This is a genomic window from Neoroseomonas soli (assembly GCF_018129065.1).
In the GTDB taxonomy this organism is placed as follows: domain Bacteria; phylum Pseudomonadota; class Alphaproteobacteria; order Acetobacterales; family Acetobacteraceae; genus Neoroseomonas; species Neoroseomonas soli.
Genome location: NZ_JAAEDM010000017.1, coordinates 1 through 57,148, shown reverse-complemented (window position 1 = coordinate 57,148; position 57,148 = coordinate 1). Strand labels below are relative to the sequence as shown.

Genomic DNA, 57,148 nt, shown 5'->3' with positions numbered 1-57,148 from the left:
TCGAAGGTGAAGGCGGCCATGATTCTCTCCGGTTCAGCCGAGGGTGACATTGGCGCGGCGGATCAGCGCGCCCCAGCGTTCGCGCTCGGTCGCGATGTAGGCGCCGAACTGCGCCGGTGTCATCGGGTGCGCGGTGGCGCCCTCCGTTTCCAGCCGGGCACGGAAGGGGGCCTCGCCGAGGATGCGGTTGCAGGCCTCGTTCAGCCGCGCGACCAGCGGCCCCGGTGTGCCGGGAGGCGCGACGATGCCGTACCATTGCTGGGCCTCGAAGCCCGGCAGGCCCTGTTCCGCGATGGTCGGGATCTCGTTCGCGGCAGGCAGGCGCTCCAGCGAGGAGATGCCGAGCGCCCGCAGCTGCCCCGCGCGCACCGGCGGCAGCGCCGGCGGCCCGCCCGTCATGGTGAGCTGGATCGTGCCGGAGATGAGGTCCGTCATCATCGGCCCGGTGCCGCGATAGGGCACGTGGGTCATCTCGGTGCCCGTCGCCTCCATGAAGGCGACCATGGAGATGTGCGCGGCGCTGCCGTTGCCGCCACTGCCATAGGTCAGGCGCCCCGGCTCGCGCTTCGCCAGCGCGATCAGGGAACGGACATCCGTCGCTTCCAGCCGGTTCGTCACCACCAGGAAGTTCGCGACATTGGCGACCAGGGCGACCGGCACGAAGGCCCCGATGTCGAAGGAGAGGTTCCGGTACAGCGCCGGGTTCGCGGCGAGCGTCCCGATATGGCCCATCATCAGCGTATGGCCGTCGGAGGCACTGCGGAAGACCTGCTCCGACCCCAGCGTGCCGCCGGCACCGGGGCGGTTCTCGATGACGAAGGGCTGGCCGAAGATCTCCGCCAGGCGCTGGCCCATGGCGCGGGCGAGGATGTCGGTGGACCCGCCCGGGGTGAAAGGCACCACCAGCCGCACGGGACGGTCGGGCCAATTGCCCTGTGCGCGGGCGACGGCGAAGGGCGCAAGCGTCGCGCCGGCCATCGCCGCGCGGCGGGTGATGCGGGTCATCGCGGGGCCTCCGTCAGCACGCGGTCGCGGCGCAGGGTTTCGATCTCGTCGCGCGTCAGGCCGGCCTCGGCCAGCACGGTGGCGCCATCCGCGCCGAGACGCGGCGCCGGCGGGCGCGGCGGCGCCATGCCGCCCGAGAGCCGGTTCGGCGCACCGATCGCCCAGGTGGCGCCCTCGGTCGGGTGTTCCTCCTCCCGCACCATGCCCACGGCGCGCAGGTGCGGGTCGTCGATCAGCGAGCCGATAGTGTTGTAGGGGGAGGCCGGCACGTCCGCGCGGTCGAAGATGTCGAGCCACTCCGCCGTGGTCTTGCCGCCGAGCGAGGTGGCGCGGATGTGGAAGTATTCCTTCGTATGCTGCACACGCTGGGCGACCTTGGCGAAGCGCGGGTCGGTCTTGAGTTCCGGTCGTCCGATCGCGTCGAAGAAGGCGTGCGCCTGCGCGTCCGTGTTGGCCGAGATGCAGATGTAGCCATCCTTGGTCGGCAGCGGCTTGCCGTCCGGGCTCAGCACGCGATGGTCGCCGGGCGGGCCGAGCGGCGGGCGGAAGGAATGCGCGCCGAGATGTTCCTGCATGACATAGGCGGCCATGTTCTCGAACATGGGCACCTCGATGGCTTCACCCACGCCGGTCTTCTCCCGGCGATAGAGCGCGAAGCCGATCATCTGCGCGGCGATCAGGCCGACCGTGTGGTCGGCGACCAGGAAGGGCACGTAGCGCGGCTCGCCGGTCGAGGCCTCGAAGCAGCCGGCGACGCCGGACACGCCCTGGATGACCGTGTCGTAGGCCGGCCGCCCGGCATAGGGCCCGCCGCTGCCGAAGCCGGTGATGGAGCAGTGGATCAGCCGGGGCGCGGCGGCGCGCAGGCTCTCCGCGTCCACGCCGAGGCGCGCCTGCGCATCGGGACGGATGTTGGTGACGAAGACGTCCACCGTCGCCGCGAGCCGCTTCAGCGCAGCGATCCCTGCGGGGTGCTTGAGGTCGATCGCGATCGACTTCTTGCCGCGGTTGAAGTTGAGGAACTTGCCGTTCATCCCGGCACTGCGGCCCTTGCCGGCGAGGGAGCGCAGCAGGTCACCCGAGGGCGCCTCGACCTTGATGACCTCGGCGCCGTGTTCGCAGAGCACATGGGTGCAGATCGGCCCCACCACCACGGCGGAGAGGTCCAGCACGCGGATGCCGTCGAGAGGTCCCGCCATCAGCCGATCCTCGCCTTGATGCGCAGCGCCATGGCGCCGGTGTCGTCCTCTGCCCAGAGAATGCCGTTGCCCTCCGCATCCGGCGCCGTGCCGCAGAGCATCGCGGAGCGGTCGCAGAACAGCGGCTTCAGCGTGCGCGTGTCGGTCGCCAGCACCTGCGCGCCAGGCTGCCGCCGCAACGCTGCCTCCAGCAGGAAGAGCGTGGTGACGCCGCCATTCACCACCAGCGCCGGGTAGCCTTCCACGTCGCGGGTGTAGTCGGCGTCGAAGTGGATGCGATGCCCGTTGAACGCCAGCGCCGAGTAGCGGAACAGCATCACGGGATCGGGGCGGAACGGCTCGCGCCAGGCGGCGACGGGCTTTTCCGCGGGCGCTTCCGCAGCGGGTCTCGCCGCCTCCCGCCGCGCTTCGAGATAGGCGATGTCCTGTTCCTCTACCGCCACCAGACCGTCGGGACGCGTGATGGTGTGGCGCAGGGTGACGAAGACCAGGTCTCCGCTGCGGCCCCTCTTCGGCGTGATGGCGGCGATCGCGGTTTCGCGGTCCAGCACGTCTCCGATGCGCGGGGCGGTGCCGTAGGTCAGGCGCCGGCCGCCGAGCATGCGGCGGGGCAGGGGAACGGGCGGCAGGAAATCGCCCTTCGCCGCGTGGCCGTCCGCGCCAAGCGCCGCCTGTGCCGCCGCATCGTCGAACAGCATGCAGAGCCAGTGGTTGGGCACCGGCGCGCCGCGGTCCAGCACCACGCCCTCCCGGTCGGTCAGCGCGGCCATGCGGCGCACCAGCGGGGTTGCCATCTCGTCGGTCACGCGGCGCGTGCGACCGACCCAGGATTGCAGATCGTCTTGCATCAGAAACCGTAGAGTCGCGCAGGGTTGTCCACCAGCACGCGCTGCAGCGCGGCGGCGTCGCCGAAGTCCGGCAGGAGGTCCACGAGGTCCGCCTCGTCCGGTTCCCAGCGCACATTGGGGTGCGGCCAGTCGGTGCCCCAGAGGGTGCGGTCGGGTGCGACCTCGATCAGCCTGTGCGCGAAGGGAATGGCGTCGCGGAAAGGCGGGCCGGCGGCGGAGATGCGCTCGCTGCCCGAGACCTTTACCCACCAGTTCGGCGCGCGCAGCAGGTCGAGCAGGATGCGGAAGGGCGCCTGGTCCAATCCGTCCTGCACCGGCACGCGGCCCATGTGGTCGATCACCACCGGCAGGCGGAAGGAGCGCAGCAGTTCCTCGAATTCCGGGATATTCGCGGCATCGAGGTGCAGCACCAGGTGCCAGCCCATCTCCGCGATCCGGTCGGCGGTGCGCCTGACCAGTGCGAGATCGGGCACGCCGCCGAGATGCCTCACGAAGCCGAAGCGCACGCCGCGCACGCCGCCTTCGTGCAGGGCGCGATACTCGGCGTCACCGAAGCTTTCGTCGATCAGCGCGACGCCGCGCCATCTGCCGTTGCTCGCCGCGATCGCGTCCAGCATCGCCCGGTTGTCGGACTTGTAGACCGTGGTCTGCACGATGACCGCCCGCTCCACGCCGAGCCGCGCATGCAGCGCCACAAGGTCGTCCCTGTTCCGCTCCGGCGGCGTGTAGGGCGCGCCCTTGGCGACGGGATAGCGGTCGAAAGGCCCCCAGATGTGCACATGCGTGTCGCAGGTGCCCGGCGGCAGGACGAAACTCGGCCGTCGTTCGGATGCCATGTCAGACAGCCGGGAAGTCGTACAGGCGCGCGGGGGTGTCGGTCAGGATCTTCCTTCGCAGTGCAGGATCGGTCGTCCAGTCGAGGAAGACGCGCAGCAGCCGTGCCGCATCGGGGCGGCCGCCATCCGGGCGCGGATGCGGCCAGTCCGTCCCCCAGACCAGCGCATCCGGGTTCGCCGCGACCAGCGCGTCGTGGAAGGGCTTGGCCTCCAGGTAGTCCGGCTTCGTCGCACCGAGGCGATAGGTCCCCGACAGCTTCGCCATGTAGCGCCCCTCGCCGACGCCGCGCAGCAGTGCCTGGAAGCCCGGATCGCTGGTGCCGTGGCTGTGGTGCATGCGGCCCATGTGGTCCACGACGATGGGCACCGGAACCGTCGCCAGGCGCGGTTCGAGTTCGGGCAGGTGCCGCGCGTCGATCCACAACTGCAGATGCCAGCCGAGTTCCGCCATGAGCGGGAAGAAGGGCTCGATCTCGGTCAGGCGCACGCCGCCATGATAGGCGGCGGCGCCGTCGCGCCGGTACTCGTTGGCGCGCAGGGCGCGGATGCCGTCGCGATGCATCGCGCGCAGCGTGTCCGGCGTCGCCTCCGAACCGACCACGGCGACGCCGCGCAGCCGGTCCGGCGCGCGGCGCAGCGCATCGAGCGTGCAGGCATTGTCGCGATCATAGGCCGAGGGCTGCACGATCACGCCGCGGTCGAGTTCCAGCCGATCCAGCAGCGCCAGGTAGTCCTCGAGTGTCTCGTCCTCCGGCGTGTAGGAGCGTGGCTCGGCATAGGGGAACTTCGCCGCCGGGCCGAAGATGTGGCAGTGGCAGTCGGTGGCGCCGGGCGGGGTCTCGCGGGTGCTCATTCGGGGCGGATTCCTGCGGCTTGCGCGGCGGCGCGCGATGTCCCGAGGTCGGCGGCGATGAAGGCGGCGAAGCCGTCGGGAGTGGCGAGCGCGCCGTTCGCGGCCTCGCCCCCCATCGCGGCCATGCGGGCGCGGAAATCGGGCTCGGCGACGATCGCGGCCATGGCGGCGCCGAGCGCGCGCATCGCCTCCGGCGGGGAGCCAGCCGTCGCCAGCAACCCGACATAGGATGCCGCGACGAAGTTCGCGACGCCCTGCTCGATCATCGTCGGCACGTCCGGCAATGCCGGCAGCCGCGCGGCGGAGGCGACGGCGATGATGCGTCCCTTGCGGTCGTTGTGCAGCGGCAATGCGGTGGAGAATTCGGTGAACAGCATCGGCAGGTTGCCGGCGATGAAGTCCGGCACCGCCGCGCCGCCGCCGCGATAGGGCACGTGCAGCAGCCGCGCGCCGCTCGCGGCCTTGAAGGATTCGAGCGCGAGATGCGTCGCGCTCGCCACCCCCGCCGTTCCGATGCCGATCGCATCCGCCTGCGCGCGGGATGCCGCGACGACATCGGCGACGCTGCGATAAGGCGAGTTCGTCTGCACCATCAGGCAATGCGGCACCTGCATCGCCATGGCGACCGGCGCGAAATCCCTGGCCGCGTCATAGGGCAGGCGCGCCTGCACGACCGGGTTCACGCTGAGCGGGCCGTTGGAGCCGATCAGCAGCGTGTAGCCATCAGGCCTGGCGCGCGCGACGGCCTCGGCGCCAACGCTGCCGCCGGCACCGGGGCGGTTCTCGACCACCACGGGCTGGCCCAGCCGTTCCTGCAGGCGAGGCTGCAGGATCCGCGCGATGGTGTCGGCATTGCCGCCGGCGGCGAAAGGCACGATCACGCGGATGGGGCGGTCGGGCCAGGCGGGCTGGGCCTGTGCGGTGCGCGCGGACGCAATGGCCACGGCGGCTGCCAGCACCTGTCGGCGGCTGGTCATGGGAGGTTTTCCTCGCGTCGTTCCTGGACGCCACGAGGTATGCCACGCCGCCGCCGGGCTTCAAAGCAGCGGGACGGCGCGGATGCAGGACCGGGCCATCTGGCCGTTCCTGCGGCCGGCGCTATGGTGGCGCCAAGTCCACACTGGGGAGGCATGCCCATGCTCGACCGTTCCGCCAAGGGCGTTTTCGTCATCGCGCCGACGCCGTTCTTGCCCGACGGGTCGCTCGACCTCGTGAGCGCGGACCGCATGACCGACGCCTTCCTCGCCGCCGGGGCGAGCGGGCTGACGCTGCTCGGCGTGATGGGGGAGGCGCCGAAGCTGACCCAGGAGGAATCGCTGGCCTTCGTCGGGCGCGTGCTGAAGCGCGTTGCGGGGCGGGTGCCGGTGGTGGTGGGCGCGTCCGCGCCGGGCTTCGCGCAGATGAAGGCGCTTTCGCGCGGAGCGATGGACCTCGGCGCCGCGGGCGTCATGGTGTCCCCGGCGCCGGGGCTGAAGGGCGACGAGGCGGTGGTCTCCTACATCGCCCAGGCAATGGACGCGGTGGAGGCACCCTTCGTGCTGCAGGATTATCCGCAGCTCACCGGCATCACCATGACCGCGCCGATGATCGCGCGCATGGCGCAGGACCCGCGCATGGTCATGCTGAAGGCGGAGGACTGGCCGGGCCTCGACAAGCTGACGGCGATCCGGCGCATGGAAGCCGAGGGGAAGATGCCGCGCGTCTCCATCCTCGGCGGCGTGGGCGGGCAGTTCCTGCCGGAGGAACTGGCGCGCGGCGCGGACGGCATCATGACCGGCTACGCCTTCCCGGAGATGCTGGTGAAGGTATGCGAACTGATGTGGGCGGGTCAGCGCGACGCGGCGCAGGACCTGTTCGACCTGCACCTGCCGCTGATCCGCACGGAAGTGCAGCCGGGGCTCGGGCTTGCCATCCGCAAGTATGTGCTGAAGCGACGCGGCATCATCGCGCACGACACGCTGCGCGCCCCCGGGCCGAAGTTGACGGCGGAGACGGCGGGCGAGGTGGATTACCTTCTCGCGCGGCTGGCGCGGACGCAGACGCTGGCGGCCGCCGCCTAGGCGCGGCTGCCGATCACCCTGCGGATCGCGAAGGAGGACTGGATCCGCGCGACGCCCGGCAGGCGGGAGAGCTGTTCCTTGTGGATCCGCTCGTAATCCGCGGCGTCGCGCGCCTCCACGCGCAGCAGGTAGTCGGACATCCCGGTCATCAGGAAGCATTCCCGCACTTCGGGCAGGCGGCGCACCGCCGTCTCGAAGCGGGAGAGGTGTTCCTCCGTCTGGCGGTCGAGGGTGATCTGCACGATGACCGTCACCGTATCCCGCTGCTGCGGTTCCTCGATGATCGCGGTGTAGCCGCGGATCACCCCGCTGCGTTCGAGCAGGCGCAGGCGGCGCAGGCAGGCGGATTGGGACAGGCCCACCGCTTCGGCCAGCGCGGCGTTGGTGATGCGCCCGTCCTGGCGGAGGGCCCGGAGGATGCGGTGGTCGGCCTCGTCGAGCATTGGCGGATTCTGCGAAGGTTTCGTGGTTTCTGCGAAGACTGCGGCCAGGAATAGCGAGTCCTGCGTCTGATTGACAGCAAATGCGGCGCAATCCGGCCCACCATCATTCCATTGCAACATTCCTCCGGGAAGGGGTTGGGTCCATGCGCGTCATCGTCCTCGGCAGCGGCGTCGTCGGCGTCACCAGCGCCTGGTACCTGGCCCGCGCGGGGCATGAAGTGACGGTGCTCGACCGCCAGACTGCGGCGGGCATGGAGACCTCCTTCGCCAATGCGGGGCAGCTCTCCTACGGCTATTCGGCCCCCTGGGCGGGGCCGGGCATCCCGGTCAAGGCACTGAAGTGGCTGATGATGCGCCACCGGCCGCTGGTGCTGTGGCCGCGGGCGGATCGGCGCCTCTATTCCTGGCTCGCCATGATGCTCGCGAACTGCACCGAGGCCGCCTATCGCCTCAACAAGACGCGCATGGTCCGGCTCGCCGAATACTCCCGCGATTGCCTCGGCGACCTGCGCCGCGAGACGGGCATCGCCTATGACGGCCGTTCCATGGGCACGTTGCAGCTTTTCCGCACGCAGAAGCAGCTCGACCACGTGGGTGACGACACCGCGGTGCTCGACACCTTCAAGGTGCCTTACGAAGTGCTCGACCCGACCGCCTGCATGGCTGCCGAGCCGGCGCTGAAGCACGTGCAGGGCAAGTTCGTCGGCGGCCTGCGCCTGCCGGGCGACGAGACCGGTGACGCGCACATCTTCACCCAGCGCCTGGCCGGCATGGCCGAGGCGATCGGGGTGAAGTTCCGCTACGGTGTGAACATCCGCGGGTTGCAGTCCGAAGGGGACCGCATCACCGGCATCGTCACCGAGGCAGGCGTTGAAACGGCCGACAGCTACGTCGTGGCCCTCGGCAGCTTCACGCCGGAACTGCTTGCGCCGCTCGGCGTGCGCGTGCCGGTTTATCCGGTGAAGGGCTACTCGCTGACCCTGCCGGTGAAGGATGAGGGCGGCGCCCCGGTCTCCACCGTCATGGACGAGACCTACAAGGTCGCGATCACCCGCCTCGGCGACCGCATCCGCGTCGGTGGCACGGCGGAACTGGCCGGCTTCTCGCTGCAACTGCGCAAGCCGCGGCGGGAGACGCTCGAGCATTCCGTCACCGACCTCTTCCCGCGCGGCGGCGACGTGGCCGAGGCCTCCTTCTGGACCGGCCTGCGCCCAATGACGCCGGACGGCACGCCGGTGGTGGGGCCGACGCGCTTCCGCAACATGCACCTCAACACCGGCCACGGCACGCTGGGCTGGACCATGGCCTGCGGGTCGGGCCGCGTGCTGGCGGACCTCGTCACGGGCAAGAAGCCGGAGATCGAGACCTCCGACCTGGCCCTGTCCCGCTACGCGGCGGCCTGATCTTCCCGGCGCGGCGGTTCCGCGCCAACCTTGCGCCATCCGCAAGGGAAGGAACCGCCATGCCGAAGATCGCCATCCACGTCGAATTCCGCCCGAAGCCCGGCTGCCACGCCGCCTTCGATGCGCTGATCCGCGAACACGCGAAGCTCACCGTCGCCGAGGAACCGGGCTGCGAGCGCTTCGAGGTGCTGCAGCCGCTGAAGGCGGACGGCACGAAGGACGAAGGCCGCGTGATGCTGGTCGAGGTCTATGCCGACCGCGATGCGGTGAAGGCGCATACCCAGAACCCGCGCATGCCCAAGGTGCGCGAGGCCTACACGCCGCTGATCGACGAACGCTTCCTGACGATGTGCGAACTTTAGGACTTTAGGCTTTTAGGACTTTATCGGGGGTGGCGGGGAGGGCGCCGCCGCCCCCAAATCCCCGGCGTTGATCGGGGAGGGCTCTGCCCTCCCCGAACCCCTCCGGCCAAAGGCCGAAAGGCCTTTGGAAACCAGATCCGGGGTCCCGGGCGTCGGGAGACGGCCCACCCGCCCTGGCAACGCATCAAGAGCGCGCTGGGACTCTCAACAACCAGCCCAGGTATCGGTTTCCAAAGGCCTTGGCGTTGTTCGACCTTGGTGTGGATGGCGCGGTCTTCCGCCGGGCGAAAGTGGCGGGAAACCGGCCCACTTCTGTCGAATCCACAACCACGTCGAACGGCGCAATGACCTTTCGGCCTTTGGCGGGGTGGTTCGGAGGGGCGGAGCCCCTCCGGCTGTCGCCGGACAAGGCTCCGCCAGAGATTAAATTCCTATACCCTCAACGCCCCCGCGGATCAAGCGTCAGCGTGCCCGGGCCAGCAGCCTTCGCGCGCGTTCCACCACCGGCAGGTCGATCATCTGCCCTTCGAAGGCCACGGCGCCCTTGCCCTCCGCCAGCGCCGCGTCGAAGGCGGCGAGCAGCCGTCGCGCGCGTTCCACCTCGGCCGGCGATGGCCCGTATTCCTCGTTGACGATCCCGACCTGCGCCGGGTGGATGCAGGCCTGGCAGGCGAAGCCGAGCGCGCGGGACCGCCGCAGGGAGGCGCGGTAGCCCTCGAGATCCGAGAAATCCGCGAAGGGCCCGACCGAACCCATGGGCTGGATCCTCGCCGCGCGTGCGGCGGCGACCACCATCATCCCGAAATGGTAGAGCAGGTCCGCACCCGGCACCGCCTCCAGCTCGGTCGAGAGGTCCTCCGCGCCCACGCCGATCGCCACCACGCGCGGGTCGGCGGTGGCGATGGCGCCGAGCAGCGGCAGGGCGTCCGGCGTCTCGACCACCGCGACGAGGCGCGTGTGGCCGATGGCCATGCCGAGCGCCGCCTCGCGCGCCGTCACCACTTCGGACAGCAGCCGGATATGCTCCGGCCCCATCACCTTGGGCAGCATCAGCGTGCCGATCGAGGGCATCACCGCCGCAGCGATGTCCGGCACGGCAAGGTCGAGCGCGCGGTTGATGCGCACCGCGACTTCCGCGCCGGCCTGGCCGACGGTGGCGGAGGCCTTGGGCAGCGCGTCGCGCGCGGCCTGCTTTTCTCCCGGCGGGATTGAATCCTCGAGGTCGAGGATCACCACGTCCGCGCCGCGGGTATGCGCCTTGGCGACGAACTTCTCACCGGTCGCGGGGACGAACATCAGCGACCGCCAGGTGGCGGGGGCGGCGCGCGTCATGCCGCGAACTCCAGGTCCATCTTGGCGCAGAGATTGCCGTCCTTGTCGGCCGCCCAGCATTCCATCTTCCCGTCCGCGGGCGCGGCGCCGCAGAGCGTCACGATGTCCCCCACCCAGAGCGGGCGCGCGAGCCGCGCGGTGAAGCCGGTCAGCCGCCCCGGCGCGCGCTTCAGCGCGGCGTCGAGCATGAGTTGCATGGTCAGCCCGCCATTCTGCACCGTGGCCGGGTAGCCTTCCTCCTGCCGGGAGTAATCCGCGTCGTAGTGGATGCGGTGCGCGTTCCAGGTGACGGAGGAATAGCGGAACACCAGCGGCGAGGAGAGCAGCACCTTCTCCGCGAAGGCCGCGTTGGTCGGCGCGGCGACGGGCGGTGTCTGCGGGCTGGCCTGGCCGGGCTGCGGGGCCTCGCGGTACATCGCGTCGAACTCGTCCACGGCGACGACCTTGCCCTCGGACTCGATGACATGGCGCATGGTCAGGATCGCCATGCGGCCGGTGCGGCCGATCTTCGGCAGGACCTGCGCGACGATGGCGCGCTTGATGGCCGGCTGGCCGATGCGGAGCGTGCCGTCGATGGTCACGCGGCGGCCGGCGCCCATGCGGCGGGGCAGGGGGATCGGCGGCAGGAAGACGCCCTTGTTGGGGTGGCCGTCGGGGCCGATGTCGGACTGCTTCGCGATGTCGGGGAAGAACATCGTGAACCAGTGCGGCGGCAGCTCGTCGCCCTGCTTCAGCGAAGCGGGGTCGATGTCCAGCATCCCCGCGATGCGGCGGGCGGAGGAGAGGCCGATCTCGTCCTCCACGATGCGCTCGCGGCCCACCCAGTCCTGCAGTGCCGCGATCGCGGCTTCGAATTCGGCGTCGGTCGTCATGTCAGTTCATCGCATCCCAGCAGGCCCGGGTCAGTCGCCCGGCGGTGGCATAGGCTGCGGTATAACCGGGCAGCCCGTCCGGCAGGGTGTCGGGCACCCGGTCCGTGTAGATCGAGATGATGAAGCGCGGCGCGTCGTTCTTGTACACGACGCCCGCATCCATGCGGCCGCGCGGGCCGCGGCCGGTCTTGTTCGCGACCTTGGCCTTCTGCGGCAGCAGCGACGGGATCAGGTTGCGCAACCGCTGCCAGGACAGGATGTCGAGCGCGAGGCCGCACAGTTCCGGCGTCGCGCCCAGGGCCGCCGCCTCCGCCGCGTCCGATGCGCCCTTCACCATGCGGTCGAGCAGCAGGCCCTGGTCGCGCGCGGTGGTGCTCGCCACCGCCTCGACCGGGTGGTCCCAGGCCAGGCCCGGCGGGGGGAAGTTCACGCGGTGCGTGGTGCCGGTCATGCCGATGCGCTTGCACCAGGCGTTGAGTTCGTCGCGGTCCAGCCGTTCCAGCACGATCTGCGTGCAGACGTTGTCGCTGGTGATGATCATGTTCACGAAGGCATCGCGCAGCGGAATGACGCAGCCGGGCGTCATGTACTGGTAGGTGCCGCTGTCCACGCCTTCCTGCAGGCGGGCCTCGATGGTGCAGGGCTCGTCGAGGCGCAGCTTCCCTTCATGCACCTTCGACAGCGCGTGCATCAGGATCGAGGTCTTGCGCGTGGATGCCGAAGGCACCACCACGTCGCCGCCGCGGTCCGCTTCCCAGCCGGTCGCGAGGTCCTTCACGTACCAGGTCGTGTCGAAGGGTTGGGCGTCGCAGATGGCGTTCAGCCTGCCGACGAGATCCTGCATGGGGCGTCCTCCGGTTTGGCCGGACGCTACCCCCGGCGCCGCCGCGTGGCCAGGGTGGGGCGGGCGATGTAGCCTGCCCGCGCAGCATGGGAGGGACCGGCATGCGGGGTGAAGCGGGCACGGTGAAGCGCGTCGCGGTGGTCGGCGCGGGCACGATCGGCGCCTCCTGGGCGGCGTATTTCCTCAGCCGCGGGCTGGAGGTGGTGACGAGCGACCCCTCGCCGGGCGCGCCCGACCTGGTCCGGCGGATGGTGGAGGAAGCCTGGCCGATCCTGATGCGCCTCGGCGGCAAGGCGGATGCCGACCCGAAGGCCTGGCGGTTCGAGGCCGACCCGGTCGCCGCCGTCGCCGGCGCGGATTTCGTGCAGGAGAGCGCGCCGGAACGGCTGCCGATCAAGCAGGAGTTGCTGGCGCGGCTGGATGCGGCGCTGCCGGCGGATGTGGTGATCTCCTCCTCGACCTCCGGCCTGCTGGCGAGCCAGTTGTCGGCGAATTGCGCGCATCCGGAACGCGTGCTGATCGGCCATCCCTTCAACCCGCCGCACCTGATCCCGCTGGTCGAGGTGGTGGGCGGCGCCAAGGGCTGCCCGGAGGCCGTGGCCGCGGCGATGGCGTTCTACCGCTCCATCGGCAAGCACCCGATCGAGATCCGCAAGGAGGTGCCGGGCCATCTCGCCAACCGCCTGCAGGCCGCGCTGTGGCGGGAGGCGGTGCATCTGGTGGCGGAGGGCGTGGCGTCCGTGGCCGACGTGGATGCCGCGATCAGCGAGGGCCCCGGCCTGCGCTGGGCGCTGATGGGCCCGCACACCACCTTCCACCTGGCGGGCGGGGAGGGCGGGATGGACCATTTCCTCCATCACCTCCTGCCGGCGCTGGAATCCTGGTGGTTGGACCTCGGCGATCCGAAGGTGAATGGGGCCGTGCAGCGGATGCTGGTGGAAGGCGTCGCGGAAGGCACGGGCGGCGCCACGCCGGCGGAACTCGCGCGCCGGCGGGATGCGGCGCTGGTGCGCCTGCTGGAGGCGCGGAAAGCCTCGGGCTGAGCGCGGCAGTTCAGCAGGCGCGCACGTAATACCCGTCGCCATTGTGGTAGGCGGTCACGCTGTAGCCGTAGCCGCGCGCCTCGCTGGCGACCTCATTGGCCCTTCGCATGGAGGCGAAGGGGCCGAGCATGCGGCAGCCGTCCTGCACGTAGCGGAGCGAGGCGGGCTGCGCGCCGCCGCCGGCGGGATTGCCCGGCGCGCCATGGCTCACCAAGGCGCCAAGAAGCGCGACCGTCACGATTGGCGCCCATCGGCGCCGAGGATTTGCAGTGCTGGCCATGCGGAACACTCCGGTTCGCAGCGGCCTGCCACCTCGCCGTCCATCCGGCCTGGATCGCCCTTGCGGCAGAGGCGCGCCGCGAATGGCCACCCGGGCCGGACATCGCGGAATGCGCGCGGTGCTTCGGCCACTGTCCCGAAGCTACCGCCACCTGTCAGGGGGTGTCTGTGAAACGGATCACCCCGCGCTGCGCCGGCATCATCGCCCTGCGCGCACCAGGCGGCCCGGCAGCGCGCCGGTCGCTTCCCCGTCGCGGTAGGTGACGGCGCCGCTCACGACCGTCGCCACATAGCCGCGTGCCTTCTGCAACAGCCGCCGCCCGCCGGCGGGCAGGTCGTTGACCATGCGCGGCGGTTCCAGCGACAGCGCCTTGAGGTCGAAGACGTTCACATCAGCCTTCATGCCGGGCTTCAGCACGCCGCGATCCGTCAGCCCCGCGGCGCGCGCGGTGTCGGAGGTGAGGCGGCGGATGATCTCGGGCAGGGCGAAGACCTGCTCCTTCGCGTCGCGTGCCCAATAGGACAGCAGGAAGGTGGGGAAGGAGCCGTCGGAGATGAAGCCGACATGCGCCCCGCCATCCGACAGGCCCGCGATGGCGTTGGGATGCCGCAGGCATTCCGCGCTGGCGGAGAGCGTGTAGTCGTGGAAGTTCGTCAGCGGCGCGAAGATGAAGTCGGCGCCGTCATGCGCGGTCAGGATGTCGTAGGCGACTTCCTCCGCGCTGCGGCCTTCGCGCGCGGCGATGGCGGCGATCGAGGCTTCCTTCGGCGGCGCGTAGTCGGGCGGGTCGCCGAAGGGGAACATCCGATCGAAGGACAGGCGCGTGATCAGCGGGAAGGTGCTGCCGGTGATCCGGTCCTCGGACAGGATGCGCGCGCGGCAGGCCGGATCGCGCATCGCCGCGGCGCGCTGCGGCGCGGGCAGGTGGGCGATCTCCTTGTAGGAAGCGCAGCCGGCGAAGGGATTCTGGCTGCCCTGGAGCCCCAGGAGAATGCCGATCGGCCGCGGCGGGAAGACGGGGCGGATGGGCAGGCCCTGCGCCGCCGCTGCGTCGGACATGGCGAGCAGCTGCTTCCATGCCTCGGTGCGGTCGTGGCGGGCGGTCAGGGAGAACAGCACGGGCGCGCCCGTCGCCTCGACGACGCGGCGGACGATGGCGAATTCCGTGGCGGGGTCCGGCGTGTTCCAGTCCGAGACCATCTCCAGCAACCCGTGGCCGGCATCGCGCAGGCCTTCGGCGAGGCCGAGCAGTTCCTCCTCCTGCGCGCGCAGGGTCGGGGTCGGGTCGCCCTTCAGGGTCTTGTGGCTGATGGTGCGGGAGGTCGAGACGCCGAAGGCGCCGGCGCGCACCGCCTCGGCCACCAGCGCGCGCATCGCCGCGATGTCGGCCTGGTTGGCGTTCTCGAGCTCAAGCCCGCGCTGGCCCATGACATGCACGCGCAGCGCGGCGTGCGGCACCAGGGCGCAGATGTCGATGTCGCGTGCCTTGGCATCCAGCGCGTCGAGGTATTCGGGGAAGGTCTCCCACCGCCAGTCGAGGCCTTCGTGCAGGATGGGGCCGGGGATGTCCTCCACGCCTTCCATCAGTTCGATCAGCTTGTCGCGATCGGCGGCGCGGCAGGGGGCGAAGCCGACGCCGCAATTGCCCATCACCGCGGTCGTCACGCCGTGCCAGGCGGACGGCGCGAGATGGGAATCCCACACCGCCTGCCCATCGTAATGCGTGTGGATGTCGATGAAGCCGGGGGAGACGATGCGGCCGCTTGCGTCGATCTCATCCTTCCCGCGCGCGGCGACGCGGCCGACCTCGGTGATGCGGCCGCTCTCGATGGCGACGTCCGCCTCGATCGGCGCGGCACCCGTGCCGTCCACCACCATGCCGCCGCGGATCACCAGATCGGCCATCGTCTTCGTTCCCTTCCCGTTGACGGGAGGGTAGGCGGAGCAGGCGGGATGCTCAACGGGCGTCAGTCCGGGACGCGCGCGATGCTTCAGGTGGACCGGGACTTGCATCCATGGGAAGCATGCCCCACCGCACCCAGGATCGGCCATGGCTCTCCACGTCGCCCTGACGCACCGCACGAGCTACCGCTATGTCCGCCCGTCCAGCCTGGGGCCGCAAACCATCCGCCTGCGGCCGGCCCCGCACAGCCGGACGCCGGTACTGTCCTATGCGTTGAAAGTCGAGCCGCAACCGCATTTCCTGAACTGGCAGCAGGATCCGCAGGGGAATTTCCTCGCCCGGGTCGTCTTTCCCGAGCGGGTGACGCATTTCGACGTCACGGTGGACCTCGTCGCCGATATGGCGACGATCAACCCCTTCGACTTCTTCCTCGAACCTGAAGCGGAGGCCTGGCCCTTCGCCTACGATCCGGGGCTGGAGCAGGAACTGGCGCCCTTCCGCCGGATCGACCCCTCCGGCCCGCGGCTGGAGGCCCTGTTGGCCGAGGTGCCCAGGCGCGAGCAGCGCACGGTGGACATGCTGGTCGCCCTCAACGGGATGATCCAGCAGCGGATTGCCTATGTCGTGCGCATGGAGCCCGGAGTTTGGTCACCCGACCGGACGCTGGCGGAGGGCAGGGGATCCTGCCGCGACAGCGCCTGGTTGCTGGTGCAGTTGCTGCGCAGGCTGGGCTACGCGGCGCGCTTCGTCTCCGGCTACCTGATCCAGCTCGTGGCCGACCAGAAGCCGCTCGAAGGCCCGGAGGGGCCGAGCGCGGACTTCACCGACCTGCACGCCTGGGCGGAGGTCTATCTCCCCGGCGCCGGCTGGATCGGCCTCGACGCCACATCGGGCCTGATGACGGGGGAGGGGCACATCCCCCTGGCTGCGACGCCGGAACCGCAGTCGGCGGCACCCATCTCCGGCGGTCTCGAGAAGGTCGAGACCGAGTTCGGCTTCGAGATGCACGTCACCCGCGTGCGGGAGACGCCGCGCGTCACCAGGCCCTACACCCCCGCGCAGTGGCAGGCGATCCGGACCGCGGGGGAGACGGTGGACGCGAAGCTCGCGCACCTCGGCATGCGGCTGACCATGGGGGGCGAGCCGACCTTCGTCGCGGCGTCGGGCCGCGATGCGCCGGAATGGAACACGGATGCGCTTGGGCCGACCAAGCGCGCCTATGCCGGGCGGCTGCTGCGGCGCCTCGCGCCGATGTGGTCCCCGGGCGCGGCGCTGCAATACGCCATGGGCAAGCATTATCCCGGCGAGCAACTGCCGCGCTGGGCGCTCTATTCCCACTGGCGGGCGGATGGGGAGCCGGTGTGGCGCGACCCCGGGCTGCTCGCCTCGGACGACGACCGCGGCAACGCGACGGCGGCCGACGCCGCGCGCTTCGCCCGCCTGCTGGCCGAGCGCCTGCAGGTGGACCCCGCGCTGGTGCGGGGCGCGCATGAGGACATCCACTACTACCTGTGGAAGGAGCAGCGGCTGCCGGCCAATGTCGTCGTCGAGGACAGCAGGCTCGCCGACCCGCTGGAACGTGCGCGGCTGGCCAAGGTCTTCAGCCAGGGGCTTTCGGCCGAAGTGGGCTCCATCCTGCCGCTGCGCCGCGTCATCCAGGACGGTGCGCGGCGCTGGCAGTCCGGGCCCTGGTTCTTCCGTGGCGGCCACCTTTTCCTGATCCCGGGCGACAGCCCGATCGGGCTTCGCCTGCCGCTCGCCAGCCTGCCCTGGATGAGCGAGGAGGACGCCCGCCGGATCGCCGAGCACGAGGCGGACCCCTTCGCCTGGCGCGATGACCTGCCGCCGCATGCCGCGCTGATGGCCCGGCGCGCCGTGCGCGCGCAGATGCAGCCCGAGAGCCTGCCGCAGCGCGCCATCCAGCCACCCCGCGCCGGCGAACGCACCAGCGCGGGCATCGAGGATTTCCGCCCGCAGCCGCAGGACCTGCCGGTGGTGGGTGCCTCCGAGCCCGGCGTGGTGCGCACCGCGCTGACGATCGAACCCCGCGACGGGAAGATCCACGTCTTCTACCCGCCGCTCCAGTCCGCCGAGGACTGGATCGACCTGACCGCGGCCATCGAGGCGACGGCCGCCGAGACCGGCCGCGGGGTGGTGCTGGAAGGCTACCTGCCGCCGTCCGATCCGCGCCTGCTGCATTTCTCCGTCACCCCGGACCCCGGCGTGATCGAGGTGAACATCCACCCCGCCGCCCATTGGGGCGAGGTCGTCGAACGGACCGGGCAGCTCTATGAGGCCGCGCGCCAGGAAGGGCTGGCGGCCGAGAAGTTCATGCTCGACGGCCGCCATGTCGGCACCGGTGGCGGCAACCACGTGGTGATGGGCGGGGACAGCGCGGCGGAAAGCCCCTTCCTGCGCCGGCCGGACCTGCTGAAGTCGCTGGTCGGCTTCTGGCACAACCATCCCTCGCTGTCCTACCTGTTCAGCGGGCTGTTCATCGGCCCGACCAGCCAGCATCCGCGCATCGACGAGGCGCGGATGGATGCGATCCATGAACTCGAGATCGCCTTCTCCAAGGTGCGCGCGGGGCAGGAGGCGCCGCCCTGGCTGACCGACCGGCTGTTCCGCAACCTGCTCGCGGACATGACGGGCAACACGCACCGCACCGAGTTCTGCATCGACAAGATGTACGACCCCGGCAGCTCGTCCGGCCGTCGCGGCCTGGTGGAGTTCCGCGCCTTCGAGATGCCGCCGCATGCCGAGATGTCGGCCGCGCAGATGCTGCTGATGCGCGCGGCCCTCGCCGCCTTCTGGGAACGGCCCTATGAGCGCCGCCTGGTCCGCTGGGGCACGCGGCTGCACGACCGGTTCATGCTGCCGCATGACTGCGGGCAGGATTTCCGCGATGCCATCGACGAGCTGCGCAACATGGGCGCGCCGCTCGACCCCGAATGGTTCGAACCGCACCTCGCCTTCCGCTTCCCGCTGATCGGGGAGGTGGCGGTGCGCGACGTGCACGTCGAACTTCGCCACGCGCTGGAGCCCTGGCACGTGCTGAGCGAGGAAGCCACCGCCGGCGGCACGGCGCGCTACGTGGACAGCAGCGCCGAGCGCGTGCAGGCGCGCGTGACGAACTGGGTGGAGGACCGCCACGCGCTGGCTGTCAACGGTGTCGCCGTGCCGCTGCGCGCGACCGAGCGCGCCGGGGAATACGTCGCCGGCATCCGCTTCAAGGCGTGGAATCCGCCGTCCTCCCTGCATCCGACCATCCGGCCGCAGACCCCGCTGGTCCTCGACGTCTTCGACCGCTGGACGGGGCGCAGCCTCGGTGGGCTGACCTATCACGTGGCGCATCCGGGCGGCCGGAACTATGAACGCTACCCGGTCAATGCCAACGAGGCGGAGGCGCGGCGCCGCGCCCGCTTCCTCCCCTTCGGCCACACGCCCGGGACGATGGCGCCGCCCGAGCCGCCGCCGGGCCTCGAACTGCCCTGCACCCTCGATCTGAGACGCCATGCCTGATCCTGCCGCCGTCCCACCCCTCGACGAGATGGTCGATGGCCGGGGCGGCGTGCGCCCGCATTGGCGCGCGCTGCTGGGCATGCTCGGCGGCATGGGGGAGGGGATGCTTGCCGAACGCGCCCGCCGCCTCGATCGTGCCTTCGAGGACGAGGGCATGGCCGGCGTGCTGCCCGGTGCGAAGCGGGAAGCCGCCTGGCGCTGCGACCCCCTGCCCATGGTGCTCCCGGCGGAGGAATTCGCCGTGCTCGAGGCCGGCATCGCCCAGCGCGCGCGGCTGCTGGAGGCGGTGCTGGCCGACCTCTACGGCCCGCAGCACCTGCTGGCGGAGGGGCTGATCCCGCCCGAGGTGGTCTTCACCAGCCCAGCCTTCCTGCGCGCCTGCCGGCAGGAGGGCGTGGTTCCGGCGACGCCGTTGCTGCACCTCTACGCCGTGGACCTGATCCGCGGGCCGGACGGCATCTGGCGCGTGCTGGCGGACCGTACCACGGCGCCCGCGGGGCCGGGCCTGGCGTGGGAGAACCGGCGCCTGCTCGCGCGCGTCATGCCGGAGGCCTTCCGCGGCATGCAGGTCCGCTCCATGCGGCCATTCTTCGATCTCTGGCAGGACGCGCTGCAACGGCTGGCGCCGCCGGAACGCGCCGACCCCGCCGTCGCGCTGCTGACGCGGGGCACGCAGCATCCGCGCTGGTTCGAAGACATGCTGCTCTCGCGCGAGCTCTCCTGCGCGCTGGTGGAATGCGGCGACCTGACGGTGCGCGGCGGCGCGCTGCATCTCAAGACGCTGCAGGGGTTGCAGCGTGTGGATGTGCTGCTCTCCCGCATGGAGGGGGAGCGGCTCGACCCGCTGGAATGCGCCGAGGCCGGCACCGGCGGCGTGCCCGGCCTGCTCGACGCCGCGCGCCACGGCGCGGTGCGCGTCCTGAACGCGCCGGGAGCGGGGCTGGCGGAAGTGCCCGCGCTCGCGGCCTTCCTGCCGGCTCTCGCGCCGCGGCTGCTGGGCGAGGCGCTGCGCCTGCCTTCGGTCGAGACGCTCTGGCCCGGTGATCCCGCGGCGCGCGCGCGCATCGCGGCAGAGCGCGGCTGGCTGCTGCGCGACGCGACCGGCGGCGTGGCGCCCGGGGCTGCGGCCGGACTGGCCGCGACACGCCTGCCGCCCGCATCCGTCGTGCCCTGCGTGGCGGGGGACACGCTGGAACCGCGTCCCGTCGTGATCCGCATGTTCGCGGTCTTCGACGGCGCGGCGTGGCGCGTCATGCCCGGCGGGCTGGCGCGCATCGGCGATGCTGCGTCGCTCGGCGGCGCGCTGCCGAGCCAGGGGCTGTCCAAGGATTTATGGGTGCAGGCGGAGGAAGGGGCGGACATCATCGGCCCCGCCGCGCTGCGCCTGCCGCCGTTGCCGATCCGCCGCGCGCCGGGGGCATTGCCCTCGCGGGTGGCGGACAACCTCTTCTGGCTCGGTCGCTATACGGAACGGCTGGAGCGCGCGGCGCGGCTGGTGCGTGCGACCCAGGCGCGCATCTCCCGCGGCGTGGTGCTGCCACGGGAGCAGGCGGAGGTCGCCGCACTCGCGCGCTGCCTGGCGCAAGCCGGCTTTCCGGGCGCCGAGGAGCTGACCGGCTCTTCCGCCGCGCAGGCCTTGCCCGGTATGATCGCCGCGGCGATGCGCGACGGTGGCCCGCTGCCCGCCTTAGCCGACCGCATCGCGGTGCTGACCGCCATGGTGCGGGACCGGCTGACCGCCGACATGCACGCCACCTTCACGTTGACGCTGCGCGCCGCGCGCACGGAGATGCTGCAGGCCGGCGACGGGCTCGAGGCGATCTCGCGCGCCATGATCTCGGTGCTGCGCTTCGCGACCGCGGTGGCAGGCGTGGCGGCGGAGAGCATGGTGCGCGGCGGCGCATGGCTGTTCCTCGACCTCGGGCGGCGGGTGGAACGCGCGCAGGCGATCGCGTCCGAGGTCGGCGTCGCGCTCGACCAGCCGCCGGCGCGCATCGAGGGCGGGCTGCGGCTGGTGCTCGAACTCTGCGACAGCGTCATCACCTACCGCGGCCGCTACCTGACGATCCTGCAGCCGGCGCCGGCGCTCGACCTGGTGCTCGCGGACGAGAGCAATCCGCGCGCGCTCGCCTTCCAGCTTGCCGCCATCAGCCGGAACCTCTCGGAGGTCGCCTCCGATGCCGACCGCGCATTACCGGACGAGGCGGCCTCGCTGCTCGCCGAAGCCGAGGCGATGGTCGCGCAGGTGATCGCGGCACCGGACCAGGCGGTGGCGGCGGCCGGCCTCCCGCCGCGGCTCGAAGCGGTCGCGGTGCGCATCGCAGCCCTTTCGGATGCGGTGGCGCGGCGCTACTTCGCATTGCTGCCGGTGCAGCAGACGCTCGGCCTGGAAGGTGCGGCGCCCGCGATGAAGGGGGCGGCGTGATCTACCGGCTGCGTCATGTCACCACCTATGCCTATGCGCATCCGGTGGACCTCGCGGCGCATCTGCTGCTGCTGACGCCGCGGCAACTGCCGCACCAGAAGGCGGCGCGGGCGACGCTGACGGTGACGCCGGCACCGTCCCGCATCACCGAGGCGCGCGACCACTTCGGCAACCAGGCGACGCGCGTCTTCCTCGACGTGCCGCATGAGCGCTTCGAGGTGGTCTCCGAGGCACTGGTCGAGGTGCGCTTCCCTGACCCGCCGCCCGCCGCGGAGACACTGCCGTGGGAGGCCGTGGCGGATGCGGCGCGCGCTTCTTCGGCGGCGGAGTTCGTCTTCGCGAGCCCGCTCGCGCCGCTCCTTCCGGCGGCGACGGGATATGCCGCGGCCTCCTTTCCGCCAGGGCGACCGGTGCTCGCCGGGCTGCTGGAAGTGATGGGACGCATCCGGCGCGACTTCGTCTATCGCCCCGGCGTGACCGGGCCGAACACCCAGGTCGCCGAGGTGATCGAAGGGCGCAGCGGCGTCTGCCAGGATTTCGCGCATGTGATGATCTGTGCGTTGCGCGGGCTCGGCCTGCCGGCGCGCTATGTCTCGGGCTATGTGCGCACGCGGCCGCCGCCGGGTGGCGTGGCGCGGCGCGGCGCGGATCAGTCCCATGCCTGGGTCGAGGCCTGGCTCGGGCCGGAGCATGGTTGGATCGGACTCGATCCGACCAACGACATCGTGGTGCGGGACGAACATGTCGTGCTCGCCTGGGGGCGCGACTTCGCGGATGTCTCGCCGTTGCGCGGCGTGATCCTGGGCGGCGGCGAGCACGGGTTGTGGGTCGGCGTGGACCTCGAGGAAGCGGAAGGCCCGGTGCCGGCCTGAGCAGCGGCTGCATGCGTGTGCGGCAGATGCGTCGCGTGGCATGGTTTCGCTGCGGGAAGGCGGGTTGACGCGCGGGCGATGCGCCGTGACAGTTTCGATATGTCTGCCGATCTCCTCATCTCCGGCGGCCGCATCTTCCGCGGCCTTGCGAATGGCTTCACCGATGCGCTCGCCGTGAAGGACGGCCGCGTGCTTGCCCTCGGCGCGGATGCGCTGGCGGCCGCGGGCGCGGGCACGCGGCGCCTGGACCTCGGCGGCCGCGTCGCGCTTCCCGCCTTCAACGAAGCGCACATGCACCTGCTGCCCTACGGGCTCGGCCTGTCGCAGGTGAACCTGCGCGCCGAGGAGGTGCGCTCGCTGGACGAGGTGCTGCGCCGCATTTCGGCTGCCGCGAAGGTGGCGCCGAAGGGCGCCTGGGTGGTGGGGCGGGGCTACGATCATGGCGAGCTGGACGTCGGCCGTCATCCGCTGGCGGAGGAACTGGACGCGGCGGCGCCAGACAATCCTGTCTTCATCGTGCGGACCTGCGGGCATGTCGGGGTCGCGAACACGGCGGCGATGAAACTCGCCGGTGTCGGGCACAACACGCCGAACCCGGAAGGCGGTGTCATCGAGCGGAAGAACGGCCGGCTGACCGGCCAGTTCCAGGAACGCGCGATGCGCCTGATCCGCGACGTCATGCCGCCGCCCGACGAGGCGCAGATGGTCGCAGCGATCGGCGCGGCCTGCGATCACCTGGCCTCGCTCGGCTTCGCATCCGCGACCGACATGAATGTCGGCATGACGGCGGGCATGGCCGAGATCGCCGCCTATGACGCGGCCAAGGCGCAGGGGCGGCTGCCGCTGCGCATGTGGCAGGTGCTCGCTGGCAATCCGGAAGGCATCGCGCAGGATGCCTGGGCGGCCGGGCTGCGGCCGATGGCGGGCGACGATTCGCTGCGCTGGGGCGCGGTGAAGGTCTTCGCCGACGGCTCCGCGGGCGGGCTGACGGCGGCATTCTTCGAGCCGTATCTCGCGAGCGTGGGCGGCGGCACCGGCGTCTTCACCTTCCCGGACGAGAAGATCCATGCGCTGCTGAAGCTCTATCACGAGCAGGGCTGGCAGCTCGACATCCACGCGATCGGCGATGCCGCGATCGAGCAGGTGCTGCTCGGCATGGAGGCGGCGGACAGCGCGGCGCATCCCTTCGCCGGCCGCCGCCACCGCATCGAGCATTGCGGCTTCCTGACGCGGGACCAGCGGCGGCGGATGAAGGCGCGCGGCATCCTGCCGGTGCCGCAGCCCACCTTCATGTACGAGTTCGGCGACCTGTATCTGAGGAACCTCGGGCCGGAGCGGTCGCTGCATGCCTATCCGATGAAGACCTGGCTCGATGAGGGGCACCACCCGGCGGCGTCCTCGGATAGCCCGGTCTGCACGGTCGATCCCTTCATCAACCTCTTCACCATGCTGACGCGCAGGACCAACCGCGGCACGGTGATGGGGCCGGAGGAGCGGCTGACGGCGGAGGAGGCCGTGCACTGCTACACCTGGTGCGGCGCCTACACCCAGTTCGCCGAGGACCGGCGCGGCACGCTGGAGCCGGGGATGCAGGCGGATATCGCGGTGCTCTCGGCGGATGTGTTCTCGATCGAGCCAGAGGCCGTGCTGAAGTCCCGGGCGGACCTGACGTTGCGCGACGGCGTCGCGATCTTCGACCGCCACGGCGAGGCCGCCGGCGCCGCGGCGGCGCAGTAGCCCGGCCATGCTGCGCCACGCGCTGCACAGGCTGATCCTTGCCGTTCCGGTGATGTTCGGCGTGCTGCTGATCGGCTTCCTCCTGATGCAGGTGGTGCCGACCGATCCCGCCACGGTGCGCGCGGGGCCGACCGCGACGCCGGATGTCATCGCGGCGATCCGCGCCGATCTCGGTCTCGACAAGCCGCTCTACGTGCAGTTCGGGCTTTACCTGTGGCGGCTGGTGCAGGGGGATCTCGGCGCCTCCATCATCAACAACGTGCCGGTGAGCCAGGAACTCGGCACGACCATCGGGCCGACGCTGGAACTCATGTTCGCCAGCCTGTTCTGGTCGATCCCGCTCGGCATCCTGCTCGGCACGCTCGCGGGGTACTGGCGCGGGTCGCTGATCGACCGGACGATCATGGCGATCTCGGTCGCCGGCGTGTCGGTGCCGGTGTTCTTCCTGGGCCTGGTGCTGATCTGGTTCGTCGGCTTCCAGTGGCAGTTGCTGCCATTCACCGGGCGCGGCGGGCCGCTTTGGACGCTGGACGGCATCCAGTCGATCATCCTGCCGGCGATCACGCTGGGCGGCGTCTTCATCGGGCCGGTCGCGCGCATGACGCGCACGGCGGTGCTGGACGTGCTGTCCGCCGACCACGTGCGCACGGCGCGCGCCAAGGGGCTGACCGAACGGCTTGTCGTGCTGCGCCATGCGCTCCGCAATGCGCTGGTCCCGGTGATCACGCTGATCGGGCTGCAGATCGGCTTCCTGCTCGGCGGCGCGGTGGTGACGGAGACGGTCTTCTCCTGGCCCGGCGTCGGCCGGTTGGCGGTGGGCGCCATCCTCTCCTCCGATTTCCCGATGGCGCAGGGGACCATCATCGTGCTGTCCATGGGCTTCATCGTGATCAACCTGACGGTGGACGTGCTCTACGCCGCCCTCGACCCGCGGATCCGCGGCGCATGAGTGCAGCGACCGAAACCGACGAGCCGATCGCGCCGCCGCGGCCGGGCGTGCTGGCGCGGCTGTTGCGGGAACCGGCAGCGGCCTTCTCCCTGCTGCTGGTGGTGCTGCTGATCGCGGCGGCGATCCTCGCGCCGCTGCTCGCGCCGACCGATCCCTACGACAACGATCTCTCGCTCGCGATGCAGCCGCCGGGCAGCGAGGGCCTGCCACTCGGCGCGGACGCGCAGGGCAGGGACATGATCACGCGGCTCCTCTTCGGACTGCGCGTGTCGCTGCTGATGGGTTTCGCGGCGGTGGTGCTGGGCGGCGGGCTCGGTGCGGCGCTCGGCTTCCTCGCGGCCTTCTACCATCGCTGGCTCGACGGGCCGATCATGCGGCTGGTGGACATCATGCTGTCCTTCCCGGCCATCCTGGTCGGGCTCGCCATTGCCGCGATCTTCGGGCCGGGGATCTTCTCCGTCGTGATGGCTCTGTCGGTTGCGACCGTGCCGCTGATGGCGCGCATCGTGCGCGGATCCGCGATGGTGGTGATGCGGCTCGACTACATCGAGGCGGCGCGCGCCACCGGCATGACGGATGCGCGGCTGATCTGGAAGCACCTGGCACCGAACTGCCTGTCGGCGATCTTTGTCTTCGCGACGCTGCGCTTCGGGCAGGTGATCCTGCTGGGATCGGCGCTGTCCTTCCTCGGTCTCGGGGCGCAGCCGCCGGTGCCGGAACTGGGCGCCATGGCGAGCGAGGGGCGCAACTTCCTGTTCTTCGCGCCGCACATCGCCGTCGTGCCCTGCATTCTGATCTTCATCGTCGTGCTGGCGTTCAACGTTCTGGGCGATGCGCTGCGCGACGCGCTCGACCCTCGGCTTCGCGTATGATCGGGAGAGGAAAGACCATGAGGAAGACGATCGGAGCCGCGCTGCTCGCGCTGGCCGCCGCGGTGCCTGCGGGCGACGCGCTCGCGCAGGCCGCCAATCCGCGCAACACGCTGGTGGTCCTGCGCGAGATCGACGCGGACAACTACGACCCGCCGCGCTCAACCGCACGGTCGGCCGGGGAGACGATCTACATGATGAGCGACACGCTCGTGGCGCTCGACTTCGACATGCGGACGATCCGCCCGCTGCTTGCAGAGCGGTGGGAGGTCAGCCCGGACGGGAAGACCTACACCTTCCACCTGCGCCGCGACGTGACGTTCTGCGATGGGCGGCCCTTCACGGCGGATGACGTCGTCTATTCCATCAACCGTTGGATCGATCCCGCGACGCGCAGCCCGGTGCGCTGGCGCGCCGGACCGGTGAAGGAAGTGCGCGCACGCGACGCCTACACCGTCGAGTACGAGCTGAACGAGCCCTTCGGCGAGCTGCTGTACCAGCTCACGCTGTTCTTCGCCTCGATCGTCGATCGCAACTCGGTCGAGCGCCTGGGGCAGAATTTCGGCGTGCAGGGCTTCAACGGCACGGGCCCCTATTGCTGGGTGTCCTGGACGCCGCGGCAGGACCTGGTGCTGCAGCGCCACCCCAATTACCGCTGGGGTCCGGCGGGCATGTACCAGAACCCATCCCCGCAGGTGGACCGCGTGGTCTGGCGCATCGCGCCGGAAAGCCAGACGCGGCTTGCGGCGCTGCAAACGGGGCAGGGCGACGTCACGCAGTACGTCCCCCCCATCGCCGTGCAGCAGCTTCAGCGTACGCCAAATATCCGCATGTCCCGGCAGGACAACTACTTCTGGGACCACTTCATGGGCTTCAAGGTGGACAAGCCCGTGGTGAACGACCCCGCCGTACGGCGCGCCATCAACATGGCGGTGAACCGCGATGCGATGGTCCGCGCGACCTGGTTCGGCACCGCCGTGCCGGCGGATTCCTACCTGAACCCCGCGACCACCGGCTTCGACGCCGAGGCCGCGCGCCTGGTGCCGCGCTTCGACCCCGATGGCGCGCGCCGCGTGCTGGATGAGGCCGGCTGGCGCATGGGCTCCGACGGCGTCCGCGTGAAGGACGGGCAGCGCGCGAGCTTCCTCGTCTATGGCCTGCAGACGCAGGCGGCGCAGCAGTATCTCCAGGCCATCCAGGCGGATCTGCGCCGCATCGGCATCGAGATGCGCATCCAGCTCTGGGACGCGACTGTGGGCTGGGGGCGGCTGGCGACGCAGGAATTCGACGCCTTCGTCATGTCCTACCCCTACCTGACGGCGACGGACGGCTTCTCGCTCTACTTCAACAGCGCGAACCGGCCGACGCCGAACCGCATGAACTGGAACGACCCGGCGACCGATGCCGCGCTGCGGGAAGCGCAGACGGCGGTGGATCCGGCGGTGCGTGCGGCTGCCATCGGGCGGGCGCAGCGCATCATCGCGGAGAACAATGTCTGGCTGCCGGTCGCGCGGGAACAGCTCTGGGTCGCCTCCGCGGCCCGGGTCGAAGGCGTGCGCGCCCACGGCATCTACGGCGTGGCCCTCTACAAGGGCCTCGACATCCGGCTGACGCGCTGAAGGGAGGGAACCGGCATGACCACCACGCTCATCAGGAACGCGGAACTCGTCGTGGGCTGGGATTCCACGGCGGGGTCGCACAGCTACATGCCCGACACCGATGTCGCCTTCGCGGGCGGCTCGCTCACCTTCGTCGGCCGTGGCTATGAAGGCCAGGCCGATGCGGTGATCGACGGGCGCGGGCTGATGGTCATGCCGGGGCTCGTCAACATCCACTCGCATCCGTCGAGCGAGCCTCTGAACAAGGGGTTCCTCGACGAGATCGGGTCGCCCGGCCTGTATAATTCCTCGCTCTACGAATACATGCCGATCTTCCGCGCCGATGCGGAAGCGGTGCCGAGTTGCGTGCGCGTGGCGCTGTCGGAACTGTTGCTCTCCGGCGTCACGACACTCGCGGACCTGTCGATGGCGCATCCGGGCTGGCTCGACCTGCTGGCGGAAGCCGGCATGCGCGTCTGCGTCGCGCCGATGTTCCGCTCGGCACGCTGGTACACGAAGAACGGCCACGTCGTGGAATACGAGTGGGACGAGAAGGCCGGCGAGAAGGCGATGGAGGAAGCCCTCCGGCTGATCGAGCGCGCCGAGCAGCACGAATGTGGCCGCCTGTTCGGCATGGTGGTGCCGGCGCAGATCGATACGTGCTCCGCCGGGCTGCTGAAGGAATCCCGGCAGGAGGCGAACAAGCGCGGCCTGTCCTGGCAGATCCACGCAGCGCAGTCGGTGGTGGAGTTCCATGAGATCACCCGCCGCCATGGCGTGACGCCGATCGGCTGGCTGGATTCGATGGGGCTGCTCGGGGACCGCGCCATCATCGGGCACGGCATCTTTCTCGATGATCATCCCTCGACGCGCTGGCACACCGAGACGGACCTCAAGCGACTGGCGGAGACGGGAACGACCGTCGCGCATTGCCCGACCGTCTTCGCGCGGCGCGGCATCGCGATGAAGGACCTCGGGCGCTACATCCGCAACGGTGTGAACATGGGGATCGGCACCGACACCTATCCGCACAACATGCTGGATGAGATGCGGCTCGCCGCCTACATCGCCCGCACTCAGGCGAACTCGCCGCGTACGCTGCAGACGACGGACGTGTTCAACGCCGCGACCATCGGCGGCGCCAAGGCGCTGGGGCGCGACGACATCGGGCGGCTGGCGGTCGGCTGCAAGGCGGACTTCTCGCTGGTGGACATCACGCATCCGATGATCCGGCCGGCCTACGATCCCGTGCGCAGCCTGATCTATGCGGCGGGCGACCGCGCGCTGAAGGCGGTCTATGTCGATGGCAACAAGGTGGTGGAGGATGGCGAGGTGCTGACCATCGACTACCGCCAGGCCGCCGAGCACCTGCACGAGGCGCAGAAGCGCGTCGCCGCCAACGTGCCACAGAACGATTGGGCGCATCGCAGCGCGGACAAGATCGCTCCGCCGACCTTCCATTGGTCGTGATGCATCCGATGATCACAGGGCGCAGGGGGCGAGCCCCCCTGTCGCCCGGGACTTGAACCGGATGCGGGATACGAGCGAGCCGCTTCTCCGCATCGAGGGCCTGCGCACGGTCTTCCGCACCCATGGCGGGGAGATCACCGCGGTGGACGGCGTGGACCTGTCCGTTCCGCGCGGCCGCACCCTCGGCATCGTGGGCGAGAGCGGCTGCGGCAAGTCGGTGCTCTCGCTTTCGGTCATGCGCCTGGTCGCGCATCCCGGGCGCATCGCGGCCGGGCGCGTGCTGCTGGATGGGCGTGACCTGCTGCAAGTCTCCTCCGCCGAGATGCGGGACGTGCGTGGCAGCCAGGTCGCGATGATTTTCCAGGAGCCGATGACCAGCCTGAACCCGGTCCATACGGTCGGCTTCCAGATCACCGAGGCGATGCGTGCGCACGACACGCGCGCTTCGGCGGCCGAACTCCGCGAACGCGCGATCGAGGCGCTGAACCGCGTCCGCATCCCCGCGCCGGACCGCCGCTTCGACGAATATCCGCACCAGCTCTCGGGCGGCATGCGCCAGCGCGTCATGATCGCGATGGCGCTCTCCTGCAAGCCGAAGCTGCTGATCGCGGACGAGCCGACCACCGCGCTCGACGTGACGGTGCAGGCGCAGATCCTCGACCTGCTGCGGGATCTCCAGGCCGAGACGGGAATGTCCATCATCCTCATCACCCACGACCTCGGCGTCGTGGCGGAGATGGCGGATGAGGTGGCGGTGATGTACGCCGGCCGCGTGGTGGAACGCGCCGAGGCCGGTGCGATCTTCGGCGATCCGATGCATCCCTATACGCTCGGTCTGCTCGGTTCCGTGCCGCGGCTGGATGAGGAGCGCGAGACGCTGCTCGCCATCGAGGGCAGCGTGCCGCCGCCCTTCGCGCTGCCGAAAGGCTGCCGCTTCCACCCGCGTTGTCCCTTCGCGGCGCCCGAGTGCAGATCGGAACAGCCGCCGCTGCGCGAGATCGTCCCCGGCCATTCGGCCGCCTGCCTGCGCGCCCCGGTGGAGGCCTTCGTCGCATGAGCGAGACGCTGCTCGAGGTGAACGGCCTCGCGAAGCACTACCCGGTCCGCAAGGGGCTGATCGTCGCGAAGCAGGTCGGGACGGTGCGCGCCGTGGATGGAGTCTCCTTCTCGCTGAAGCGCGGGGAGACGCTGGCGCTGGTGGGTGAATCCGGTTGCGGAAAATCCACCACCGCGCGGCTCGTGCTGCGGCTGATCGAGCCCTCCGCCGGCACCATTCGCTTCGAGGGCGTGGATGTGACGCGCATCTCCGGCGCCGCGCAGCGCGCCATGCGGCGGCGGATGCAGATCGTCTTCCAGGATCCCTATGCGAGCCTCAATCCGCGCCTGACGGTCGCGGAGACGATCGCGGAGCCGATGCTGGTGCATGGCATCGGGGATGCGGCGTCGCGGCGCAAGCGCGTGGAGGAACTGCTGTCCCTGGTCGGCCTGCGGTCCTTTCACGCGCAGCGCTATCCGCATGAATTCTCCGGCGGGCAGCGGCAGCGCATCGGCATCGCGCGGGCGCTCGCGGTGCAGCCGGACCTGGTGGTGTGCGACGAGCCGGTCTCGGCGCTCGACGTCTCGATCCAGGCGCAGGTGGTGAACCTGCTGAAGGACCTGCAACGGCGCTTCGGGCTGGCCTATCTGTTCATCGCCCACGACCTCGCGGTGGTGAAGCACGTCGCGGACCGGGTGGCGGTGATGTATCTCGGCCAGATCGTCGAGGTCGCCGGCAAGCGGGACCTCTTCGCGGCGCCGCGACATCCCTATACGCGTGCCCTGCTGGCGGCGATCCCTCATCCGGACCCGCAGCGGCGCGGGCAGGTGAAGCCGCTCGGCGGGGATCTGCCGAGTCCGCTCAACCCGCCCTCCGGCTGCCGCTTCCATACCCGCTGCCCCTTCGCGCAGGAGCGCTGCCGCAAGGAAGCGCCGGCCCTGCGCCAGTTGGCCCCGGGCCATGAGGCGGCCTGCCACTTCGCCGAGACGCTGCCGGCCGTGGGCCTCGACTTCACCGGAGGCCTGTCGGAGGCGGCGACGAAGCGCCTGGCCCTTTACGCCAAGGCACGGGCGGCCTGACGCGCGGCGCGGTTTGACAAGCGGGCGATGCCCTCCCGACACTGGGGACAAACATCCCCCGGGAGGGAACATTGGCCAAGGTGACCACCACCACATTCCGTCGTCGCTCGCTGCTGGCCGGCGCCTCGGCCCTGATCGCGGCGCCTGCCGTCGCGCAGGCGCCATGGCCGAACCGGCCCGTGCGCATCGTGGTCGGCTTCCCGGCCGGCGGCACGACCGACATCCTCGGGCGCATCGCGGCGCAGATCCTGCAGGAATCGCTGGGCCAGCCAGTCGTGGTGGAGAACCGGCCGGGCGCCGGTTCGAACATCGCCGCGCAATCCGTGCTGCGCAGCCCGGCGGATGGCTACACGCTGCTGCTCGGCTCGCCGGGCACCAATGCCATCAATCCGCATCTCTACAGCAATGCGGGCTACGATCCGCTGAAGGACTTCCTGCCGATCAGCCAGATCGCGGAAGTGCCGAACCTGATCGCGGCGCATCCCTCGATCGGGGCGCGCAACGCGGCGGAGCTGATCGCGCTGGCGAAGCGGCAGACCCTCGCCTACGGGGAGACGAGCGTCGGCGGCTCGACGCATCTCGCCGCCGAGCTGTTCCGCCTGATGGGCGGGTTCGAGGCGACGCATGTCTCCTATCGCGGCAGCGCGGCGATGATGCCGGACCTGCTTTCCGCTCGCATCGCCTTCGGCACGGACAACCTGCCCTCGATCATGCCGCATATCCGGTCGGGGGCGCTGGTGGCGATCGGGGTGACCTCGGCCGAACGCTGGCCCGCCAATCCGGAGATCCCGGCCATCGCCGAGACTCTGCCGGGCTATGAGGTGACGGCCTGGTTCGGCCTCGTCGCGCCGCGCGGCACGCCGCCGGAGATCATCGCGCGCATCAACACGGCGCTGCGCGCCGGGCTGGAGAAGCCGGAGACGGTGACGCGCATGGCGGAACTCGGCGCGCGCCCGCTGCCGGGCACGCCGGAGGTGTATCAGGCGCGCAACGAGCGTGAGTTCGTGCGGCTCGGGGAGTTGATCCGGCGGGTCGGCATCCGGGCCGACTAGGGACACAGGGAAGGACAGGGAAGCATGGCACGGATCGGTTTCGTCGGCCTCGGCCACATGGGTGCGCCGATGGCGCGCAACCTGGTCAAGGCGGGCCACAGCGTGGCCGTCTTCGACATCGTGCAGTCGGCGGTGGACGGTGTCGCGGCCGCCGGCGCGACGGCCGCCTTCTCCGCCGCCGCGGCGGCGAAGGACGCCGATTTCGTGATCACCATGCTTCCCGCCGGCGAGCATGTGCGCGACGCCTGGCTGGGGCAGGGCGGCATGGCGAAGGCCGCGGGCGCCGGCGCCACGCTGATCGACTGCTCGACCATCGACGTCGGCACGGCGCGGGAGGTCGCGGCGGCGGCCGGCAAGCCGTTCCTTGACGCCCCGGTGTCGGGCGGGGTGATGGGGGCGGAAGCGGGGACGCTGACCTTCATGGTCGGCGGGCCGGCGGATGCCTTCGCGAAGATCAGGCCGATCCTCGAGGCGATGGGCCGCACCATCGTCCATTGCGGCGATGCGGGTGCGGGGCAGGCGGCGAAGCTGTGCAACAACATGATGCTCGCGGCGATCATGACCGTGACCTCCGAGGCCTTCGTGCTGGCCGAGAAGCTCGGCCTGTCGCACCAGGCGCTGTTCGACGTGGCATCGAAGTCCTCGGCGCAGTCCTGGGCACTGACGACCTATTGCCCTGTGCCGGGGCCGGTGCCGGGCAGCCCGGCTAACCGGGACTACACGCCGGGCTTCGCCGCGGCGCTGATGCTGAAGGACCTTGGCCTCGCGCAGATGGCGGCGAAGGATGTGGGGGCTGCGACGCCGCTCGGCGCGCATGCGCTGGAACTGTTCCGTCGCTTCGTCGATGAGGGCGGGGCGGGGAAGGATTTCTCCGGCATCATCGCCATGCTTCGCGAAGGGAAAGTGTGATGACTACGAGTTTCGTCTCGCCGCGCCTGCTCATGATCGGGGGCGGCGCGGTCGGGAAACTGGCCGAGGTGCTGGGCCAGTTCGGCCTGTCGAAGCCGCTGGTGGTGACGGATCCGTGGATGGTGTCCTCCGGCACCGTCGAGAAGGCGCTGGCGCCGCTGCGCGCGGCCGGCATCGCGCCGAGCGTGTTTTCGGACACCGTGCCCGACCCGACCGACACGGTGATCGAGGCCGGCGTCGCGGCGATGAAGGCCGGCGACTACGACTGCCTGGTGGGCTTCGGCGGCGGCAGCCCGATGGATACGGCGAAGGCCATGGCGATCCTCGGCGCGGCGGCGCCGGGCGCGAAGATGCGCGACTTCAAGGTGCCGGCGCAGGCGAACCGCGGGGCGCTGCCGGTGATCTGCATTCCCACCACGGCGGGCACGGGCAGCGAGGCGACGCGCTTCACCGTCATCACCGACGCCGAGCGCGACGAGAAGATGCTGATCGCGGGGCTCGGCGCGCTGCCATTGGCGGCGGTGGTGGATTTCGAACTGACCTTCAGCGTGCCGCCGCGCACCACGGCGGATACCGGCATCGACAGCCTGACCCATGCGCTGGAGGCCTTCGTTTCCAAGCGCGCGAATGACGAGGCCGACGAATACGCGCTGCGCGCCATGCGGCTGATCGCGCCGAACCTGCGGACGGTCTATCGCGAGCCGTCCAACGCCGTTGCGCGCGCGGCGATGATGAAGGGTGCGACGCTGGCGGGGATCGCGTTCAGCAATTCCTCGGTGGCGCTGGTGCATGGCATGTCGCGGCCGATCGGCGCGCATTTCCATGTGCCGCACGGGCTTTCCAACGCGATGCTGCTGCCGGCGGTGACGGAGTTCAGCCTGAACGCCGCGCTGCCGCGCTATGCGGAGGCCGCGCGCGCGATGGGGGTGGCGACCGCTGCGGAAGGCGACCAGTCGGCAGGCGCGAAGCTGCTGCAGGAGTTGCGCGACCTGAACCGCGATCTCGCCGTGCCCACGCCTGGCGCCTTTGGCATCGACCCGGCGAAGTGGGACGGCCTGCTGCCCACCATGGCGGAACAGGCGCTCGCCAGCGGCTCCCCGGCCAACAACCCGGCCGTCCCTTCGGCCGGGGAGATCGTCGCCCTCTACCGGCGCGCCTGGCAGGGCTGACAGTCGCAGGATGGGCCGGCGTTTCGCGCCGGCGACCGTTGGTGACAGACAAAAAAAGCCCCGGGGGAGTTCTCTCCCCCGGGGCTTTCTTTTTTACTGCGCCGGCTTCCCGCCCGCCGGTGCCGCCGCGGGTTCGTCCCGCCGCAGCCGCTTCCGTCCCGTGAACAGCACGATCGGCGCTGCGATGAACACCGACGACCCGGCCGAGATGACGATGCCGGCGATCAGCACCCAGGCGAAGCCCGAGAGCGTGTCGCCGCCGAACAGCGCCAGCGGCACGGCGGAGAGCAGCAGCGTCATGGAGGTGCCGAGGGTGCGGTTCATCGTCTCGTTGATCGACAGGTCGACGAGTTGCTCGAGCGGCATCGTCTTGAACTTCCGCAGGTTCTCCCGCATGCGGTCGAACACCACGACCTTGTCGTTCGCGCTGAAGCCGACGACGGTCAGGATGCCGGCGATGGTCGTCAGATTGAACTCGATCTGGAACAGGACCATGATTCCGATGGATTTGGTCACGTCGAGGATCAGCGTGACGACCGCGGCGATGCCGAACTCCCATTCGAACCGCACCCAGATGTAGACGAGCATCGCCAGGAACGAGAGGCCGAGGGCCATCAATCCGCCGATGAAGAGCTCATCCGAGACGCGGTTGCCGACCGCCTCCACGCGCAGGACGCGCGTGCCGGGGGCGACCTGCTCCAGCGCGCCGCGCACGGAGTTCACCGCCGCCTGCACCGCGCCCTCGTCGCCCTGGGCGGGCAGGCGGATGGCGAAGGTGGAGTGGTCGCCGAACTGCAGGATGGTGGCATCGCCGAGGTTCAGCCCACCGACCGCGCCGCGCAGCGCGGCGATGTCGCCGGCGGCGGGGGTGCGGACCTCCATCTCGATGCCGCCCTTGAAGTCGATGCCCTTCTCCAGGCCCGGATAGAAGGCGATGGCGATCGAGGCGGTGGAGAGCAGCGCAGAGCCGATCAGCCCCATCCGCGCCGCCCGCATGAAGGGAATGCGGGTGCCGTCCGGGAAGATGCGGAAGAGCGGCCGGCGCAGGCGCTCGTACAGCGACAGGCCCGGCCGCTGGAAGACCGGCAATTCCTTCGGGCGCGTCCGCTTGTACCACCAGGAGACGAAGAGCCTGGTCAGCACCGTGGCCGTCCACATCTGCACGACCGTGCCGATCGCCACCGTGACCGCGAAGCCCTTCACCGGCCCCGAGCCGAAGCCGTAGAGGCAGGCCATGGCGATCAGGTTGGTCAGGTTCGAGTCCATGATGGTGCCGGACGCCTTGGTGTAGCCGGCCTCCAGCGCATTGATCGGCGTTCGTCCGTTGCGGACTTCCTCGCGTATGCGCTCGTTGATCAGGATGTTGGCGTCGAGCGCGGTGCCGAGCGTGAGCACGATGCCCGCGATGCCCGGCAGGGTCATCGTCGCTTCCAGCAGCGTCATGCCCGAGAGCAGCAGGACGATGTTGAACAGCAGGGCGATGTTGGCGAACCAGCCCAGCAGGCCGTAGGCGAGGCCCATGTAGAGGAAGACCAGCACCGTGCCGGCCGCCAGCGAGATCACGCCCGCGCGGATGGCGTCGGCACCCAGTTCGGGCCCGACCGTACGTTCCTCGACCACCGTCAGTGGCGCGGGCAGGGCGCCGGCGCGCAGCAGCACCGCGAGGTCGTTGGCCGAACGCGCGTTGAAGTTGCCGCTGATCTGGCCCTGACCGCCGATGATCGGTTCGCGGATCACAGGGGCGGTGATGACCTTTTCGTCGAGCACGACGGCGAAAGGACGGCCCACATTCTCGCGCGTGATCTGCGCGAAGCGGCGGGTGCCGACGGAATCGAAGGTGAAGTTCACCACCCATTCGCCGGTGCGGCTGTCCTGGCCGGCGCGGGCATTGGTCAGGTTGGCGCCGTCCACCTCGACGCGGCGGCGCACGGCGTAGCGTTCGCCCTCGCGCTCGCCCGTCAGGAACATCACGCCGGGCGGCGGGGTGGCCGCCATGGCCGCGGTCTCGTCGACCAGGTGGAAGGTCATGCGGGCCGTGCGGCCCAGCAGGTCCTTGATGCGGTTGGGGTCCTCGACGCCCGGCAGGGTGACGAGGATGCGGGACTGGCCCTGGCGGGCGATCAGTGCCTCGGCCACGCCGGTTTCGTCGATGCGGCGGCGGACGATCTCGATGGACTGCTCGACCGCGCCGCTGGCCTTGGCGCGCAGGCCGGCCTCGGTGAGGGTCGCGGTGACGGTGCCGTCGGGCGCGCTGGCGACGTCGATGTCGGGGACCTGCTGTCCGGTGGACATCGTCACCGGGTTCGCGAGCTCGCGCAGGGCGGCGACCGCCGCGGGCACCTGGGCCGCGTCGAGCACGCGCAGGCCCATGCGCCGGTTCGGCCCATCGGCCGACAGGTTCACGTAGCGGACATTGGCCGTGCGCAACCGGGTGCGGGCACCGTCCACCATGCTGTCCAGGCGCTCGCGGACCACGGTGTTCAGGTCCACCTCGAGCAGCAGGTAGGATCCGCCCCGCAGGTCGAGGCCGAGACTCACCTGCCGGGCAGGGAACCATTCCGGGAAGGCCGAACGCGGCAGCAGGTTCGGGACATTGATGAGTATCCCGAACAGGCAGACCAGCAGGATCCCGACCGTTTTCCAGCGGGCGAAGTGAAGCATGGGCAGGCAGTACCCCAGGGTTTCAGGCGGCGGACAATGGCGAGGGGGGGCAGGGGATGCAACCCCGCCGGGATGGCCGATTTTCATGCCCGCCATTCCGGCCCGGAGGGGCCTCCAGATGCGTGCCGCCGCTCCAGCCTCGTTTTCGCGGGCATCTTCACCCGCGCGGGTGATTCCACCCGAACCGGAACTGCTTTAGGACGCCGCCATGAGCGCCCCTGACAGCAGACTCGCCCTCGGCATCCTCGGGGTCGGGCATTTCGGCCGCTTCCATGCCCTGAAGGCAGCCGCCAGCCCGCGCGTGCGGCTGGTCGGGCTGCATGATGCGGACCCGGCGCGGGCCGCGGCCATCGGGACGGAGGTCGGCGCGCCGCCGATGGCGGCCGATGCCCTGATCGCGGCGGCCGACGCCCTGGTGGTCGCGGCGCCGACACGGTTTCATTTCGCCCTTGCCGAAGCCGCGCTGGCCAGCGGTAGGCATGTCTTCATCGAGAAGCCGATCACGGCGACGCTGGAGGAGGCGGATGCGCTGATCGCGCTGGCCGCCGCCCGGGGGCGGGTGCTGCAGGTCGGGCATATCGAGCGGTTCTCCGCCGCCTTCCGCGCCGTGACCGGGGCCGCCACCGGCGGCCGGGCGCTGTCCTGGGACGCGGTGCGCGCGGCGCCCTTCCGGCCGCGCAGCCTGGATGTCTCGGTCGTCCTCGACCTCATGATCCATGACATCGACCTGGTGCTCGAACTGGCCGGCACGGAGCCGGAGCGGGTCGAGGCGGTCGGCGCCGCCGTCGCCTCGGACCAGCCGGACTTCGCCGTGGCGCGGCTCGCCTTCCCCGGTGGGCGGGCGGCGATGCTCACGGCCTCGCGCGTCTCGCTGGCGATGGAGCGGCGCCTGCGCGTGCTGGGCACCGAGGGAGAGATGTCGGTCGATTTCCTCGCCCGCTCGCTCGCCGTGCTGCGGCGCGGCGGGGCGGAGGCGGTGGCGGCCATGCCCGGCAGCGGCATCGACCGCGGCACCTGGACAGACCACGACAGCCTGGAACACGAACAGGCCGCCTTCGTCGCCGCCTGCCTGGACGGCGCCCCGGTCGTGGTGGACGGCGCGGCGGGCCGCCGGGCGCTGAAGGTGGCGCTGGCGGTCGAAGCCGCCATCCGCGCCGGCTGAACGGCCGGCCCCCGCGGCGTGGGAACCGGCCGGAGGCGCCATACGCCCGGCATCATTGCCAGGCGTATGGGCACGCGGGGCTGGTGGGGCGGCCGCGTGCAAAACAAGGAGGATACGGGCGAAGCCGCCCGTATCAGTCCAGGCGCGCGCCCGAGATCTCGACGATCTCCCGCCAGCGCGGCGTCTCCTGCCGAACCCGCTGCACGAGGGCGGCCGGGCTCTCGCTGACGACGCTGCCGTAGCCGAGGGGGCGCAGGCGCTCCACGAACTCGCGCTGCTGGCCGACGGTGCGGATGGCCTCGAACAGGCGCTGCACGATCGGTTCCGGCGTGCCGCCGGCCGTGGCGATCAGGTTCCAGGGCTCGAGCGCATGGTTGCCGAGGCCCAGGTCCGCGAACTCCTTCATGCCGGGGATGTCGGGGAGGATGGGCAGGCGATTGGCGCTGGAGACGGCGAGCGCCTTGAACTTCCCGCTTTCCACATGCGTCATCAGCGCGGGCATGACGTCGAACATCATGTCGATGTTGCCGGCCAGCACGTCGTTGATGGCAGGTGCGCCGCCGCGATAGGGCACATGCAGGATCTGCGCGTTCGCGAAGCGGTTGATCGCGGCGATGTTGAGGTGGGAGGAGGTGGCGGTCCCCGAGGAGCCCATCTTCACCTGCTCGGGGTTCGCGCGCGACCACTGGATCAGGGCGCGGAAGTCCGTCCAGCCGCGCCGCCGCGCCGTGTCCGCGTTCACGACGCAGAGCAGCGCGCCGTCGGTGATCTGCGTGACCGGCACCAGGTCCTTCTGCGGGTCGAAGGGCATGCGGCTGTGCATGAAGGGCATGGCGCTGAACATGGTGACGCCGAGCAAGCCGATGACGCTGCCGTCCTTGTCGCCCTTGGCGATGGCATCGGCGCCGATCAGGCCGCCGGCGCCGGCACGGTTCTCGACCACCACCGTCTGGCCGAGCACCTGGCCGAGCCGTTCGGCGAGCAGGCGGCCGGTGATGTCGATGGCGCCGCCGGGCGGGAAGGGGACGATGACGCGGACGGGGCGGCCGCCGGCGAGTGGCTGGGCACGGGCGACAGCGGGCGCGGCGAGCAGGCCGGCACCGGCGAGAAGGGCAGTTCGACGTCGGAGGCGCGTGGTCTGGAGCATTTGCTTTCCTCGCATGGTGAAAAGGGGCCGCAGACTGACGCCTCGGCGCCCGTCCGAAAAGCCCAGGAGCGCATCCGAGGGAGGCAGGCAGCGCGGCGGTTGCATCCGCAGGTGGCAGCGGCGGCACGCATTGGCGCAGCGGGGGGCAGGCGGCGTCACGCAAGGAACCCGAACCGGAGCGCCGGTGCGTGGGAGCCAGGACCGCGCGTGATCGAGCGACCGGCAACGTCCCCGTGCGTCGGGGCAACGGGGAGGGACGCACGCTGGGGCACCGCCGCCCGGCGAAACGTCCCTACGCGGCGCGGGAACCGCTGGCTACGTGGCGGAGAGTGCTCGCCGCGCCGCGGCGATCGCCTCATGCGTCTGCGGGGTCAGGTCGTAGGCGGCCAGTTCGCCCGGCTCGGCCCAGGCGACCGCACTGACGTCGTCGTCGGCGCGTGCCTCGCCCGAGAGCCATTCGGCGGCGAAATCAACGATCGTGTAATGATAGAGCGCGCGGCCCACCTCGTCGCGGGTGATCGCGTCCACCACGATGGCGAGTGCCATGCGGCCGACCTCGATGCCGGCTTCCTCCCGCAATTCGCGGCGGGCGGCTTCCTCGGCGCGCTCGCCGACATGTTGGGCGCCGCCGGGCAGCGACCATTGGCCCAGGCGCGGCGGCTTGGCCCGGCGGACCAGCAGCACGCGGCCTTCCTTGAAGACGATGCAGCCGATGCCGACCCAGGGGCGGTCGGGGTATTCGCGCCCGGTCACTGCGGCGGGCGCGGGGCTTCGGCGGGGGTGTCCTGCGCCGCGGCGGGGGCCTGCGGGGCCGGGGGTGGCGCATCCGTCGCGCCGGCTGGCTGTTCCGGCGCTTCGTCCGCGGGTTCGGTGCGCTGTTCCTCCTGCCGGCGCAGCTCGGCGAGCAGCGGCACGAAGGCCTTCTCCTTCCACTGGCCGACCTGGTAGGCCCAGCCGCGCCAGCGGGCATTGAGGCGCGCGGCCTCGTCGTCGCCCTCGGCGGCGAGGGTGATCCAGATCGTCTCCCCGTCCTTGCGCGGGCGCACGACGACGGCGAGGTTGTCGGAAAGCTCGAAGCGCGTCTCGCCCAGCGCCTCGCCGGGGATCTCGGCCTCGGGCTTCACGTCGAGGAAGGTGAGGAATTCGAAGGCGCGGCCGACCTCGTCGAGGGCGGTTTCGTCGGTGGGAGGGGCGTCGGCGGGTTCGGCCAGTTGCAGCTTCGCGTCGGCGTCGGCGCTGCGCGTCAGCACCAGCGGCGGCGCGCCGGTGCGGGAGATCGCGACGCGGCGCACGCGCTCGCGCGGCAGGTTGGCGATGTCGCGGTCGAGCCAGAGCTGCGGGTCGGCATCCACCGGGATGCGGCCTTCGGCGAGCCAGGCCTGGTTCTCGCCGGGCCGGCGCACATAGGCGCTTTCCGGCACATTGCCCTGGGTGCGGACCCGGCGGCGGCCGATGACCAGTTCCGCAATCACCCCGCCCTGCGCGTCGAGCACGCGCAGCAGGGTGGAGGTGGCGCCGTCGCGGGCCGGGTCTTCCAGGCCGAGGCGGTCGAGCATTTCCGGATTCGCCGTGCGCGGCTCGGTCAGGCGGAGTTCGGTCAGGCCGGTGAGCAACTCGCGCACCTTCTCCTGCCGCACCGGATAGCCGCCCTTGGCGGGCAGCACCCAGGTCTCGCCACGGCGGGTGATTTCGAGCGTGCCATCGTGGCGCTTCGCCTCGATCTTCGCGGCCGATTGCAGGCGCTGCGCAAGGCCGCGGAAGGCCAGCGCCGCGCCAGCGGGAGAAGGCGGCGGCTGGTCCGCGGGCGTCAGCAGCATCGCGCCGCCGACCGCGACCACCGCGGCGCCGCTGAGGAGAAGGAGCGTGCGACGGTTCATGATGCGCTCCTCCTCACGACCGCGCCGCGGCGCGGCGGCGGGACCGCGCCACGCCGAGGCCGATGGCGAAGAACGCGAGCAGCAGCGGCACGGCGGCGATGTTCAGCACCTTGAGCCAGGTCTCCATGCCCTCGATGTCGCGCCGCAGGTCGAGCTGCACGGCGCGCAACTGCTGCCGCGTCTGCAGGATCTGCGCCCGCGCGGCGTCGATCTCGGCGCGCTGCTCCGGCGTGATGACGGCGCCGGACTGGCCGCGCTCCCCGCCCTGGCCCTGGCGGAGTTCGCGCAGGCGGCGCTCGGTCTGCTGGAGGCGTTCGGTCAACTCCCGTTCCGTCTGGCGGAAGCGCGCATCGGCCTCGCGGCGGATGTCCTCGACCACGGTGAAGGGGCGCAGGGATTCGCCGCGCGAGCGCAGCGAGATGAGCGCATCGCCGCCCGACAGCGTATCCACGAGATTCGCCACCAGCGCGCCGTTGTCGCTGAAGGGCGTGGCCACCTGCTGGCCGAAGAAGTCCTGCACTCGGACCCAGAAGCGGTCCTCCAGGATATCGGCATCGGCGATGACCACGAGGTTGGCCGGGCCTTCGCTGCGTGCGCGGTGGGCGGGGAAGTCCGCTGGGCGCTCGGCGCCCTCGGGCGGCGGGGGCGCGCCGTCGGGGAAGGCGGAGGCGAGTTCGCCGCGCACACGCGCCGCGATGACGCGGCGCTGCCCGTCGGGGCGGAACTCGGCGAGGATGCGCGCAGGGTCGGGGTTGTCCTTCACCCGGTCCACGCCGGCCATCATGCTGCGCTCGCTGCTGGTCAGCAGGGGCACGAACTCGATCGAGGCACCCTCGCGCCGCCGCAGGATGCCGGAGGAAGCGACAGTCACCTGGTTGAGCTGCGCGGTGGCGACCTCGGCCTGGCTGATGGAATCGCCCTGCATGTTGAACCAGGCGACGTAGTCCACCGCCTGCACGCGGTCGGTCGGGTTGGCGCGCACGCGCCAGGCGCCGCGCAGGTCGAGCACCACCTGGTCGGAGGGCGCCTCGACGCCCCATGCGTTCAGCAGGCGGTCGAGGTTCGACGCCGTGCGCGTGTTCGGCTGGCCGCCCGGGCCGGGGCGCATGGCCTGGCCTTCCGAATGCGGGTCCACGAAGACGATGAGCTTGCCGCCGCGCATCACGAACTGGTCGATGGCGTATTGCGTGGCGTCCGGCAGGTTCTGCGGGTGGGCAACCAGCAGCACCTGCACCTCGTCCGCGATGCGCTGCGCGTCGAGCGGCACGTCCTGCACGGTGTAGAACTGCCGCAGCGTCTGCATCACCGCATAGGGCTGCGCCTGCGGGCTGCCGCGCATCATCATCATCATGCGCGGGTCGCCGTTGAGCGGCAGGGACGACATGACGCCGATGGCCGGGCGACGCGGGTTGGACAGTTCGTAGACCAGCCGTGTCAGGTCGAATTCCAGGAAGCGCTCGCGCTCCGGCTGGAAGAAGGGGATGGTCCGCTCGTCATCCAGCAGGTTCACGCCGGCGAGGCCGAAATAGATCTGCTCGCCGGACTGATCGACGGGAACGCCCTGGAGGCCGTAGGCCAGCGCGCGGTCCTCGGTCTCGCTGAAGGGTTCGGGGTCGAAGACCTCGAGCCGCACCTTGCCGCCGGAGACGGCGACGTATTCCTCGAGCATCGCGCGCACGCGCTCGGCGTAGGAGCCGTAGGCGGGCACGGCGGAACCGAGGCGGCGGGAATAGAACAGCCGCAGCGTCACCGGGTCCTGCAGGCCCTGCAGGACGGAGCGCGTGCCATCCGACAGCGTGTAGAGCCGCTGCTGCGTGAGATCGACGCGCGCGCGCGGCGCCAGCCGGTCCACCAGCATGTTGACGCCGACCGCGAGCGCGGCCGCGGCGACCACGCCGAGCAGCGAGGACCAGAGCCGGCGCGAGCCGGGACGAGGGGAGGACATGCCGCTCATCGCTCAGTCCGCCTTCCGGTGGTCGATCACCACCGCGTTCACAAACAGGAAGAAGCCGATGAAGGTGGCGAAGAACGCCACGTCGCGCAGCGCGATCACGCCGCGCGTCAGGCTGTTGAAGCGCTCCGTCAGCGACAGGCCGCGGGCGACCTCGGCCAGGGCGGGGATGCGCTGGGAGAGGAATTCCGTCACCACCGGGCTGCCCGCCGCGGCGAACAGGAAGCACACCGCGACGGCGAGGACGAAGGCGATGACCTGGTTCTTCGTCGTCGCCGACATCGCCGCACCCACCGCGAGGTAGGCGCCCGCCACCAGCAGGCAGCCGACATAGCCCGCCGCGATCACGCCATTGTCCGGGTTGCCGAGGTAGTTGACCGTCAGCACCAGCGGGAAGGTCAGCAGCAGCGCGATGGCGCAGAAGGCCCAGGCGGCGAGGAATTTTCCAACCACCGCCTGCCATTGCGGCAGCGGCAGGGTCAGCAGCAGTTCGATGGTGCCGAGCCGGCGTTCCTCCGCCCACAACCGCATCGTCAGCGCGGGCACGAGGAACAGGAACAGCCAGGGCACGAAGGTGAAGAACGGCCCGAGATCGGCCTGCCCGCGCTGGAAGAAGCCGCCGAGGGTGAAGGTCAGCGCGCCCGCCATCATCAGGAAGATGACGATGAACACATAGGCGACGGGGGTGGCGAAGTAGCCCGCGAGTTCGCGGCGGGCGACGGTCAGCGCGGCCATCACGCGGCCTCCGGCTTCGGCATGGTGAGGTCGCGGAAGACCTGTTCCAGGGACATGCCGGGCGGTGCCAGCGCGCGCGGGGTGGAATCGGCCAGAACCTTGCCGCCGGCGATGATGATCGCGCGGGTGCAGACGGCGCCGACCTCCTCCAGGATGTGGGTGGAGATCACGATCGCCTTCTCCGGCGCCATCCTGCGGATGAGTTCGCGGACCTCGTGCTTCTGGTTGGGATCGAGCCCGTCGGTGGGTTCGTCCAGCACCAGCACGGGCGGGTCGTGCAGCAGGGATTGCGCGAGGCCGACGCGGCGCTTGAAGCCCTTCGACAGCGTTTCGATCGGCTGGAGGCGCACGCCTTCGAGTTGCGTCAGGCCCATGGCGTGGGCGACGCGGTCGGCGGCCTCGGAGCCGCGATAGCCGCGGATGCGGGCGACGAAGCCGAGGAAGGCGGTGACTGTCATCTCGGGATAGGTCGGCGCGCCTTCCGGCAGGTAGCCGAGGTGGCGCTTCGCCGCGACCGGCCGGTCCACCACGTCGTCGCCGCAGATGCGCGCGGTGCCGGAACTCGGCGTCACGAAGCCGGCGAGCATCTTCATCGTCGTGGACTTGCCCGCGCCATTGGGGCCGAGGAAGCCCACGACCTCCCCGCGATCGACCGAGAACGACACGTCGTCCACGGCCGTGAAGGCGCCGAAGCGCTTGGTCAGGCGCTCGATCTCGATCAGCGCGGCCAATGCCGGTCTCCCCTGAAGTTCACCGTTCCGGCCAGAAGCCTTGTCGGGCGGCCGGCGATTTGACCCGTGCGGGAGCGGGATGCAACCCCCTGGCCGGGAGCCCGGATCGCACAGGAGCGCCGATCACGACACTGAATCCAGGTTCAGCGCCGGTACACGCGTTGCGGACCGCGCGTCCTTCCGGGCAGTTCCCGGAGGGTTTCAGCCAACCGCGGCGAGTTCCGCGTCCTGCGGCGCCTTCGGCCTGAAACTGCGGAAGATCGGGACGTCATGCGAGAGCGCCACGCGCCAGCATTTCAGCGTCTCGTGAATATTGGCGTGATGATCCCGTATGTTCGGCGGGTAGAAGCGTTCGTGCAGGGCGCCGTTGGCGTCGACCATGTCCTGATCGATCCGGAACACCCGGATCCGGTCGTCCGGCAGGATCTCCCGCTCCAGCCGGGCGTTGAAGGCCTGCGTGCGCGACAGGCGCATGCGATGGGAAACATCCATCCTCTCGCCCAGGGCTTGCACGGCATCTTCCGGGACACGGGCATGCTTGGCGGTGACCTCGGCGAAGACGGAGTCGCGAATCGGCGTTAGCTGGGGGGAGAGCACGCAGACCCGAACAGGATATCCACTGCGCGAGGCCTCCTTGAGGAGGGATTCGAGAAACCTGTTGTAGGCCGATATGCATCTCGTGAAATGGGCATCGATATCGGCTGCGCCTTTCACGCAGCATTGCCGATAATACATGAAGTCCAGATCTATGTTTCCGAACAGAAGGACGAACAGCTTTTCACCCGGAAGGTGAACCAGGCCCCTCACGACAGGTCCGTGTCCGGTCGTGGATATTTCATTGGCCAGGCCGATGATGGATGACCCGGTGAAGGAAAATCGGCCGATGCTTCCGCCGTTCCGCAGGGGGAATTGCAGGATGCTGGACGATCCGCAGAACAGAAGCACGCTTTCCACCCGCCGATTGCCGGATGATGAAGCTAAGTTAATTATATGTTAAGTCCAAGTGTCGCGGTGCGCGCCATCTATCCGGCATCCAGCGGGGCCATCGACATGTCATGGCCGAAGATCGCGAGCAGCAACCGCGCCGCCTGGCCGCGCGGGCTCGTCAGTTCAGGGTCCCGTTGCAGCAGCACTTCCGCATCGTCATGGGCGATGTGGACCAGGCGGCCGTATTCCTCGGCGTCCTCGCGCGGGTCGAGCAGCCGCGCGCCCGGCAAGCCGGCCTGTCGGGCGCCAAGGGCATCGCCGCCGCCGCGAGCGCGCAGGTCCTCCTCCGCGATCTCGAAGCCGTCCTCGGAGTCGCGCAGGACCAGCAGGCGTCGCCGCTCGCCCTCCGTAAGCCCCGGTGAATGGACGAGCAGGCAGGATGATGGCCGCGACCCGCGCCCGACCCGGCCGCGCAACTGGTGCAGGGCGGCGAGGCCGAAGCGTTCCGCCTGTTCGATCAGCATGATGGTGGCCTCGGGGACGTCCACGCCGACCTCGACGACGGTCGTGGCGACCAGGATCTTCGTGCGCCCGGCGGCGAAATCGGCGAGCGCGGCTTCCCGTACGGCGATGTCCTGCAGCCCGTGCGCGAGTCCCACCTGACCGGGGAAGCGGGCGGACAGTTCGGCGAAGCGATCCTCCGCCGCGACGGAATCGTCACGCTCGGAGCCGGTGATGGCGCGCACCACCCAATAGGCACGTTCCTCCCGCGCGATCGCTTCACCGAGGCGGGCGACCACCTCCGGCAGCCGGTCCTGGCTGACCACGCGCGTGGTGATCGGCTGGCGCCCCGGCGGCTTCCCGGCGAGCCGGCTGACCGCCATCTCGCCCCATTGCGTCAGGAGCAGCGTGCGCGGGATGGGGGTCGCCGTCATCACCAGCATGTCCACGGCATCGCCCTTTTCCGCGAGCATCAGGCGCTGGGCGACGCCGAAGCGATGCTGTTCGTCCACCACGGCAAGGCCGAGGTCGCGGAACGCCACGCCTTCCTGGAACAGCGCATGGGTGCCGAGGGCGAGCGGAATGGAGCCGTCCGCGAGGCCAGCGAGGACGCGTTTCCTCTCCTTGCCCTTCACGTTGCCCGTCAGCAGCGCGACCGGCACGCCGGCGGCGTCGCAGAGCGACTGGAAGGTCCGCAGGTGCTGCCGCGCGAGCAGTTCCGTCGGCGCCATCAGCGCGGCCTGGGTGCCGGCCTCGGCGGCGCGGAGCATGGCCATGACGGCAACCAGCGTCTTGCCGGAGCCGACATCGCCCTGAAGCAGCCGCAACATCCGGTGGGGCGCGGCAAGGTCGGCATCGATCTCGGCGATGGCCTGGCGCTGGGCCTCGGTCGGCTGGTGGCGGAAGGCAGCCAGCGCACGCGCCCGCAGCGCGCCGTCCCCGGCCAGCGACCGACCCGGCCGCTCCCGCGACCTTCGCCGCACCAGGCCGAGCGCCACCTGGCCGGAAAGCAACTCGTCATAGGCCAGCCGTCGCCGCGGGGCCTCGCCGGGGTCGGCCTCCGGGGCCTGGATGGCGCGCAGGGCGGGGGCGAAGCCGGGCCATTTCTCCCGCCGCAGCAGGGGTGCGTCCTGCCATTCCGGCATCTCGGGCAGCAGGGCCAGCGCCGCGCCCATGGCCCGCGACACCTGGGGCAGCGTCAGCGCGCCACTCAGCGGCCAGACCGGCTGGATCAGCGGGATGCCGTCCTCCCGCACCGAGACCTGGGGGTTCACCACCACCCATTCCCCGTGCTCCTCCTTCAGCGCGCCGGCGAACCAGCGATGCGCGCCCACCGGCAGGGCCTTTTCCGCCCAGGCCTTCTGCCAGTTCATCAGGAAGGCGGTCAGCGGCTCGCCGCCGGCCTCGCAACGGAGGCGCACATAGGGCCGCCCCTGGGCGGAGCGCCCCGCCTTGTGGGAACCGACGGTGACCGCGACCAGAACCTCGCCCTCGGCCGGCGCCTCCGAGGGCCGGACGATCCGGCGGCGGATCATGTAGCGCTCGGGCAGGTGCAGCAGCAGGTCCAGTACCCGCGACCCGCCGGCGGCCTTGGCGATCAGGCGGGCCTCGTTCTCCTTCACGCCCTTGAGGTCCACGAGCGGCGCCATCAGCGGCGCCAGCGCATCGGCACCCTGCGGCGAAGTCGGGTCTGTGCGGGCTGACACGATTCCCATCGGCCTCTATATGCCAGCCGGAAACGTTCCCGCCGACATGCCAGACACCCCGGATCTCGATTCCCGCCGCCGCCGCCTCGTCTTCCGCGCCCTGCACCGCGGCACGAAGGAAGCCGACCTGATGATCGGCGGCTTCGTCACCCGCAACATCGCCGCCTTTTCCGAGGCCGAGCTCGACGAGATCGAGGCGGTCCTCGAACACTGGGACGTGGACCTGGCGGATTGGCTTTCCGGCCGCCGGCCCATCCCGCCGGAGGCCGATACCCCTATGCTCCGCCGCATGGCCGCCGAATGCGGGCAGAAGGGCTTCGGCGTGCCTCCCGGAGCCGAGAGGTGAGGGCCGTCCCGGTCCACGGCGCCCCCGAAGGCTTCGACGCCCTTCTCCTGTGCCGCCGCCGGGCGGAAACCGACGCGCCGGTGGTCCATGTCTGCCGCGACGACGCCCGCATGGCCCGCATGGCCGAGGCGATCGGCTTCTTCGCCCCCGAGGTCGAGGTGCTGCGCTTCCCGGCCTGGGACTGCCTGCCCTACGACCGCGTCTCCCCGAACCCCGAGATCGTCGCCGAGCGCGTCGCCACGCTGACGCGTCTGCTGGAGAAACCCGCGCGCCCGCGCATCCTGCTGACGACCGTGAACGCCCTGGCCCAGAAGGTGCCGCCGCCCGCGACCTTCGAGGGCGCGACGATGCACCTGAAGAAGGGCGGCCGGGTCGAGCCGGAGGCCCTGACCACCTTCCTGGAAGCCAATGGCTACCACCGCACCGGCACGGTGATGGAGCACGGCGAATACGCGGTGCGCGGCGGCATCGTGGACCTCTACCCGGCCGGCGAGAACGACCCCGTCCGCCTCGACCTCTTCGGCGATGAGATCGAGGACATGCGCCGCTTCGACACGGGGACGCAGCGCAGCGGCAAGGTCGTGCCGGAACTGCGCCTGCGGCCGGTGGGGGAAGTGTTCCTCGACGAGGAATCCCGCGCGCGCTTCCGCACCGCCTATCGCGACCTGTTCGGCGCGGCGGCGGCGGAGGACCCGCTCTATGTCTCCGTCAGCGCCGGCCGGAAGCATCCGGGCATGGAGCACTGGGCCGGGCTGTTCCATGAATCCATGGCGGCCCTGCTCGATTACGCGCCGGGTGCCTCGGTCAGCCTCGACCACCAGGCGGACGAGGTGGCGACCGCACGCTTCGAGATGGTGGCCGACCACTACCAGGCCCGCCGCGTGCCCGTGCGGGTGAGCGAGGGCGAAGTACCCTACCGCCCGGCGCCGCCGGCGACGCTGCACCTTGACCGCGAGGGCTGGGACGAGATGCTCGCCGGCGGCCCGGTGCTGCAATTCAACCCCTTCGCCAAGCCGGACGGCACCGACGGCATCGAGGCCGGCGGCCGCCCCGGCCCCTTGCTGACCGAAGCGCGCACCGCCGGCGAGAACGTCTTCGCTGCCTATGCCGGGCTCGCCGCCGGGCAGGTGAAGGCAGGGCGCCGCCCGCTGCTCGCCGCGTGGACGAAAGGCTCGCGCGAGCGGATGGCGAACCTGCTGCGCGAGAACGGCGTCGCCGCCGCGCCGGCCGAGGATTGGAAATCCGCCCGCGCCCTGCCCGAGGGCGTCGTCGCCCTGGTCGTCATGGGGCTGGAGCGCGGCTTCGTCGCGGACGGCATCTGCGTCACGGCGGAACAGGACATCCTCGGCGAGCGCATCGCCCGGCCGCCGCGCCGCCGGCGCCGCGCCGACCAGTTCATCGCCGACGCCACCGAGATCGCGGAAGGCGACCTCGTCGTCCACCAGGACCACGGCATCGGGCGGTACGAGGGGCTGATCACCATCGAGGTCAGCGGCGCGCCGCATGACTGCCTGAGGCTGACCTATGACGGCGGCGACCGGTTGTTCGTGCCGGTCGAGAACATCGAGATCCTCTCGCGCTTCGGCACCGAGACGGCCGGCGTCGCGCTCGACAAGCTCGGCGGCGTCTCCTGGCAGAACCGCAAGGCCAAGGCGAAGTCCCGCATCCGCGACATGGCGGGCGAGCTGATCCGCACCGCCGCGCTGCGCCGCATGAAGGACGGCGTGCTGGCGACGCCGCCCGAGGGCCTGTGGGACGAGTTCTGCGCCCGCTTCCCCTTCGCCGAGACCGAGGACCAGGCCCGCGCCATCGCGGACGTGCTGGAGGACCTTTCCGCCGGCCGCCCGATGGACCGCCTGATCTGCGGCGATGTCGGCTTCGGCAAGACGGAGGTCGCGCTGCGCGCCGCCTTCGTCGCGGCGATGAGCGGGTCGCAGGTCGCGGTTGTCGTGCCGACCACGCTTCTCGCGCGCCAGCATGCGCGCACCTTCGCCGCGCGCTTCCAGGGCTTCCCGGTGAAGGTGGCGCAGCTTTCGCGCATGGTGACCGCGAAGGAAGCGGCCGAGGTGCGCGCGGGGCTGAAGTCCGGCGACGTCAGCATCGTCGTCGGCACGCATGCGCTGCTCGCGAAGTCCGTGGAATTCGCCGACCTCGGCCTGGTGATCGTGGACGAGGAGCAGCATTTCGGCGTCAAGCACAAGGAGGCGCTGAAGTCGCTCAAGGCCGACGTGCATGTGCTGACGCTGACCGCGACGCCCATCCCGCGAACGCTGCAACTGGCCCTGACCGGGGTGCGGGAGATGAGCGTCATCGCCACGCCGCCGGTGGATCGCCTCGCCGTCCGTACCTTCATCATGCCCTGGGACCCGGTGGTGCTGCGGGAGGCCATCCAGCGCGAGCGCTTCCGCGGCGGCCAGGTCTTCTGCGTGGTGCCGCGCATCGAGGACATGGCGAAGGTCGCCGAACGCCTGGCCGAGATCGTCCCCGAGGCGCGCGTCGTCCAGGCCCATGGCCGCATCAGCCCCACCGAGTTGGAACGGGTGATGACCGAGTTCGGCGACGGCAAGCACGACGTCCTGCTCGCCACCAACATCGTGGAATCCGGCCTCGACATGCCGGCGGTGAACACGCTGCTGATCCATCGCGCGGACATGTTCGGGCTGGCGCAGCTCTATCAGCTTCGCGGCCGCGTCGGGCGCGGCAAGCTGCGCGGCTACGCGTATCTCACCTGGCCGCAGTCGCATCGCCTCTCCGCCGCCGCGGAGAAGCGGCTGGAAGTGATGCAGACGCTCGACAACCTCGGCGCGGGATTCACGCTGGCCTCGCACGACCTCGACATCCGCGGCGCCGGCAACCTGCTCGGCGAGGAGCAGTCCGGACAGATCCGCGAGGTCGGCATCGAGCTGTACCAGCAGATGCTCGAGGAAGCGGTCGCCGACATCAAGGCGGGGCAGGGGAAGGGCGAAGGCGAGAGCGAGCGCGACTGGACGCCGCAGATCAATCTCGGCCTGCCGGTGCTCATCCCGGAGGACTACGTCGCCGACCTGCCGGTGCGCCTCGGCCTCTATCGCCGCATCGGCGCGCTCGCGACCGATGGCGAGAACGACGCCATGGCGGCCGAGCTGGTGGACCGCTTCGGCCCGCTGCCGCACGAGGTCGAGAACCTGCTCCAGGTCGTCGCCATCAAGCGGCTGTGCCGCGAGGCGGGGGTGGACAAGCTCGATGCCGGGCCGAAGGGGGTGGTGGTCTCCTTCCGCGGCAACCGATTCTCGAATCCGGGCGGGCTGGTCGCCTGGGTGCAGGCGCAGAAGGGGGCCGTGAAGCTGCGGCCCGATCACAAGCTCGCGCTTCTGCGGGAGATGGACCTCGGGCATCGGGTCAAGGCCGCGCGCGACCTGCTGGCGGGCCTGGCGAAACTGGTGCGGCAGGCGCGCGCGGCCTGACGTTGCGGAATCGTCGAGGGGGCGGTTGCCAGCCGCGCAGCACGGCCCTAAGCGGAATGCCGTTCCGACTGAGGTCCGTGCGCATGTCCTTCGCATTCCGCCCGGCGGCCCGCCTTGCTTCCCTGGCGGCCACCGCGTTCCTGCTCGTTGCCGGTGGTCCGCCGCCCGAACGGCGCACCATGCCGCGGCAGGAGGCGCTGCCCGCGCAGGCCGCGCAGCCGGTCTCCGAGCCCGCGCCGGTGCCTGGGGTGGTCGCGGCACCCGCGGCGGCCACGGCCTCCGTCGCCGGACCCGACCTCTCGGGCCTTTCGCCCGGCGATCGCGCCCGCGCGCTGGCCGATGCGCGGCCCTGGTCCGCCACGCTTTTCCTCGGGTCCTCGGTGGCGGACGGCAAGCTGCGCGACCTGATCGTCGCGCCCTGGTCCGGGTCCTGGGGCGACGACACGCTGGCGGGCGGCGCGGTCCAGTACCGCGTCGCGCGCTTCTGGCGCTTCTTCATGGTCGATCTGGAGGCCGGCGGCGTCTACCGCTTCGGCGACACGGAAGGTGGCGAGTTCTGGGCCGCGGCCTATCTCCGCTACGATGGCTTCCCCTGGACCGATTACGTCTACACGACCTTCGGCCTGTCTTTCGGCCCCGACTACGTGACGCGCCTGCCGGGCGTCGAGCGCGGCACCGACCTGCGGCCGGAGCAGAACCAGTCGCACTGGCTGAACTTCTTCTCGCCGGAGCTCACCGTCGCGCTGCCGGACTACCCGCAGTACGAGGTGGCGTTCCGCTACATGCACCGCAGCGGAATCTTCGGCACGTACAATGGCGTGTACGAAGGCGCGAACTCCTTCGTCCTGGGCTTCCGCTACCGGTTCTGAAGGCGCGCGCGGCGCCCAGCGCACCATTGATGACGCAGCAGCGGCCCGGGGCACTGTCCCGGGCCGCAAGCGTGTCCGGGAAGCGCCACATCGTCGAAGCCGGGATCATGCGGCCCGAGGCCCTGCCTCGGGCCGGGAGCGCGCATGCGCGACCGCGCCCAGCCCGACAGTCGCCGCCAGCGCAACAGCGCACGGCGCGAAAGCCAAGCCGCGCGGATGCGCGGCGCCGGCGCCTGAGGATCAAATAAAGAGGGGAAATGGTGGGCGCACGTGGGATCGAACCACGGACCTCCTGCGTGTCAAGCAGGCGCTCATACCACTGAGCTATGCGCCCCCCGTCCTGGCGGGGACGCCTCCTTAGACGCGGTGCGCGCGACGCGCAAGGCCCCGCGCGTCAATCTTCCACAAGCGCGACGTCGATCAGGCGTTCGAGCACTTCGGGCTCCTGCGCGCCGGCGATCGCATGGCGGCCGGCGATGACGAAGCAGGGCACGCCGTTGATGCCGAGGCGATGCGCGCGGAGGTTTTCCGCATGCACCGCATCCGCCTCCGCGCCCGAATCGAGGAAGCGGTGCACCGACGTCGCTTCGAGACCGATGCGCATGGCGAGCCGCACCAGCGTGTCGGTGTGGCCGAGGTCCGCACCTTCGGCGAAGTACGCGTGGAACAGCGAATCCACCATCGTCTGCGCCAGGCCTTCCCGCGCGGCGAAGCGCACCAGGCGATGCGCGTCGAGGCTGGAGGGCATGCGCAGGATGCGCTCGAAGCGGAAGGGCACGCCCTCGGCGCGGCCGAGTTCCGAGATCGTGGCGTGCAGGCGCCGGGCGCGCTCCTCGCCGCCGAATTTCCGCGTGAGGAATTCCTGGCGCGGCAACCCCCCCGACGGGATGTCGGGATTGAGCAGGAAGGGCCGCCAGGTGATATCGGCCAGGATGTCGGGGCGCGCGCGCAGCGCCCGTCTCAGGCGGCGGGTGCCGAGGTAGCACCACGGGCAGATCAGGTCGAAGACGACTTCGATCTGCAGCCGGGCGCGGGGGGGCGCAAGCAGGTTCACGCCGCTGACGATAGTCCCATTCCCGTGGCCGGGGAACGGTGCCGGGTGGGTGCCGTCAGACCGGCTCGGCGGTGCGCATCGGCGGGGGCTCGGCCACCATCACCTGGTCGCCGCCGGCCCTGCGGGCGGCGACCAGTGCGGCCTCGCTCGCGGCGAAGGCCTCGTCCAGGGCGGCGGAGGCAGGGCCGCCGCCGACCAGGGAAATGCCGATGCTGACCGTCAGGCGGCGGCCATCCATGGCGGGGTGGGGCAGGCGGACGGAGATCTCCTCGCGGAGCCGGTCGCCCACGGTGCGCGCGGCCTCCGCCCCGGGCAGCAGGGCGCCGAGGACCTGCGGCCGGAGGTGGCCGGCCACGTCACCGGCCCGGGTCGCGTCCCGGAAGGCGGTGGCGAAGTCGCGCAGCACCTCGGCGACGGCGCCGGGGCCGCGCTGTTCCTCGATCTCCGCCAGGCCGTCCACGGCGGCGGCGATGACGGAACAGGGAACGTCCTCGCGCCGGCTGCGCGCCAGCGCAGGCGCGACCTGGCCGAACAGCGCGGCGCGGTTCGGCAGCCCGGTGCCGGGGTTGAGCGGGGAGGAGGTCGTGGCGGCGCGCCGGGCGGCGTCCTGGCGCCGCAGGCCGGCCAGGAAGGCCACCAGCAGCACGGGCAGCATCACATCGGGCAGCAGGTGCAGCCAGCCGGGCAGGCCAGCGGGGGCGGGGGCGCCGAAGACGCCGCCCGTGGCAAGTGCCGCAGCCACCACGCAGGCGGCCGCGCCGAGGGTGGCGAACATGAAGCGCCGGGGCGCGTGCCGCGATTGCCAGCCTGCATGGAAGCCGGCCGCCGCCGCGCCGAGCGAGATCGCGGCGACCGCGATGCGCAGCACGACCAGGAGGTCCGCGCCGGGGCTCACGCGCGCGGCCCGGCGGGGTGGGGCCGCGCCATGGCGGATGGGGTGGGATTCGAACCCACGAGGGCTTGCACCCTGGCGGTTTTCAAGACCGCTGCCTTAGACCGCTCGGCCACCCATCCGGACGCCACGTGCCGGGTTACTCGCCCGCCAGGCGGGCGGCCATCATCGGCGCGCCGAGCCGCAGCATCCCGTGCACGTCGGCGGCCTTGTCGAGGTTCAGCACCGCATCGGCAAGCTGGCGGGCCCGATCCGCGCCGAGAACCGAATCCGCGAGGCCGTGGAACTTCGCCCGCAGTTCGTCTTCCGTCAGGAAGTTGGCGGGCTCGCCCTTCGGGATGTTCACCTTCTTCACGAAGGTCTGGCCGCGCGCCTTCACCGTCAGCTTGCCGGACATGAATTCCGGGAAGTCGGCCTCCACCTCGGCATCCTCCTGCGGGAGGATCTTCTTCATCAGGCCGCGCAGGTCGGCATCCTGCAGCCAGGCGTAGGAGTCCCAGCCGAAATGGCCGCGGGCGAGGGCGCAGGCAACGACGAAGGGGCCGCTGAACTGGCCGTCCACGATGTTCTGCGGGTTCTGCTTGTACTGCGTCGGTGCGCCAACCAGCAGCATGCCCTTGTTGGGCAGGCCCATGGTCACGCTCTCGATCTCCTCGGTCTTCAGCCCGAGCTCGGCGCGCAGCGCCAGCGCCGCATCGACGTTGGCGTGGCCGTAGCGGCAGGACGGATAAGGCTTCACCGCCGTCTCCATCAGTTCCCACTCGGAGCCAAGGCCTTGCAGGGCGCGCTCGGGCTTCGGGTTGGGGGCATAGGCGCGCAGGAAGCCGGCGCGGCCTTCCAGCGCCTCGCCGGCGCCACGGAAGCCTTCGCGCGCCAGGCAGGCGGCGGTGAGGCCGTTCAGCGCCGACCAGCCGACCTGGAAACGCTTCGTCCAGGCGCCGTTGTTGAGGAACTGCAGCGAGCCCGCCGCCTGGGAGAGAGCGATGCCGAAGGCGCTTTCGACCTGCTCCGCCGAAAGACCGAACACGCGCGCCGCCGCCGCAGCGCCGCCGAAGGCGCCGCAGGTCGCGGTCGGGTGGTAGCCGCGCTCGTAATGGTCGCCGCCGGGCAGCGACAGGGCGAGGCGGCACGTCACCTCATAGCCCGCGACGATCGCGGCGAGCACGGTCTTGCCGTCGGCGCCCACCATCTCGGCGGCGGCGAGCGCGGCCGGGATCACCGGCGCGCCGGGATGCAGCGTGCCCGCGGCATGGGTGTCGTCGAAGTCGAGCGAATGCGCCGTGGTGCCGTTCACCAGCGCCGCGCCGGCCGGCGTGTAGCGCGCCGAATCGCCGAACACGGCGGCGGAGCCGGCGGCGAGGCCGAGCGCACGCACCGCCGCGAGCAATGGCGCCGTGCTCTCCGTATCGTGACGTCCGCGCAGCATGTTGCCGACGAGGTCGAGCACGAGGAAGCGCGTCCGCTCCTGGACCTCTGCGGGCAGGGATTCGTAGCGGATCGCGGCGGTAAAGGCGGCGAGTTCGCGCGTGACGGCAGCCATTGCGTTGTCCTCCGGGAATGGGCCGGACCTTATCACTCCGGTCGGTGGCGCCAAGGCATGCAACAGGTGTTTGCATCCGCACCGCGCGCATGGCACGTCCGGGCCATGATCGCCCGTCGCCTTTTCCTCGCCGCCGCGCCGCTTGCGGGATGCACCGCCGCCGCCAACCCGCCGGCCGCATCGGCACCGGTCTCGGCCGAGGCGGCGCCGATGGTCGAGCCCGTGTCCTCCGTCCCCTTCGACCGTTTCGTCGATGGGGTGAAGACCGAGGCCCGCCGGCGCGGCATCTCGCAGACGACGCTGGCCGCGGCTTTCGCCGGCGTGCGGCCGAATTCCCGCGTCATCGAACTGGACCGCCGGCAGGCCGAGGGCGGGCTGCCGTGGGAGGAATACCGCGACCGCATCATGGTCACGCCGACCCGCATCCAGAACGGCCAGCGGCTGTATCGCGAGAGCGCCGACCTGCTGCGCCGGATCGAGCAGCGCTACCGCGTCTCACCGCGCGTCGTCGTCGCCATCTGGGGCGTGGAGACGAATTTCGGCGGCAATACCGGCGGCTTCAGCGTGGTCGAGGCGCTGGCGACGCTCGCCTGGGAAGGCCGCCGCGCTTCCTACTTCCGCAACGAATTATTCGCCGCGCTGAAGATCCTCGACGAGGGGCACATCCGCCCGGACCGCATGCGCGGCTCCTGGGCCGGCGCGATGGGGCAGCCGCAGTTCATGCCGTCCAACTTCGACCGGCTCGCGGTGGATTTCGACGGGGACGGGCGGCGCGACATCTGGGAGAACCGGGCCGATGCGCTCGGCTCGATCGCCCACTACTTCCAGCGTTCGGGCTGGCGCGAGGGCGAGCCCTGGGGGCGGGAGGTGCGGCCGCCGCCGGGCTTCAGCCTCTCCGGCGCCGATACCGAGAGCCGCCGCCCGCTGCGCGATTTCGCGCGCATGGGCTTCCGCGACGCCAACGGCAACCCGCTGCCGACCGATGGGCCGGAGGCGAGCATCGTCCTTCCCAGCCGCGGCAGCGGGCAGGTCTTCCTCGGCCACCACAACCTGCGCGTCATCCGGCGGTACAATTCCCCGGTGAACTACGGTCTCGCGGTCGGGCTGCTGTCGGACCGGGTGGGGTGAGGGCGCCGCTCCTTCTCCTCGCCGCGCTGCTGGCCGGCTGCTCGGGCACGCCCGCCCGCTACACGGTCGGCGACGCCTACAGCATGGGCGGCGTCTGGTCCTATCCGCGGGAGGATTTCTCGCTCGTGGAGACCGGCCTTGCGACACGCCATGCCGGGCCCGGCTGGGGCGAGCGGACGGCGAATGGCGAAGCCTGGAGCGACGGGCGCGCGCTCGGCGCCCATCGCACGCTGCAACTGCCGGCGGTGGTGACGGTGACGAACCTCGAGAACGGGCGTTCGCTGACGCTGCGCGTCAATGAGCGCGGGCCGGTGCGGCGGGGGCGCGTGATCGGGCTGTCGGCGCGGGCCGCCTCGCTGCTCGGGGTGCCCGAGGGCGGCACGGCGCAGGTGCGCGTCACCGTGGATGGGGACCGCAGCCGCGCCCTGGCCGACGCGGTGCCCGGCCGGCAGGTGCCGGTGGTGGCCATCGAGACCGCGCCGCGCGCCGCGGTGGCAAGCGAAAGCCT

The 57,148-nt window shown here is 70.8% G+C and carries 48 protein-coding genes and 2 tRNA genes (1 of these 50 cut by a window edge); 23 read left to right on the top strand and 27 right to left on the bottom strand.

What is annotated here, in order from left to right:
• The 7 genes in view from GXW76_RS09130 to GXW76_RS09100 are tightly spaced (at most 13 nt apart) and all read right to left on the bottom strand, a layout consistent with a single transcriptional unit that may run on beyond the window.
• On the bottom strand, positions 1-20 hold the beginning of the coding sequence (locus GXW76_RS09130; protein ID WP_211861701.1) for a VOC family protein. Its footprint begins 355 nt before the window's first position; 20 of the gene's 375 nt are visible here — the first part of the coding sequence; its start codon is at positions 18-20; the stop codon falls past the left edge of the window.
• A 13-nt stretch (positions 21-33) separates the two neighbouring features.
• On the bottom strand, positions 34-1,005 hold the full coding sequence (locus GXW76_RS09125) for a Bug family tripartite tricarboxylate transporter substrate binding protein (RefSeq protein WP_246514050.1): 972 nt from the start codon (positions 1,003-1,005) through the stop codon (positions 34-36).
• Positions 1,002-2,204 (bottom strand): CaiB/BaiF CoA transferase family protein, encoded by a 1,203-nt coding sequence (locus GXW76_RS09120; RefSeq protein ID WP_211861700.1) that lies wholly within the window; start codon positions 2,202-2,204, stop codon positions 1,002-1,004. Before GXW76_RS09120 ends, GXW76_RS09125 begins: the two co-directional genes overlap by 4 nt.
• Positions 2,204-3,052 carry an FAS1-like dehydratase domain-containing protein gene (locus GXW76_RS09115; RefSeq protein ID WP_211861699.1) on the bottom strand — a complete coding sequence of 283 codons (849 nt, stop codon included), beginning with the start codon at positions 3,050-3,052 and terminating at the stop codon, positions 2,204-2,206. Before GXW76_RS09115 ends, GXW76_RS09120 begins: the two co-directional genes overlap by 1 nt.
• Positions 3,052-3,888 carry an amidohydrolase family protein gene (locus GXW76_RS09110; protein ID WP_211861698.1) on the bottom strand — a complete coding sequence of 279 codons (837 nt, stop codon included), beginning with the start codon at positions 3,886-3,888 and terminating at the stop codon, positions 3,052-3,054. Before GXW76_RS09110 ends, GXW76_RS09115 begins: the two co-directional genes overlap by 1 nt.
• Position 3,889: 1 nt before the next feature.
• A complete protein-coding gene (locus GXW76_RS09105; protein ID WP_211861697.1) occupies positions 3,890-4,741 on the bottom strand; it encodes an amidohydrolase family protein in 852 nt (283 codons plus the stop codon).
• Positions 4,738-5,718 carry a Bug family tripartite tricarboxylate transporter substrate binding protein gene (locus GXW76_RS09100; RefSeq protein WP_211861696.1) on the bottom strand — a complete coding sequence of 327 codons (981 nt, stop codon included), beginning with the start codon at positions 5,716-5,718 and terminating at the stop codon, positions 4,738-4,740. The genes GXW76_RS09105 and GXW76_RS09100 overlap by 4 nt, the downstream gene beginning before the upstream one ends.
• 159 nt (positions 5,719-5,877) lie before the next feature.
• Between GXW76_RS09100 and GXW76_RS09095 the strand changes: the two genes are divergently transcribed.
• On the top strand, positions 5,878-6,801 hold the full coding sequence (locus tag GXW76_RS09095) for a dihydrodipicolinate synthase family protein (RefSeq protein WP_246514049.1): 924 nt from the start codon (positions 5,878-5,880) through the stop codon (positions 6,799-6,801).
• Here the strand turns inward: GXW76_RS09095 and GXW76_RS09090 are convergent.
• Positions 6,798-7,244 carry an Lrp/AsnC family transcriptional regulator gene (locus GXW76_RS09090; RefSeq protein ID WP_211861694.1) on the bottom strand — a complete coding sequence of 149 codons (447 nt, stop codon included), beginning with the start codon at positions 7,242-7,244 and terminating at the stop codon, positions 6,798-6,800. The two genes, GXW76_RS09095 and GXW76_RS09090, sit on opposite strands and share 4 nt — an antisense overlap.
• Positions 7,245-7,387: 143 nt before the next feature.
• Between GXW76_RS09090 and GXW76_RS09085 the strand changes: the two genes are divergently transcribed.
• Entirely contained in the window at positions 7,388-8,647 is a 1,260-nt protein-coding gene (locus GXW76_RS09085) for a D-amino acid dehydrogenase (protein WP_211861693.1), read from the top strand.
• 59 nt (positions 8,648-8,706) lie between these two features.
• Positions 8,707-9,009, top strand: coding sequence for a putative quinol monooxygenase (locus tag GXW76_RS09080; RefSeq protein ID WP_211861692.1), 303 nt, complete (start codon positions 8,707-8,709; stop codon positions 9,007-9,009).
• Positions 9,010-9,471: 462 nt separating this feature from the next.
• Here the strand turns inward: GXW76_RS09080 and GXW76_RS09075 are convergent, their stop codons facing one another.
• Genes GXW76_RS09075 through GXW76_RS09065 form a run of 3 tightly spaced genes read right to left on the bottom strand, consistent with a single transcriptional unit; the run spans position 9,472 to position 12,057 of the window.
• Positions 9,472-10,341 (bottom strand): HpcH/HpaI aldolase/citrate lyase family protein, encoded by an 870-nt coding sequence (locus tag GXW76_RS09075; RefSeq protein WP_211861691.1) that lies wholly within the window; start codon positions 10,339-10,341, stop codon positions 9,472-9,474.
• Positions 10,338-11,213, bottom strand: a complete 876-nt coding sequence (locus GXW76_RS09070) for a hypothetical protein (RefSeq protein WP_211861690.1) — start codon at positions 11,211-11,213, stop codon at positions 10,338-10,340. The genes GXW76_RS09075 and GXW76_RS09070 overlap by 4 nt, the downstream gene beginning before the upstream one ends.
• Position 11,214: 1 nt before the next feature.
• A complete protein-coding gene (locus tag GXW76_RS09065) occupies positions 11,215-12,057 on the bottom strand; it encodes a serine hydrolase (RefSeq protein WP_211861689.1) in 843 nt (280 codons plus the stop codon).
• Between the two features lie 101 nt (positions 12,058-12,158).
• Here GXW76_RS09065 and GXW76_RS09060 point away from each other — a divergent pair, with 101 nt between their 5' ends.
• Positions 12,159-13,100, top strand: a complete 942-nt coding sequence (locus tag GXW76_RS09060; RefSeq protein ID WP_211861688.1) for a 3-hydroxyacyl-CoA dehydrogenase NAD-binding domain-containing protein — start codon at positions 12,159-12,161, stop codon at positions 13,098-13,100.
• Positions 13,101-13,110: 10 nt separating this feature from the next.
• Here GXW76_RS09060 and GXW76_RS09055 read toward each other — a convergent pair whose 3' ends face one another.
• Positions 13,111-13,338, bottom strand: coding sequence for a hypothetical protein (locus GXW76_RS09055; RefSeq protein WP_211861687.1), 228 nt, complete (start codon positions 13,336-13,338; stop codon positions 13,111-13,113).
• A gap of 240 nt (positions 13,339-13,578) precedes the next feature.
• On the bottom strand, positions 13,579-15,285 hold the full coding sequence (locus GXW76_RS09050) for an N-acyl-D-amino-acid deacylase family protein (protein ID WP_211861686.1): 1,707 nt from the start codon (positions 15,283-15,285) through the stop codon (positions 13,579-13,581).
• A gap of 145 nt (positions 15,286-15,430) precedes the next feature.
• Between GXW76_RS09050 and GXW76_RS09045 the strand changes: the two genes are divergently transcribed.
• The 13 genes from GXW76_RS09045 (at position 15,431) to GXW76_RS08985 (ending at position 33,970) form a co-directional block, all read left to right on the top strand.
• The gene (locus tag GXW76_RS09045; RefSeq protein WP_211861685.1) at positions 15,431-18,805 is read left to right on the top strand and encodes a transglutaminase family protein; all 3,375 of its coding nucleotides are present in this window, start codon (positions 15,431-15,433) and stop codon (positions 18,803-18,805) included.
• Entirely contained in the window at positions 18,798-21,230 is a 2,433-nt protein-coding gene (locus GXW76_RS09040) for a circularly permuted type 2 ATP-grasp protein (protein WP_211861684.1), read from the top strand. The genes GXW76_RS09045 and GXW76_RS09040 overlap by 8 nt, the downstream gene beginning before the upstream one ends.
• Complete coding sequence (locus GXW76_RS09035; protein ID WP_211861683.1) at positions 21,227-22,102, top strand: transglutaminase family protein; 876 nt, start codon at positions 21,227-21,229, stop codon at positions 22,100-22,102. Before GXW76_RS09040 ends, GXW76_RS09035 begins: the two co-directional genes overlap by 4 nt.
• A gap of 99 nt (positions 22,103-22,201) precedes the next feature.
• On the top strand, positions 22,202-23,839 hold the full coding sequence (locus GXW76_RS09030; protein WP_211861682.1) for an amidohydrolase: 1,638 nt from the start codon (positions 22,202-22,204) through the stop codon (positions 23,837-23,839).
• A gap of 7 nt (positions 23,840-23,846) precedes the next feature.
• Entirely contained in the window at positions 23,847-24,788 is a 942-nt protein-coding gene (locus GXW76_RS09025; RefSeq protein WP_211861681.1) for an ABC transporter permease, read from the top strand.
• The gene (locus GXW76_RS09020) at positions 24,785-25,660 is read left to right on the top strand and encodes an ABC transporter permease (RefSeq protein ID WP_211861680.1); all 876 of its coding nucleotides are present in this window, start codon (positions 24,785-24,787) and stop codon (positions 25,658-25,660) included. Before GXW76_RS09025 ends, GXW76_RS09020 begins: the two co-directional genes overlap by 4 nt.
• 17 nt (positions 25,661-25,677) lie before the next feature.
• Positions 25,678-27,276: an ABC transporter substrate-binding protein gene (locus GXW76_RS09015; protein ID WP_211861679.1), complete on the top strand. Its 1,599-nt coding sequence runs from the start codon at positions 25,678-25,680 to the stop codon at positions 27,274-27,276.
• A gap of 15 nt (positions 27,277-27,291) precedes the next feature.
• On the top strand, positions 27,292-28,725 hold the full coding sequence (locus GXW76_RS09010) for an amidohydrolase family protein (protein ID WP_211861678.1): 1,434 nt from the start codon (positions 27,292-27,294) through the stop codon (positions 28,723-28,725).
• Between the two features lie 61 nt (positions 28,726-28,786).
• Positions 28,787-29,782: an ABC transporter ATP-binding protein gene (locus GXW76_RS09005; protein ID WP_211861677.1), complete on the top strand. Its 996-nt coding sequence runs from the start codon at positions 28,787-28,789 to the stop codon at positions 29,780-29,782.
• The gene (locus GXW76_RS09000; RefSeq protein WP_211861676.1) at positions 29,779-30,840 is read left to right on the top strand and encodes an ABC transporter ATP-binding protein; all 1,062 of its coding nucleotides are present in this window, start codon (positions 29,779-29,781) and stop codon (positions 30,838-30,840) included. The genes GXW76_RS09005 and GXW76_RS09000 overlap by 4 nt, the downstream gene beginning before the upstream one ends.
• Positions 30,841-30,920: 80 nt before the next feature.
• A complete protein-coding gene (locus GXW76_RS08995) occupies positions 30,921-31,892 on the top strand; it encodes a Bug family tripartite tricarboxylate transporter substrate binding protein (RefSeq protein ID WP_211861675.1) in 972 nt (323 codons plus the stop codon).
• A gap of 24 nt (positions 31,893-31,916) precedes the next feature.
• Positions 31,917-32,801: a 3-hydroxyisobutyrate dehydrogenase gene (mmsB, locus tag GXW76_RS08990; RefSeq protein WP_211861674.1), complete on the top strand. Its 885-nt coding sequence runs from the start codon at positions 31,917-31,919 to the stop codon at positions 32,799-32,801.
• Positions 32,801-33,970 carry an iron-containing alcohol dehydrogenase gene (locus tag GXW76_RS08985; protein ID WP_211861673.1) on the top strand — a complete coding sequence of 390 codons (1,170 nt, stop codon included), beginning with the start codon at positions 32,801-32,803 and terminating at the stop codon, positions 33,968-33,970. Before mmsB ends, GXW76_RS08985 begins: the two co-directional genes overlap by 1 nt.
• Positions 33,971-34,063: 93 nt before the next feature.
• Here GXW76_RS08985 and secD read toward each other — a convergent pair whose 3' ends face one another.
• Entirely contained in the window at positions 34,064-36,631 is a 2,568-nt protein-coding gene (gene secD, locus GXW76_RS08980) for a protein translocase subunit SecD (protein ID WP_211861672.1), read from the bottom strand.
• A 208-nt stretch (positions 36,632-36,839) separates the two neighbouring features.
• Between secD and GXW76_RS08975 the strand changes: the two genes are divergently transcribed.
• Positions 36,840-37,793 (top strand): Gfo/Idh/MocA family protein, encoded by a 954-nt coding sequence (locus GXW76_RS08975; protein WP_211861671.1) that lies wholly within the window; start codon positions 36,840-36,842, stop codon positions 37,791-37,793.
• A gap of 133 nt (positions 37,794-37,926) precedes the next feature.
• On the opposite strand, the gene GXW76_RS08970 is transcribed toward GXW76_RS08975, so the two are convergent.
• From GXW76_RS08970 to recG, 8 genes are all read right to left on the bottom strand, one after another.
• Positions 37,927-38,940 (bottom strand): Bug family tripartite tricarboxylate transporter substrate binding protein, encoded by a 1,014-nt coding sequence (locus tag GXW76_RS08970; RefSeq protein ID WP_211861670.1) that lies wholly within the window; start codon positions 38,938-38,940, stop codon positions 37,927-37,929.
• 315 nt (positions 38,941-39,255) lie between these two features.
• The gene (locus GXW76_RS08965; RefSeq protein WP_211861669.1) at positions 39,256-39,693 is read right to left on the bottom strand and encodes an NUDIX hydrolase; all 438 of its coding nucleotides are present in this window, start codon (positions 39,691-39,693) and stop codon (positions 39,256-39,258) included.
• Positions 39,690-40,817: a DUF4340 domain-containing protein gene (locus tag GXW76_RS08960; RefSeq protein ID WP_211861668.1), complete on the bottom strand. Its 1,128-nt coding sequence runs from the start codon at positions 40,815-40,817 to the stop codon at positions 39,690-39,692. Before GXW76_RS08960 ends, GXW76_RS08965 begins: the two co-directional genes overlap by 4 nt.
• A 13-nt stretch (positions 40,818-40,830) precedes the next feature.
• Positions 40,831-42,771: a GldG family protein gene (locus GXW76_RS08955; RefSeq protein ID WP_211861667.1), complete on the bottom strand. Its 1,941-nt coding sequence runs from the start codon at positions 42,769-42,771 to the stop codon at positions 40,831-40,833.
• A 3-nt stretch (positions 42,772-42,774) separates the two neighbouring features.
• The gene (locus GXW76_RS08950) at positions 42,775-43,503 is read right to left on the bottom strand and encodes an ABC transporter permease (RefSeq protein WP_246514047.1); all 729 of its coding nucleotides are present in this window, start codon (positions 43,501-43,503) and stop codon (positions 42,775-42,777) included.
• On the bottom strand, positions 43,503-44,234 hold the full coding sequence (locus tag GXW76_RS08945) for an ABC transporter ATP-binding protein (RefSeq protein WP_211861665.1): 732 nt from the start codon (positions 44,232-44,234) through the stop codon (positions 43,503-43,505). Before GXW76_RS08945 ends, GXW76_RS08950 begins: the two co-directional genes overlap by 1 nt.
• 201 nt (positions 44,235-44,435) lie before the next feature.
• Positions 44,436-45,188 (bottom strand): hypothetical protein, encoded by a 753-nt coding sequence (locus GXW76_RS08940; protein WP_211861664.1) that lies wholly within the window; start codon positions 45,186-45,188, stop codon positions 44,436-44,438.
• Positions 45,189-45,256: 68 nt separating this feature from the next.
• On the bottom strand, positions 45,257-47,377 hold the full coding sequence (gene recG / locus GXW76_RS08935) for an ATP-dependent DNA helicase RecG (RefSeq protein WP_211861663.1): 2,121 nt from the start codon (positions 47,375-47,377) through the stop codon (positions 45,257-45,259).
• 37 nt (positions 47,378-47,414) lie between these two features.
• Between recG and GXW76_RS08930 the strand changes: the two genes are divergently transcribed.
• The 3 genes from GXW76_RS08930 to GXW76_RS08920 all read left to right on the top strand — a co-directional run bounded on the left by GXW76_RS08930 (position 47,415) and on the right by GXW76_RS08920 (position 52,026).
• On the top strand, positions 47,415-47,714 hold the full coding sequence (locus GXW76_RS08930; RefSeq protein WP_211861662.1) for an FAD assembly factor SdhE: 300 nt from the start codon (positions 47,415-47,417) through the stop codon (positions 47,712-47,714).
• Positions 47,669-51,157, top strand: coding sequence for a transcription-repair coupling factor (gene mfd, locus GXW76_RS08925; RefSeq protein ID WP_211861661.1), 3,489 nt, complete (start codon positions 47,669-47,671; stop codon positions 51,155-51,157). Before GXW76_RS08930 ends, mfd begins: the two co-directional genes overlap by 46 nt.
• An 83-nt stretch (positions 51,158-51,240) precedes the next feature.
• Complete coding sequence (locus tag GXW76_RS08920; protein ID WP_211861660.1) at positions 51,241-52,026, top strand: hypothetical protein; 786 nt, start codon at positions 51,241-51,243, stop codon at positions 52,024-52,026.
• 258 nt (positions 52,027-52,284) lie between these two features.
• Here GXW76_RS08920 and GXW76_RS08915 read toward each other — a convergent pair.
• The 5 genes from GXW76_RS08915 to GXW76_RS08895 form a co-directional block, all read right to left on the bottom strand.
• Positions 52,285-52,360, bottom strand: a tRNA-Val gene (locus tag GXW76_RS08915).
• 60 nt (positions 52,361-52,420) lie between these two features.
• Entirely contained in the window at positions 52,421-53,080 is a 660-nt protein-coding gene (locus GXW76_RS08910; RefSeq protein WP_211861659.1) for a DsbA family oxidoreductase, read from the bottom strand.
• 55 nt (positions 53,081-53,135) lie between these two features.
• On the bottom strand, positions 53,136-53,975 hold the full coding sequence (locus GXW76_RS08905) for a GGDEF domain-containing protein (RefSeq protein WP_211861658.1): 840 nt from the start codon (positions 53,973-53,975) through the stop codon (positions 53,136-53,138).
• A 31-nt stretch (positions 53,976-54,006) separates the two neighbouring features.
• A tRNA-Ser gene (locus tag GXW76_RS08900) sits at positions 54,007-54,094 on the bottom strand.
• Between the two features lie 17 nt (positions 54,095-54,111).
• A complete protein-coding gene (locus GXW76_RS08895; RefSeq protein ID WP_211861657.1) occupies positions 54,112-55,512 on the bottom strand; it encodes an MmgE/PrpD family protein in 1,401 nt (466 codons plus the stop codon).
• Between the two features lie 105 nt (positions 55,513-55,617).
• On the opposite strand from GXW76_RS08895, the gene GXW76_RS08890 reads away from it, so the two are divergent.
• A complete protein-coding gene (locus GXW76_RS08890; protein ID WP_211861656.1) occupies positions 55,618-56,640 on the top strand; it encodes a lytic murein transglycosylase in 1,023 nt (340 codons plus the stop codon).
• Positions 56,637-57,148: septal ring lytic transglycosylase RlpA family protein (locus GXW76_RS08885; RefSeq protein WP_338150918.1), on the top strand; the 512-nt coding region annotated here is incomplete at its 3' end. The genes GXW76_RS08890 and GXW76_RS08885, both read left to right, overlap by 4 nt.

Bases quoted from the DNA above. Each gene is read 5' to 3' on its own strand.
- GXW76_RS08970 (WP_211861670.1), bottom strand. From the start codon at position 38,940: ATGCTCCAGACCACGCGCCTCCGACGTCGAACTGCCCTTCTCGCCGGT.
- GXW76_RS09025 (WP_211861681.1), top strand. From the start codon at position 23,847: ATGCTGCGCCACGCGCTGCACAGGCTGATCCTTGCCGTTCCGGTGATG.
- GXW76_RS09030 (WP_211861682.1), top strand. From the start codon at position 22,202: ATGTCTGCCGATCTCCTCATCTCCGGCGGCCGCATCTTCCGCGGCCTT.
- GXW76_RS09080 (WP_211861692.1), top strand. From the start codon at position 8,707: ATGCCGAAGATCGCCATCCACGTCGAATTCCGCCCGAAGCCCGGCTGC.
- secD (WP_211861672.1), bottom strand. From the start codon at position 36,631: ATGCTTCACTTCGCCCGCTGGAAAACGGTCGGGATCCTGCTGGTCTGC.
- GXW76_RS09020 (WP_211861680.1), top strand. From the start codon at position 24,785: ATGAGTGCAGCGACCGAAACCGACGAGCCGATCGCGCCGCCGCGGCCG.
- GXW76_RS09010 (WP_211861678.1), top strand. From the start codon at position 27,292: ATGACCACCACGCTCATCAGGAACGCGGAACTCGTCGTGGGCTGGGAT.
- GXW76_RS09045 (WP_211861685.1), top strand. From the start codon at position 15,431: ATGGCTCTCCACGTCGCCCTGACGCACCGCACGAGCTACCGCTATGTC.
- GXW76_RS09040 (WP_211861684.1), top strand. From the start codon at position 18,798: ATGCCTGATCCTGCCGCCGTCCCACCCCTCGACGAGATGGTCGATGGC.
- GXW76_RS09000 (WP_211861676.1), top strand. From the start codon at position 29,779: ATGAGCGAGACGCTGCTCGAGGTGAACGGCCTCGCGAAGCACTACCCG.
- recG (WP_211861663.1), bottom strand. From the start codon at position 47,377: ATGGGAATCGTGTCAGCCCGCACAGACCCGACTTCGCCGCAGGGTGCC.
- mmsB (WP_211861674.1), top strand. From the start codon at position 31,917: ATGGCACGGATCGGTTTCGTCGGCCTCGGCCACATGGGTGCGCCGATG.
- GXW76_RS08950 (WP_246514047.1), bottom strand. From the start codon at position 43,503: ATGGCCGCGCTGACCGTCGCCCGCCGCGAACTCGCGGGCTACTTCGCC.
- GXW76_RS09110 (WP_211861698.1), bottom strand. From the start codon at position 3,888: ATGGCATCCGAACGACGGCCGAGTTTCGTCCTGCCGCCGGGCACCTGC.
- GXW76_RS09115 (WP_211861699.1), bottom strand. From the start codon at position 3,052: ATGCAAGACGATCTGCAATCCTGGGTCGGTCGCACGCGCCGCGTGACC.
- GXW76_RS08930 (WP_211861662.1), top strand. From the start codon at position 47,415: ATGCCAGACACCCCGGATCTCGATTCCCGCCGCCGCCGCCTCGTCTTC.
- GXW76_RS09065 (WP_211861689.1), bottom strand. From the start codon at position 12,057: ATGCAGGATCTCGTCGGCAGGCTGAACGCCATCTGCGACGCCCAACCC.
- GXW76_RS08890 (WP_211861656.1), top strand. From the start codon at position 55,618: ATGATCGCCCGTCGCCTTTTCCTCGCCGCCGCGCCGCTTGCGGGATGC.
- GXW76_RS09095 (WP_246514049.1), top strand. From the start codon at position 5,878: ATGCTCGACCGTTCCGCCAAGGGCGTTTTCGTCATCGCGCCGACGCCG.
- GXW76_RS09125 (WP_246514050.1), bottom strand. From the start codon at position 1,005: ATGACCCGCATCACCCGCCGCGCGGCGATGGCCGGCGCGACGCTTGCG.
- GXW76_RS08955 (WP_211861667.1), bottom strand. From the start codon at position 42,771: ATGAGCGGCATGTCCTCCCCTCGTCCCGGCTCGCGCCGGCTCTGGTCC.
- GXW76_RS09120 (WP_211861700.1), bottom strand. From the start codon at position 2,204: ATGGCGGGACCTCTCGACGGCATCCGCGTGCTGGACCTCTCCGCCGTG.
- GXW76_RS08960 (WP_211861668.1), bottom strand. From the start codon at position 40,817: ATGAACCGTCGCACGCTCCTTCTCCTCAGCGGCGCCGCGGTGGTCGCG.
- GXW76_RS08920 (WP_211861660.1), top strand. From the start codon at position 51,241: ATGTCCTTCGCATTCCGCCCGGCGGCCCGCCTTGCTTCCCTGGCGGCC.
- mfd (WP_211861661.1), top strand. From the start codon at position 47,669: ATGCGGGCAGAAGGGCTTCGGCGTGCCTCCCGGAGCCGAGAGGTGAGG.
- GXW76_RS09015 (WP_211861679.1), top strand. From the start codon at position 25,678: ATGAGGAAGACGATCGGAGCCGCGCTGCTCGCGCTGGCCGCCGCGGTG.
- GXW76_RS08985 (WP_211861673.1), top strand. From the start codon at position 32,801: ATGACTACGAGTTTCGTCTCGCCGCGCCTGCTCATGATCGGGGGCGGC.
- GXW76_RS09070 (WP_211861690.1), bottom strand. From the start codon at position 11,213: ATGACGACCGACGCCGAATTCGAAGCCGCGATCGCGGCACTGCAGGAC.
- GXW76_RS09100 (WP_211861696.1), bottom strand. From the start codon at position 5,718: ATGACCAGCCGCCGACAGGTGCTGGCAGCCGCCGTGGCCATTGCGTCC.
- GXW76_RS09090 (WP_211861694.1), bottom strand. From the start codon at position 7,244: ATGCTCGACGAGGCCGACCACCGCATCCTCCGGGCCCTCCGCCAGGAC.
- GXW76_RS09105 (WP_211861697.1), bottom strand. From the start codon at position 4,741: ATGAGCACCCGCGAGACCCCGCCCGGCGCCACCGACTGCCACTGCCAC.
- GXW76_RS09050 (WP_211861686.1), bottom strand. From the start codon at position 15,285: ATGGCCGATCTGGTGATCCGCGGCGGCATGGTGGTGGACGGCACGGGT.
- GXW76_RS09085 (WP_211861693.1), top strand. From the start codon at position 7,388: ATGCGCGTCATCGTCCTCGGCAGCGGCGTCGTCGGCGTCACCAGCGCC.
- GXW76_RS09005 (WP_211861677.1), top strand. From the start codon at position 28,787: ATGCGGGATACGAGCGAGCCGCTTCTCCGCATCGAGGGCCTGCGCACG.
- GXW76_RS08975 (WP_211861671.1), top strand. From the start codon at position 36,840: ATGAGCGCCCCTGACAGCAGACTCGCCCTCGGCATCCTCGGGGTCGGG.
- GXW76_RS09075 (WP_211861691.1), bottom strand. From the start codon at position 10,341: ATGACGCGCGCCGCCCCCGCCACCTGGCGGTCGCTGATGTTCGTCCCC.
- GXW76_RS08895 (WP_211861657.1), bottom strand. From the start codon at position 55,512: ATGGCTGCCGTCACGCGCGAACTCGCCGCCTTTACCGCCGCGATCCGC.
- GXW76_RS09060 (WP_211861688.1), top strand. From the start codon at position 12,159: ATGCGGGGTGAAGCGGGCACGGTGAAGCGCGTCGCGGTGGTCGGCGCG.